General features: G+C 62.5%; 32 protein-coding genes and 2 pseudogenes. 16 read left to right on the top strand and 18 right to left on the bottom strand.

Annotated elements, in window-relative coordinates:
• Nucleotides 1-97: 97 nt before the first annotated feature.
• The 4 genes from ACP7AG_RS16765 to ACP7AG_RS16750 all read right to left on the bottom strand — a co-directional run bounded on the left by ACP7AG_RS16765 (nucleotide 98) and on the right by ACP7AG_RS16750 (nucleotide 9,059).
• Nucleotides 98-1,342 (bottom strand): DUF418 domain-containing protein, encoded by a 1,245-nt coding sequence (locus ACP7AG_RS16765; RefSeq protein WP_426032214.1) that lies wholly within the window; start codon nucleotides 1,340-1,342, stop codon nucleotides 98-100.
• Nucleotides 1,343-1,408: 66 nt separating this feature from the next.
• Complete coding sequence (locus ACP7AG_RS16760) at nucleotides 1,409-2,737, bottom strand: MFS transporter (protein ID WP_426010165.1); 1,329 nt, start codon at nucleotides 2,735-2,737, stop codon at nucleotides 1,409-1,411.
• A gap of 83 nt (nucleotides 2,738-2,820) precedes the next feature.
• Nucleotides 2,821-7,662, bottom strand: a complete 4,842-nt coding sequence (locus tag ACP7AG_RS16755; protein WP_426032212.1) for an NAD-glutamate dehydrogenase — start codon at nucleotides 7,660-7,662, stop codon at nucleotides 2,821-2,823.
• 302 nt (nucleotides 7,663-7,964) lie between these two features.
• The gene (locus tag ACP7AG_RS16750) at nucleotides 7,965-9,059 is read right to left on the bottom strand and encodes an AI-2E family transporter (protein ID WP_426032210.1); all 1,095 of its coding nucleotides are present in this window, start codon (nucleotides 9,057-9,059) and stop codon (nucleotides 7,965-7,967) included.
• A gap of 116 nt (nucleotides 9,060-9,175) precedes the next feature.
• On the opposite strand from ACP7AG_RS16750, the gene ACP7AG_RS16745 reads away from it, so the two are divergent.
• Nucleotides 9,176-10,705, top strand: coding sequence for a helicase HerA-like C-terminal domain-containing protein (locus tag ACP7AG_RS16745; RefSeq protein ID WP_426032208.1), 1,530 nt, complete (start codon nucleotides 9,176-9,178; stop codon nucleotides 10,703-10,705).
• Between the two features lie 18 nt (nucleotides 10,706-10,723).
• Here the strand turns inward: ACP7AG_RS16745 and ACP7AG_RS16740 are convergent, their stop codons facing one another.
• A complete protein-coding gene (locus tag ACP7AG_RS16740; protein ID WP_426032206.1) occupies nucleotides 10,724-13,165 on the bottom strand; it encodes an EAL domain-containing protein in 2,442 nt (813 codons plus the stop codon).
• Nucleotides 13,166-13,804: 639 nt separating this feature from the next.
• Here ACP7AG_RS16740 and ACP7AG_RS16735 point away from each other — a divergent pair.
• Nucleotides 13,805-15,814 carry an acyltransferase family protein gene (locus tag ACP7AG_RS16735; protein WP_426032204.1) on the top strand — a complete coding sequence of 670 codons (2,010 nt, stop codon included), beginning with the start codon at nucleotides 13,805-13,807 and terminating at the stop codon, nucleotides 15,812-15,814.
• On the opposite strand, the gene ACP7AG_RS16730 is transcribed toward ACP7AG_RS16735, so the two are convergent.
• The 8 genes from ACP7AG_RS16730 to ACP7AG_RS16695 form a co-directional block, all read right to left on the bottom strand.
• Nucleotides 15,787-17,778 (bottom strand): alginate lyase family protein, encoded by a 1,992-nt coding sequence (locus tag ACP7AG_RS16730; RefSeq protein ID WP_426032202.1) that lies wholly within the window; start codon nucleotides 17,776-17,778, stop codon nucleotides 15,787-15,789. The two genes, ACP7AG_RS16735 and ACP7AG_RS16730, sit on opposite strands and share 28 nt — an antisense overlap.
• A gap of 11 nt (nucleotides 17,779-17,789) precedes the next feature.
• Nucleotides 17,790-18,851, bottom strand: a complete 1,062-nt coding sequence (locus tag ACP7AG_RS16725) for a glycosyltransferase family 4 protein (protein ID WP_426032200.1) — start codon at nucleotides 18,849-18,851, stop codon at nucleotides 17,790-17,792.
• A gap of 25 nt (nucleotides 18,852-18,876) precedes the next feature.
• Nucleotides 18,877-19,353: a serine O-acetyltransferase gene (locus ACP7AG_RS16720; RefSeq protein ID WP_426032198.1), complete on the bottom strand. Its 477-nt coding sequence runs from the start codon at nucleotides 19,351-19,353 to the stop codon at nucleotides 18,877-18,879.
• A 16-nt stretch (nucleotides 19,354-19,369) separates the two neighbouring features.
• Nucleotides 19,370-20,512, bottom strand: coding sequence for a glycosyltransferase (locus ACP7AG_RS16715; protein WP_426032218.1), 1,143 nt, complete (start codon nucleotides 20,510-20,512; stop codon nucleotides 19,370-19,372).
• Nucleotides 20,513-20,514: 2 nt separating this feature from the next.
• On the bottom strand, nucleotides 20,515-21,639 hold the full coding sequence (locus ACP7AG_RS16710) for a glycosyltransferase family 4 protein (protein ID WP_426032196.1): 1,125 nt from the start codon (nucleotides 21,637-21,639) through the stop codon (nucleotides 20,515-20,517).
• Nucleotides 21,636-23,162, bottom strand: coding sequence for a lipopolysaccharide biosynthesis protein (locus ACP7AG_RS16705; protein ID WP_426032194.1), 1,527 nt, complete (start codon nucleotides 23,160-23,162; stop codon nucleotides 21,636-21,638). Before ACP7AG_RS16705 ends, ACP7AG_RS16710 begins: the two co-directional genes overlap by 4 nt.
• Nucleotides 23,163-23,203: 41 nt before the next feature.
• A complete protein-coding gene (locus ACP7AG_RS16700) occupies nucleotides 23,204-24,454 on the bottom strand; it encodes a glycoside hydrolase family 5 protein (RefSeq protein WP_426032192.1) in 1,251 nt (416 codons plus the stop codon).
• A gap of 143 nt (nucleotides 24,455-24,597) precedes the next feature.
• Nucleotides 24,598-25,977, bottom strand: coding sequence for an O-antigen ligase family protein (locus ACP7AG_RS16695; protein ID WP_426032190.1), 1,380 nt, complete (start codon nucleotides 25,975-25,977; stop codon nucleotides 24,598-24,600).
• Between the two features lie 482 nt (nucleotides 25,978-26,459).
• Between ACP7AG_RS16695 and ACP7AG_RS16690 the strand changes: the two genes are divergently transcribed.
• Together ACP7AG_RS16690 and ACP7AG_RS16685 are read left to right on the top strand one after the other, a co-directional pair.
• Nucleotides 26,460-27,572, top strand: a complete 1,113-nt coding sequence (locus tag ACP7AG_RS16690; RefSeq protein ID WP_426032188.1) for an acyltransferase family protein — start codon at nucleotides 26,460-26,462, stop codon at nucleotides 27,570-27,572.
• 702 nt (nucleotides 27,573-28,274) lie between these two features.
• On the top strand, nucleotides 28,275-30,182 hold the full coding sequence (locus ACP7AG_RS16685) for a heparin lyase I family protein (RefSeq protein ID WP_426032186.1): 1,908 nt from the start codon (nucleotides 28,275-28,277) through the stop codon (nucleotides 30,180-30,182).
• A 541-nt stretch (nucleotides 30,183-30,723) separates the two neighbouring features.
• On the opposite strand, the gene ACP7AG_RS16680 is transcribed toward ACP7AG_RS16685, so the two are convergent.
• The 3 genes and pseudogenes from ACP7AG_RS16680 to ACP7AG_RS16670 form a co-directional block, all read right to left on the bottom strand.
• A complete protein-coding gene (locus tag ACP7AG_RS16680; protein WP_426032184.1) occupies nucleotides 30,724-31,461 on the bottom strand; it encodes an NAD-dependent epimerase/dehydratase family protein in 738 nt (245 codons plus the stop codon).
• Between the two features lie 211 nt (nucleotides 31,462-31,672).
• Nucleotides 31,673-32,946: pseudogene (locus tag ACP7AG_RS16675) on the bottom strand (UDP-glucose dehydrogenase family protein).
• Between the two features lie 81 nt (nucleotides 32,947-33,027).
• On the bottom strand, nucleotides 33,028-33,723 hold the full coding sequence (locus ACP7AG_RS16670) for a metallophosphoesterase family protein (protein ID WP_426032182.1): 696 nt from the start codon (nucleotides 33,721-33,723) through the stop codon (nucleotides 33,028-33,030).
• A 243-nt stretch (nucleotides 33,724-33,966) separates the two neighbouring features.
• On the opposite strand from ACP7AG_RS16670, the gene ACP7AG_RS16665 reads away from it, so the two are divergent.
• The 12 genes from ACP7AG_RS16665 (at nucleotide 33,967) to ACP7AG_RS16610 (ending at nucleotide 47,932) form a co-directional block, all read left to right on the top strand.
• Nucleotides 33,967-34,722, top strand: a complete 756-nt coding sequence (locus ACP7AG_RS16665; RefSeq protein WP_426032180.1) for a transglutaminase-like cysteine peptidase — start codon at nucleotides 33,967-33,969, stop codon at nucleotides 34,720-34,722.
• A gap of 28 nt (nucleotides 34,723-34,750) precedes the next feature.
• Complete coding sequence (locus ACP7AG_RS16660) at nucleotides 34,751-35,356, top strand: hypothetical protein (protein WP_426032178.1); 606 nt, start codon at nucleotides 34,751-34,753, stop codon at nucleotides 35,354-35,356.
• 160 nt (nucleotides 35,357-35,516) lie between these two features.
• On the top strand, nucleotides 35,517-36,098 hold the full coding sequence (locus tag ACP7AG_RS16655) for a polysaccharide biosynthesis/export family protein (RefSeq protein WP_426032176.1): 582 nt from the start codon (nucleotides 35,517-35,519) through the stop codon (nucleotides 36,096-36,098).
• Nucleotides 36,098-36,535 carry a hypothetical protein gene (locus tag ACP7AG_RS16650; protein WP_426032174.1) on the top strand — a complete coding sequence of 146 codons (438 nt, stop codon included), beginning with the start codon at nucleotides 36,098-36,100 and terminating at the stop codon, nucleotides 36,533-36,535. Before ACP7AG_RS16655 ends, ACP7AG_RS16650 begins: the two co-directional genes overlap by 1 nt.
• 101 nt (nucleotides 36,536-36,636) lie before the next feature.
• On the top strand, nucleotides 36,637-37,908 hold the full coding sequence (locus tag ACP7AG_RS16645) for an outer membrane beta-barrel protein (RefSeq protein ID WP_426032172.1): 1,272 nt from the start codon (nucleotides 36,637-36,639) through the stop codon (nucleotides 37,906-37,908).
• A 28-nt stretch (nucleotides 37,909-37,936) separates the two neighbouring features.
• A complete protein-coding gene (locus ACP7AG_RS16640; RefSeq protein WP_426032170.1) occupies nucleotides 37,937-40,150 on the top strand; it encodes a GumC family protein in 2,214 nt (737 codons plus the stop codon).
• A 112-nt stretch (nucleotides 40,151-40,262) separates the two neighbouring features.
• Entirely contained in the window at nucleotides 40,263-41,525 is a 1,263-nt protein-coding gene (locus ACP7AG_RS16635) for a nucleotide sugar dehydrogenase (protein WP_426032168.1), read from the top strand.
• Nucleotides 41,526-41,557: 32 nt separating this feature from the next.
• A complete protein-coding gene (locus ACP7AG_RS16630; protein ID WP_426032166.1) occupies nucleotides 41,558-42,781 on the top strand; it encodes a glycosyltransferase family 4 protein in 1,224 nt (407 codons plus the stop codon).
• Nucleotides 42,782-42,797: 16 nt separating this feature from the next.
• Complete coding sequence (locus tag ACP7AG_RS16625) at nucleotides 42,798-44,168, top strand: O-antigen ligase family protein (RefSeq protein ID WP_426032164.1); 1,371 nt, start codon at nucleotides 42,798-42,800, stop codon at nucleotides 44,166-44,168.
• Entirely contained in the window at nucleotides 44,165-45,562 is a 1,398-nt protein-coding gene (locus tag ACP7AG_RS16620) for an O-antigen ligase family protein (RefSeq protein WP_426032162.1), read from the top strand. The genes ACP7AG_RS16625 and ACP7AG_RS16620 overlap by 4 nt, the downstream gene beginning before the upstream one ends.
• Nucleotides 45,562-46,701: an acyltransferase family protein gene (locus ACP7AG_RS16615; protein ID WP_426032160.1), complete on the top strand. Its 1,140-nt coding sequence runs from the start codon at nucleotides 45,562-45,564 to the stop codon at nucleotides 46,699-46,701. Before ACP7AG_RS16620 ends, ACP7AG_RS16615 begins: the two co-directional genes overlap by 1 nt.
• A gap of 94 nt (nucleotides 46,702-46,795) precedes the next feature.
• Nucleotides 46,796-47,932 (top strand): acyltransferase family protein, encoded by a 1,137-nt coding sequence (locus ACP7AG_RS16610; protein ID WP_426032158.1) that lies wholly within the window; start codon nucleotides 46,796-46,798, stop codon nucleotides 47,930-47,932.
• Between the two features lie 9 nt (nucleotides 47,933-47,941).
• On the opposite strand, the pseudogene ACP7AG_RS16605 reads toward ACP7AG_RS16610, so the two are convergent.
• Both ACP7AG_RS16605 and ACP7AG_RS16600 read right to left on the bottom strand, forming a co-directional pair.
• Nucleotides 47,942-48,408: pseudogene (locus ACP7AG_RS16605) on the bottom strand (IS630 family transposase); the annotation flags it as partial.
• Nucleotides 48,409-48,440: 32 nt separating this feature from the next.
• The coding region (locus ACP7AG_RS16600; RefSeq protein ID WP_426032216.1) for a transposase domain-containing protein at nucleotides 48,441-48,606 on the bottom strand (166 nt) is incomplete at its 5' end.

The following is a 48,606-nucleotide window of genomic DNA, read 5'->3' as shown; positions in this document are numbered from 1 at the left end:
CTGGACGACATCCTGTGGCTCAACAGGCTCCACAACCACACGCCTCGAAAGTGCCTGGGCTTCCAGACACCCGCCGAGGTCTACGCCCTGTTGCACTTCAAGTGTGAATCCACATCCCGGCATTCGCCGGGATGAGCGGTGAAGAAGCAGGGCGCCGCAGCGGCATCGGTCCGCGATAGACCAGCCGCCACAGCCACTCCAGCGGCCCCAGGGTGAAGCGCGCCATCCACCAGCGCGACCACAGGATCTGGGCCGCCCAGATCGCCACCACCGCGCCGGCCAGGAACGGGCGATCGACCTTGCCATACAGGCTGGGACCGCGCCCGCCATAGAGCAGGCCGGTCATCAAGATCGACTGGGTCAGATAGTTGGTGAAGGCCATCTGACCGACCGGGGCCAGGATCGCCGGGATCGTCTTCCAGGCCTTGACGCGCGCCGCCATCACCATAAGGCCCACATAGCCCAGGCTGACCACCGGGGCGGTGGCGCCCTGCAGCCAGCGGGCCATGGCGCGGACCGGCCAGGCGTGGCTGGGCAGGACCGTGTAGACGGCCTCGGCGACGCCAACGATCACCAGCGCGCCCAAGCCCGCCGCGATCAAGCCGCGATAGGCGCCGCTCGACGCCTTGCCGCTCAGGACGCCAAGCTTGTAGAGCCCCATGCCGATCAGCATCAGCGCCAGCACCGTCAGCGGCCAGATCGGCGGCCAGCGGGTGAACGAGCCAAAGACGAAGTCGCCATAGTCCTTGGCGTTCTGCACGAGGGACTGGCTGAAGGTCCCGCCATACTGCAACGCATCGGCGTGCACGCCGGCCAGGAACCGGCTCATCGCCGCGGCGGGCGGATCGCCGCCGCCCTTGGCCGTATGCTCGAGCATCTTGTAGCCGCCCCAGGCCGAAAGCCCGACGTGCAGGCCAACCCCCGCTTGCAGCAGGCGCCTTGGCGACCAGGACCGGGCCCAAAGGGCCACCAGGCCGACGATCGCATAGGTGTTGAGCACATCGCCCTGCCAGATCAGGAAGCCGTGGATCAGGCCGATGGCCAGCAGACTGACCAGGCGCAGCAACAGGATCCGCCGCCTATCCCTGTCGTCGCCCTCGCCGCCGACCAGGATGATCGAGGCGCCAAACAGCATGGCGAACAGCGAATAGAACTTCTGCTGGAAGAATACCTGAGTGACGAACCAGACCGCCACCGAGGCCGGCGCCATGCCGTGCGGCCACAGGGTCAGGCTGGTCGCGACCGATTCAGGGACCGCCGCCAGCGGGATGTTGCACAGCAGGATGCCCAGGATCGCCAGACCCCGAAGGGAGTCCAGCAGAACAATACGATCCTTGACCATGCGAAACGTCCCCGACCCACGCCCCGATCCTGAACCGGACGCGGGCTTGCGACAACCCAGGGTTTTTCAGATCGGCGAGGCCTCGGGTCCCTGACGCGGCACGCAGGCCAGGACCACCGCGCCGGTGATCATGAACAGGGCCGAGACCGCCACGGCGACGCGCTGGTCGCCAATCCAGCGGGTGCCCACGGCGATGACCAGAGGCGCCATGAAGGCCGTGGCCTTGCCCGACAGGGCATAGAGCCCAAACCACCGTCCGCTCTCGCCGGCCGGCGCCAGCTGCGCCATCCAGGCCCGCAAGCTGGCCTGGGCCGGACCGAAGGTCAGGCCGACGAATAGCGAGAAGCCCAGAAATACCCGCTCGGGCAAGCTGGAGAACAGGGCTCCACCGGCGATCGGCGGGGCGACGTGCAGCACGAAGAACAGGCTGTCGCGGCCGACCATTCCGACCCCGAAGGCACCAAACAGCACCACGCCGGTGGCAATCAGCACGGTGGCCTTGGAGCCAAGCTTCTGATCGATCCGGCCGCCGATGAAGGTGCCGATGCCCGCAGTGATCGACAGGGCGATGGCGTAGAAACCCAGCTGGGTCGTCGTCCAGCCGAACATCCCGGCGGCCAGGACGCCGCCAAAGGCGATGAAGCTGGAAATGCCGTCGCCGATCAGCATCCGGCCGACCAGGAAACGCAGCATCCAGGGCTTTCCGGGCAGAGAGCGCAACGTCGCCCACAGCTCCACCAGCGGCTTCTTCTCGGTGGTCGTGGCGGGCGGTCGCGGGGCGGTGATCATCAGCGGCCAGGAGAAGATCAGGAACCACACGGCCACTAGCGGGCCGACGATGCGGTCGGGCTCGTGCAGGGCCTTGGACAGGCCCAGCATCGGGACGTCCGGCAACGAGAAGCACAGCAACACGATGAACAGGGTGACGAGCGCCCCGACATAGGCCAGGGCCCAGGCCGAGCCGGACAGGCGCCCAACCTCGCCCGGCTTGGCGACCAACGGCAGCAGGGCGTTCATCACCGAGCCGCTGAGCTCGGCGGAGACACTGGCCACCACCAGGCAGGCCAGGACCGGCAGAATGCGGCTCGCATCGCCGGGAACCGCCTGCCAAAGGGCGGCGCTGGCCAGGACGAAGGGCACGGCCAGGCCGATCAGCCAGGCACGCGGATTGCGCCGGGCGTCGACCGATGCCCCGACCAGCGGGCTGAACACCGCGATCATCAGGCCGGCGACCGCGCCCGCATAGCCCAGCAGGCTCTGGCCCCTGGCGGCGTCGCCGATGAAGCCGGCGGCGAAATAGGGGGTGAAGATGAAAGTCGCGATCAGCGCCCAATAGGGTTGCTGCGCCCACTCGTAGAGCGCCCAGGCGGCCCGCCGCCGATCACCTTTGTCCATGAGCCTTCCCCCAACTGAAGCGTCGCTTATACGCGAAGCTTCTGCGGCCGGGGACACGCACATGTGCGTGTCCCCGATCAGATCTAGGAAGCGCTCGCCAGTCCCCGGAGCGCCGCGTTGGCGATGGTCAGCTTGGCGAAGGTCCAGCCGCCGCCGGCTTGCTCGATGTCCTCCACCGTGCGCCTGGCGGCGCGGACGGTGTCGGCGCGCATGGCGGCCCACGAGGTGGTCGCCGCCTTGGCCGAGGGCTCGTCGTCGCCGGCTTGGGCGTTGGCCGAGAACTTCAGCACCGCCTGGGTGATGGCGGTCTGCTCGGCCAGCATGTCCTCGATCAGCCGGCGCACGGCCAGCCGCTCGAAGGGGTCGCCGCCGATGAACGAGCCGGCCGCGCCGCGCAGGCGGTCGAAGCCAAAGGCGGCGCCGACCTGGTGATAGAGCCGGGCGACATTCTGCACCGACCAGCTGGAGGCGTTGGCCAGATCGACAAGGTCGGCGGCCGTCGTCAGGGGCTGCAGGGCGGCCACGCTCTGAGCCAGGGCCTCGGGCGCGCCGTCGGCGACATAGGCCTTGGCGCGCTTGGCCACGGTTTTCTGCTCGAACGGCGAGAAGATGCTCGCGCCCAGAACAGCTAGCGTCTTGACCGACGGCCCATAGGCCTCGACCAGTGTCTTGACGCTGGACTTGTCGCGGAAAGCCCGGCGGGCCAGCCAGAAGGTCAGGCTGCGCAGGGCGTAGGCCAAGGCCTTGTAGAGCGCCAGCTGGCCGCTGGCCGAGGCCTTGCCGTCCAAGGCCGACACCCGGTTCCACAGCGCGTCGACGCCGAGGATTTCGCGGGAGGCGGCGAAGGCGATGACCAGGGCCTTGGTGTCGCAGCCGGCCGCGGCCCGCAGGCGGCTCGGGAAGGTTGGGCCACAGATGTTGATCATCCGGTTGTCGAGCACCGTGGCGATGATCTCGCGCTTCAGCCGATGGCGTTGCATCTCGTCGGCGTACTGACCAAGCGCCGGCGGGAAATAGCCCTCCAGCGTCGCCTCGAACCACGGATCGTCGGGCGCTTCAGACGCCACGATGTCGTCGAACAGGTCGATCTTGCCATAGGCCAGCAGCACCGCCAGTTCGGGCCGGGTCAGACCCTTGCCGGCCTTGGCGCGCTCGGTCAGGACCGCCGCCTCGGGCAGGCCCTCGACCCGACGATCCAGTCGGCCCTTGGCTTCCAGCGCCGTCATGAACTTGGCGTGGGAATCGATCTCCGACACCGCGTCGCTCTCCATCAGCGACAGGGCCAGGGTCTGATCGTAATTGTCGGCCAGCACGTGGCTGGCGACGTCGTCGGTCATGGTCGGCAACAGCTGGTTGCGGGCCTCGCGGGTCAGCTTGCCGCCGCGCTCCAGAATCCCGGTCAGGATCTTGATATTGACCTCATGGTCGGAGCTATCGACCCCGGCCGAGTTGTCGATGGCGTCGGTGTTGATGTGACCGCCCGCCCCTCCCGCGCCCATCTGCGCGAACTCGATCCGACCGGCTTGCGTCAAACCAAGATTGGCGCCCTCGCCCACCACCTTGACCCGCAGGTTCGCGCCGTTGACGCGGATGGCGTCGTTGGCCTTGTCGCCCGCATCGGCCTGGCTCTCGCCCTTGGCCTTCACATAGGTGCCGATGCCGCCGAGATAGAGCAGCTCGGCCCTGGACTTGAGGATCGCGGTCAACAGCTCGGCCGGCGACACCACCTGCGCCTTGAGCTCGAACAGCGCCTGGACCTCAGGCGTCAGGGTGATGGTCTTCAGCGAGCGGGCGAAGACCCCGCCACCCTTGGAGATCAGGCTCTTGTCATAGTCCTCCCACGACGAGCGCGGCAGCTTGAACATCCGCTCGCGCTCGGCCCAGGAGGTAGCGGGATCCGGATCGGGGTCCAGGAAGATGTGGCGGTGATCGAAGGCGGCCAAGAGCTTGGTCTGCTTGGACAGCAGCATGCCGTTGCCGAACACGTCGCCGCTCATGTCGCCGACGCCGACCACGGTGAAGGGCTGGGTCTGGATGTCCTTGCCCAACTCGCGGAAGTGGCGCTTGACCGCCTCCCACGCGCCCTTGGCGGTGATGCCCATGACCTTGTGATCATAGCCGACCGAGCCGCCCGAGGCGAAGGCGTCGCCCAGCCAGAAGCCGTAGTCCTCGGCCACGCCATTGGCGATGTCGGAGAAGGTGGCCGTGCCCTTGTCGGCGGCGACAACCAGATAGGGATCCTCACCGTCATAGGCGATGACGCCGGCTGGCGGGACCACCTTGTTTTCGGGATCGATGTTGTCGGTGATGTCCAGCAAGCCCGACAGGAAGGTCTTGTAGGCGCGGATCGCCTCGGCCTGGATAGCGTCGCGATCGCCGCCGCGCGGCAGGTTCTTCGGGAAGAAGCCGCCCTTGGAGCCGACCGGCACGATCACCGCGTTCTTGACCTGCTGAGCTTTCACCAAGCCCAGCACCTCGGTCCGGAAGTCGTCGCGGCGATCGCTCCACCGCAGGCCGCCCCGGGCCACGGGGCCAAAGCGCAGATGCACGCCTTCGACGTGCGGAGCCGAAACATAGATCTCGCGATAGGGCTTGGGCGCCGGCAGGTCCTCCAGCTCACGCGAGGCGATCTTGTAGCTGATATAGGGCTTGGCCTCGCCGTCCTCGCCCAGTTGAAAGAAGTTGGTCCGCTGGATCGCGCCGACCAGGGCGGCGATGCGGCGCAGGACGCGATCGGCGTCCAGGCTTTCCACGGCCTGCAGCGCCTCGCCGATCTTGGCCTCGACGGCCTTGGCCTGTTCCTTGCGGGCCGCGAGGTCGGCGTGGACAGCCGGGTCGAACTTGATGCGGAACAGGTCGAGGATCAGGCGGGTGACGCCGGGATTGTCCGACAGGGCCTGCTCCTGCACGCCCTGGCTGGGGTCCAGCCCGGTCTGCTGGCGATATCGGGCCAGGGCCCGAACCAGGGCCGCCTCGCGCCAGCCCACGCCGAGCTCCAACACCAGCCGGTTGAAGCCGTCGCTCTCGGCGCGCCCGGTCCAGATGGCCACGAAGGCCGCCTCGAAGGCCGCCTTGACGTCACCGAACGACAGGTGCTCGCCCTGTTCGTCCCGGAGGGTGAACTCGTGCACCCAGACCTTGGCGTGTGTTCCGTCTGCCGGCGACAGCTTGAAGCCGTTCTCGATCAGCGCCTTCAGGCCCATGTGCTCGAGGATCGGCAGCACATCGGCCAGGGGCGCGGCGGCGCCAGGGCGATAGAGCTTGAAGCGGAAGGTCAGCTTGTCATCATCGGCCAGGTGGAAGGCGCGCACGCGGACGGCCTCTGCGGCGTCCAGGTCGTCGACGACGGCGATGTCGGCCAGGGCCTCGACGGAGTCGTATTGGTCGCGATATCCAGGCGGGAAGGCGGTCTGATAGCGGGCCAGGGTCTGGGCGACGCGGCCGGGGGCGCCGCCATCGCGCACGGCGGCTTCGAACCGGTCTTCCCAGGTACGCGCTGTCTCGGCGATCTCGGTTTCCAGAGCGGCGAGGTCGGGATCGCCATGCCTGCCGGGCGTGACGCCGAGCACGTAATGCACGCGCGCCAGGGGCGCGTCGGAGAAGCTGGGATAGTAGGCGCTGACACGGCCCTCGAAGGCGTCTGCCAGAATCTTGCCGGCCCGCTCGCGTACGCCGCTGTCATAGCGCTCGCGCGGCACGAACATCAGCACCGAGATGAAGCGGTCGAACGGGTCGCGGCGAGCGAACAGCCGCACGCGCGGCCGATCGTAGAGGTGCAGCACCCCCAGCGCCATGGTCAGAAGCTCGTCCTCGGGCGTCTGGAACAGCTCGTCGCGCGGCCAGGTCTCGAGGATGTTGCGCAGCCGCTTGCCATTGTGGCTGTGGGGATCCTTGCCGGCTTCGCTGAGCACGTGCTCGACCTTGCGGCGGATCACCGGCACCTCGTGGGCGGGGGTCTCGTAGGCCTCGGCCGTGAACAGGCCCACGAAGCGAACCTCGCCCGAGGCCTTGCCGTCGGGGCCATAACGGCGGACGCCGACATAGTCCATGTAGCCGCGGCGATGGACCTTGGAGCGCAGGTTCGACTTGGCCACCACCAGGGGCGCGCCCAGCAGCAGGTGGTCGCGGACCTGGGGCGAGAGGATCGCCGGCTCGCTCTCGCGGCGCAGCACCGTGCGGGTCTGGTCGCGCAGCACGCCCAGGCTGCCCTCGGGCTGATACAGTGGCTCTTCGGCCGCATAGCCGCCGGCGCTGGTGCGCGGATATTCGTAGACCCGCGCGCCCAGGAACACAAAGTGGTCGCCCTCCAGCCAGTCGAGGAAGGCCAGGCTCTCGGCGCGTTCGGCCTCGGGGATGGCCTGGGGCGTGTCGCGCAAGGCGTCGATCGTCCGGCGCATCAGCGCCTTCATGGCGTCGAAGTCGTCGACCGCCAACTGGACGTCGGCCAGGGTCTCGCGGACGGCGCCGATCAGGGCGGCCTCGCGATCCTCGCCCACCGGGGCCATATAGACCTGGATCATCGAGCAACGGCCGGCGGCGGTCTCCACCACCGGGTGGAACATGGCGCGGACAGAGAAGCCCTGCTCGGCGATGGCGCCCATGATGCTATCGACCAGGAACGGCCGGTCGGGCTGGACGATTTCCAGCAGGTCGGTCTTCAGCTCGCCGCCGTCAGCGGCACGGATCCGGATCGCGACGGGATCGGAAGCGGCCTCTCCAAAGCGCCAGAAGTCGATCAAGGCGGCGGCGATGTCGGCGGCGGTGAAGCCGGGCAGTTCCTCCGCCGACCAGTCTTCCTGCGCTTGGGCGGCGAACTGGCGAACTGGCTCGGTCAACGCGCCCTGACCGAGCGCCACCCCGAAGGCGGCCACCAAGCCGTCCGATTGAGCTGCCGTCGCCTTGGGGTCAAGTTTTGCACCGACCATAGGATTTCCTCGCGAATTTTTGGCGACAACGTAGCCTTTACCGGCTCGGTTTCAACCGCAACCTCGGAAAGTGGAACAAGATTTTGCCAGTAAGAAACCCGTGGCCCGGACACGGAAGCGCCGCCGGTGGGGGGAAACCGGCGGCGCAGGCCCGCCGGGGGGGCGGCGGGCGGTTCCGCGTTCGACGCGCCATGAAATGCGGTCTGCGTCGCGCGGGGTCGGCGTGGGGGGACACCGACAAGGCCTAGATAGGAAGCCCATTTGGGATGTTAAGGCCCCTTGGTCGCGTTCTGTCGTGAACCTCAAGCTTGGCCCGGCTTTTTCGGCGAGCCGGCCCGTGGAGAGTCGAGAGAATCGCCGCTGGGGTCGCCGTCTTCCGACAACAGGATGGCGATCCAGCGCGTGCCCTCGAACTGGGCCAGGATCAACATCGCCGCCACGGTGAGCGGGGTCGACAGGAACATGCCGGTCACGCCCCACAGCGCGCCCCAGACCGCCAGCGACAGCAGCACCACCGTAGGGTCCATGTTCAGGCTCTCGCCCTGCATGCGCGGATAGATGACATTGCCAACGATGAAAAAGATCAGTTCCAGCGCGCCGAACAGCAGCAAGGCGGGGAGGAAGGTGTCGGGAAACTGCACGAGGGCGAAAATCGGCGGCAGGATGCAGCCCACCGCGCCGCCCAGGATCGGAATATAGGCGGCGATGAAGATCAGGAAGGCCCAGAACAGCGCATTGTCCAGGCCGATCAGCATCATCACCGCCCAGGAGGCCGCGGCGATCATCAGGCCGGTGACGGTCTGGATCCACAGATATTGCTCGACGCCGTTGCGGATGCGCTGGAAAAGCTGCATCGCGCCGTCGCGCTCGGCGTGATGGGGATAAAGCGCCACGATCTTGCGGCCAAAACCCCGCCGGGAAGCGATGATGAAACCCAGATAGATCAGGACGAGGATCGCGCTCGACGCGAAATTCTGCAAGCTCTGAGCGGCGGCGCCGGCGTATTTCGAGGGATTGATCTGGTTGACCAGCTCACCGATGGTCGGCGCCACCTTGATCCCCACCAGTGAGGCCAGCTTGGCGATCACCCCATTCAGGCGCGGTGCGTATTCGCGCATCTGCAGCACGAACCCCGCGCCATTGGCCGTCACCACCCAGACCGCCAGGCCGAACAACAGGATGGACAGGATCAGCGCGGTCGGGAGCGCCAGGTTCCTGGGATAGGCCGGCACGCGTTCGGTCAGCACCCGGGCGAAGCTGTCGATCATCATCGCCAAGAACACGGCCAGGGCCAGCGGGGTGAGGATGCCCCGCATCCAATAGAGGCTGGCGGCCCCGGCGATGACCGCCAGGAACACCAGGGCGTTGCGGCCGGTGATCGAAGGCGAAATGGTCATCGGCGGAATCTCTCTAACGAAGCGTCTGTAAAAGACCGGCGCCACATTGCGCGAGCCGATTGGCGCGGCGCAAGGCCGGGGCTACGGTTAAGCCCTCAATGTGAAGGACGTTGCGTATGACCCTGGTGATTGCCGAAGGTGAAATCCTGCTCGGACTCGGTGAAGGCCCCGTGACCCAGAGGTTGGACCGCTCCAATCGCCATGGCGTCGTGGCCGGCGCGACGGGCACCGGCAAGACCGTGACCCTGCAGATCATGGCCCAGGCCTTCTCCGACGCCGGCGTCCCGGTGTTCGCCGCCGACGTGAAGGGCGACCTGTCGGGCATCGCCATGGCCGGCGTCCCCAACGACAAGATGCTGGCCCGCGCCGCGTCCATGGACATGGCGCTGATCCCATCAGCGCCGCCGGTCGTGTTCTGGGACCTGTTTGGCCTGAAGGGCCACCCGATCCGCACGACCATCTCGGAGATGGGGCCGGTGCTGCTGTCACGGCTGCTGGAGCTGAACGATGTGCAGGAGGGCGTGCTGACCGTCGTTTTCCACGTCGCCGACAAGGACGGGCTGCTGCTGCTGGACCTGAAGGACCTGCAGGCTGCGCTGAAATATGTCGCTGACCACGCCGCCGAGATCGGCACCCAGTACGGCAATGTCGCGCCCGCCACGATCGGGGCCATCCAGCGCAAGCTGCTGACCCTGCAGAGCCAGGGGGCCGAAAACTTCTTCGGCGAGCCGGCCCTGAAACTGGCCGACATCATGCGCACCGACGTGGCCGGGCGCGGCTATGTCAACCTGCTGGCCGCCGACACGCTGATCCAGTCGCCCAAGCTCTATTCGACCTTCCTGCTGTGGTTGCTGTCGGAGCTGTTCGAGGAACTGCCCGAAGTGGGCGACCCGGAAAAGCCCAGGCTGGTGTTCTTCTTCGACGAGGCTCATCTGCTGTTCAACGACGCCGAAAAGCCGCTGCTGGAGAAGATCGAGCAGGTCGTGCGGCTGATCCGCTCCAAGGGCGTTGGCATCTATTTCGTCACCCAGAACCCGTCCGACATCCCCGACGCGGTGCTGGGCCAACTGGGCGCGCGCGTCCAGCACGCCCTGCGCGCCTACACTCCCGCCGATCAGAAGGGTCTGAGGGCCGCCGCCCAGTCGTTCCGGGTCAATCCCGCCTTCGACACCGCCGAGACCATCCAGGCCCTGGGCGTGGGCGAGGCCCTGGTCTCGACGCTCGACGCCAAGGGCGCGCCCTGCGTGGTGCAGAAGACGCTCATCCGCCCGCCGGCGTCGCGGCTCGGACCGGTGACGCCCGAGGAACGCGCGGCCCTGATCGCCAGGAGTCCTGTCGCCGGCCTTTACGACACGACCCTGGACCGCGCCTCGGCCTATGAGACCCTGCAGGGCCGGGCCGCCCAGGCCCAGCAACAGGCGGACGCCGCCGCCGACCAGGTTGAACTGGACCGGCGGCGCGCCGCCCAGGACAAGGTTCGGCAACGCGAAGAGGCGCAGGAAGCCCGCGCCACCCCGCGTCCCCGCGCCTCCAGTCGTCAATCGATGGGCGAGACCTTCGCCAAATCCCTGCTGCGCACTATCGCCAGCCAGGCCGGGCGCGAGATCATGCGGGGCCTGCTCGGTGGCATGTCGCGACGACGGTAGGGACCGGACGACCGCGCGTCAGGCCGCCTTCCGGCGACGTGGCTTCTTGGTCGTGGGCTCTGGCGGCGTTGCGATCTCCGGCCCTGGCGACACGGGGGCCACGCTGGCCAGGGTCCAGGCCGACAGGGTGTCGACCGGGGCGGGGCGGCCAATAGCGTAGCCCTGAAGTTCGGCGCAGTCTTCCCCGCGCAGGAAATCGATCTGCTCCTGGGTCTCAACGCCCTCGGCCACGCACGGGATGTCCAGGCTTCGGCCCAGACCCAGAACGGCCCGAACGATCACCGTGGCGCGGTCGTCGCGATGGATGTTCTCGACAAAGCTCTTGTCGATCTTGATCTTGTCGAACGGAAAGGACTGCAGGGTCGATAGCGACGAGAACCCCGTGCCGAAGTCGTCCATGGCGATCCGCACGCCCAGCGCCTTCAAGCGGCGCAGGTTGTCGAGCGCCCGCTGATAGTCCTTGAACAGAGCGCTTTCGGTGATCTCAAGCTCGAGACGCCTGGGCGACAGGCCGGTTTGCACCAAGACCTCGTGCACCAGCTTGGGCAGGTCGGGCTGGTTCAATTGCAACGGCGACAGGTTCACGGCGATGCGCAGCGGCCGCTCCCAGGTCACGGCGTCGGCGCAGGCGCGGCGCAGCACCCACTCGCCAAGCTGGCCGATCAGGCCGTTCTCCTCGGCGACCGGAATGAAGTCCAGCGGCGGGATCATGCCGCGCACCGGATGCTTCCAGCGCACCAGAGCCTCGAAGCCGCACACCTCGCCGTTCGAGGCGCGGGCTAGCGGTTGATAGTAGACCACCAGCTCTTCGTCGATGATCGCCTGGCGCAGTTCGCGGGCCATGGTGCGACGCTCTCGGATCGAGTCGTCCATCTCGCGCTTGAAGAAGCGATAGGCGCCGCGACCGCTTTCCTTGGCGCGGTAGAGCGCCATGTCGGCATTGGCCAGCAGGGCCTCGGCGGTGCGGCCATCGTCCGGAAACAGGCTGACGCCCAGGCTGGCGCCCATGACCAGATCCTGGCCCTCGTAGCTGGCGGGAAGCGCCAGGGCCTCGAGCAGACGGCCGGCCAGTTCGGCGGCGGCGACAGGCTGGTCGCCGGCCGCGACCTGGACGATGATGAACTCGTCGCCGCCGAGGCGCGCGGCGAACGACGGCGCGGTCAAAGCGTCCTGCAGACGGCGCGCGGTCTCGACCAGCAGGGCGTCACCGGCATGGTGGCCGTGCAGGTCGTTGGCTTCCTTGAAGTGATCCAGGTCGATGCAGATCAGCGACAGGCTCTCGCCCGAGGCCTCGACGCGCTCGAGCGCGGCGGCCAGACGGGTCTGGAGCGAATTGCGGTTGGGCAGGCCGGTCAGGCCGTCGTGCTCGGCCAGGTAGCGAATCTTTTCCTCGGCCGAGCGGCGTTCGCGCAGGTCGCGAACCGCCAGCACGGTCAGGCCCGACGTCTCGGTCCGCGCGCCGTCGTCCATCAGGCGCGAGAACACCTCGACCGGGATCGGACGTTCGCCGTCGATCGGTTGCAGTGCGCCTTCCCGGCGCACGCCCTCGCGGGTGGGCGCTTCGCCGTCGAAGGTCAGCATGGCCGCGAGCGGCGCGCCCATGATGGCGTCCAGATCGGCGCCGATCAGCTCGCAAAAGGCGGCGTTGGCGTCGTTGATCTTGCCGTCCTGAACCACGACGATGCCTTCATAGGCCGCGTTGGCCATGCGGCGGATGCGGTCCAGAGCCGACCGGCTGGTCTGGGACTCGATGGCGACGGCGCCCAGACCGCCGAGGATGATCATGGTGGTGATCGAGATCACAGCCAGCGTCAGTATACCGCCCGACAGCAGTTGGTCAGGAACGATGATGGCCGAATCCGGGACGATGGTGATCGCGCCCATGCCGGCGAAGTGGAGCGAGCAGACGCCGAGCGTCAGCAAGGCGCCGCCGCCGACCTGCTTGAGCAGGCTGCGAGCTCGCCCTGCCGCCAGGAGGGACAGGGTCGCGCCACAGACGCCAACCAGCACGGAGACGGCCACCATGACCTGCTCCCACTGGACGACGCCCTGGGTCACGAAGGCCGACATGCCGGTGTAGTGCATGGCCGCGACACCCATGCCAAGCACCAGGCCGCCAGCGAAGTCGTTGGTCTTGGTGCGCTGAGCCGAGGCCACGGCGAAGCCGCAGGCCATGAACATCACCGAGATCATCAGGGACAGCAGCGTGCCCGTGGGGCTGTAGCCCGTCTTCAGCCCAGGGGTATAGGCGACCATGGCGATGAAGTGAGTCGCCCAGACGCCCGATCCCGACACCAGACCGGTCAGCAGGAGCCACGCGGCCCGCACCACGCCCTTGGCTCCGCGCATGCGGGAATAGAGCCGGAACGCCGTGAAGCAGGCGGCGAAACAGATCAGCCCAGCGACGACGACTAGTCGCAGGTCATGTTCCCTCGTCAGGCAAGTCAAAACCTTGAGCACGCGCTGTTCCCCCGGGCTTACCCGTCCCCTTCTGCGTCAAAAGTTGCAAAGAAATTGTTGCGGTTATCGAAGGGAGATCTTGGGAAGCGTTACCTCGCGCTTTAGAGGCAAAGACGGTCCGGTTGATGCAAGGCCCAAACTCGCAGGCCTGGAGGCCAAGGACCACGCCGCCCAGAAGCAGTGGATAGAACGCGACGCTTGTGTCCCTCGGGAAATCGCTCAAGCCCTTTCCCGAGAAGGATTTAGGCGGGTTCCAAGCGAGTGAATCTCACCACTAGTGAGACTATGAAGCGAAGCCGCTGAACCCATCGTGACCGGTGTATAAGACGGCGGCGGCGGCAGCGCCCTGGCTGCTCTGAATGCGGGTTTCATTGCCGACAGTTAGGCCGAAATAGCCTGCGCAACCGCTGCAGGCAGCAACCTATTTCAAATAAATCGCCGAAGGGTGCCAACAAGCTGCGCGCTGCTGCGTTTCCCTTGTCACAATACAGCCAACCACGGCAGAAGCAGGCACCCCAAGGGGCCGAAAATAATCTTTTCGACACCGTTTATTTAAGGTTGGTCATCATCCTATCCTGAAGATATGGAGCTGGTAGCGCGGCGGAGGTAGCCTGCCGGCGACTTGTATACGAGGATCTAATGGAACATAGGCACGATATCAACGGGCTGCGTGCCATTGCAGTCATTGCCGTGCTGTTTTTTCACTTTAACATTGCCGGCTTTCAAGGAGGATTTGCCGGCGTAGATGTGTTCTATAATATATCCGGCTTTCTGATGACAAAGATCATCTTGAATGGTCTGGAAAACAAGTCTTTCGAACTAGGGGGCTTTGTTGGAGCCCGTGCGCGAAGGATTGTTCCAGCTTTGGCCGCAATGGGCTTTTTCATGCTGGCCATCGGGTTCTTTGTGTTGGATTCGCAGTCCTATCGAGACTTGGCGCTTGATACACTTAGCTCCGATTTTTTCGTCTCAAATTTTAAATTCTTTCGCGAGCAAGGGTATTTTGATTCCAATTCAAACACTAAGTGGATGCTTCATACGTGGTCAACCAGCCTCGAGTGGCAATTCTATCTCATATATCCTTTAAGTCTAATGATTATTTCGCGCCTGTCCAACAGTCGCTACACTTTGCAAATTGCGCTTTGGACCGGATTCGTTACCTCTCTAGCCCTTGGGATCTGGTTCACGACTACCCATCAGGCTGCGGCCTTTTATTTGCTGCCTTTCCGCGCCTGGGAAATGATCATCGGCGGCTTGGTCGCGACCCACGCACTAAGCAGCACGGCGACCGAGACGTCTACCGCGCCCGCCCGGAGGGTGAACCTCATGGTCGTCCATTTCATCGGTCTGGCGCTGATTGCATTCTCCATCATCAGGTTCAACCCCGCGACACCCTGGCCATCCTACTGGGCCGCAGTTCCGGTCCTTGGGAGCAGCTTGGTCTTGATCGCCCGGCAAAAGGACATCGGATGGGCCCAGCAGACCGTGATCAAGTCCTTGGGCGCTTGGTCCTACTCCATCTATATCTGGCACTGGCCGGTCCTTGTCCTGAGCCGGTATCTGAACTTGCCGGTCACGATCGCCTCACAGCTGGCGCTCATGACAATTATATTCGTGCTCGCCTACCTATCATACGAGCTGATCGAAAAGCCGTTCCAGGGCCGCCGCGATGGGTCCCAGACGCGTCTGTACGTGCATCCCCGCATCTTCGGCCTAGGGGCGGTGTGGCTGGTCACCATTGGCTTCGGCGTCGTCGTCGCCCTGTCCGACGGCCTGCCCACTCGTCGCTCGGTATCGCCAATCTTGATCAAGGATTACGCCGCCGCGAGCAGTGACCGGGCCTTCCCCGAAAAGTGTTCGTGGGATCGAACCAGCTTGAAGGTCAAGCCCTGCGTGGTAGGAGAGCCTAATAAGGACATCGTTTTCATTGGCGATTCCCACGCTGAGATGCTGTACCCGCGCTTTGCGGCCAACCCTCAAGGCCGCTCCTACACGTTCCTGACCCTAGGAGGTTGCCCGCCCTTGCCAGGTGTGCGCAAGGCTCGCGAAGCCGGTTCACAGTGCGATCAGTTCGTGGACCAGGCTCTGACCATCGCAACGTCCGGCCGCTACCGACGGGTGGTGCTGGCAGCCTTCTGGCCGGTCTATCTAGAGGCTCCCAGCCGCGACGACGAGGCGAACGCCAACCAATTGTGCTTTCTTGGGCCTAACGGTTGTCAGGTGGAGGCCGACCCTGCCGCATATTCTCGCGCGCTCGACGCGGCCTTCGACAAGTTGGCGCGCAGGCTATCGCTAGTTAAGGCGCAGGGCGGTGAAGTCGTCATTCTGCTGCCGACACCCTATTCGCGGCTCGACATCCCTCGCGAGATCCGCAAACGACTGTTTTGGGGCCAAGGGATCGCTTCGGTGAGCAACTTGCCGCGCGCGGAGGTGGACGCCGTGTCGGCCGAATCACGTCGCCGTCTCATGGCCCTCGCGCAGCAGTTGGACGCCCGAGTGGTCGATCCGGCTCCGTGGCTTTGTTCCACGGACCAGTGCCCGCTGACCGATCCGATGAACCGATCCTACTATGTTGACTCCAACCACATCCGCGCAAGCGTCGTGAAAACGCCGCGCTTCGGCTATCTCGACGTCATTTCGGCAAGATAGCCACCGAGCATGCGGAACGACGTCTTGACGCCATCATCGGGCACAAGGCCGCGCCATGAGATCCTTGGGGCTGGTATTTTGACGCCGAAGCTCGGGGACACCCAGCCGCCTTCGCCGAGCGCGCCGCCGCTCGCCACGCTCGTTTGGCCCGACGGGTCTAGAAGAATTTCAATCAGCGGCGCCCCGCCCTTCTCGACGCGATAGCCCCCGATGACCTCGGTGATCTGTAAGTCGGCCGCCAATTGGAAGACCAGCTCAACGTGAGGGTTTGCGTGCGCGCCCTGGCGCTCCAGCCGGTCGTGGATGATGTAGCCTTGATCATTTGGCTCCAGAACACGCACGTGCCTTACGCCGAAGCGCGACAGGTAGCCGTCGTGCGAGGTCCGCAACCGCCAATCCAAGCCCTGGTCGCGCCTCTCCACCGAGTCGAGCCGCCCCAGAGCCTTGTGCGACCAGTTGAAGGGTCCGGAAATTAGGCTCTGATCGACACCGGCTATGGTCATCGTGTTATGCGAGCGCGTCCCTCGAAACCAATCTCGCCAGGCGCCGCCCGAATGGTAGAGATAGGTTCCGGGATCAACCAGGACATCTATTCCATCGACTGTCAGGATGATGGCGTTGGCGTCGGCGTGTCCGTGGGCTGCGATTGAGAGATAGCCCAAGGGGCCGTGATCGACGGCCAGACGCGTGGCTCGTCCCGCCCTCTTTTCACGAACGATCGTGTAGCCGCCATCGGGAAAGGTGCGCAGCCCCTCCTCCACCTCGCCATCGCCTGCGGGCGATGAAAAGATGGTGTCGCGAAGTTCCACGCGGGCCCTCGAGACCAAGCCCCCCACGCCAGAGCGCTCGAAGGTACCCAAGATCGCCGCTGCCACAGAGTCGGCATAGGTGTCCTCGTGGCCGCAGAGGGTGATGACCCGTCCCTCGTCATCGTCGCCGATCGCTGGCGTCTTCCCGTCTGCATTGGTCATCCACAGGACGAAATCAGCGAACTTCCTGAGTTGATGCTCGACGCTGGCCGCGAGCGGCGCATTGGCGGCCGCGCCAGCCCAGGCCGCTAGCAACAGCATTTCCACGCTGAAGGCGCCATAGGTCGGCGACTGCTCGGCCGGCGCGCCATCGGCGAGTATCTGCTTCTGGCTTTCGGTCTCGAGAACACGTGCCGCATGCGCACCGTGACGCGCCGCATCCGGTATCCAAGGCATCGAAAGGCAGATCAGATACTCGCCAACGCTCTCGGCGATCAGGTGGTTGTTCGCCGAACTGAAGCGCGAGGGATAGCGTCGGAGCCAATAGAGGGAGGCGGTCAGGATCTCGCGGACGCGCCGGAGGGCGTCCGGGGACAGCTGATCGCCGCAGAGCGACGACACTATGACCAGCGTCACCGCGCGCAGGCCGATTTCGATACCCGAGTTCCAGCCCAACCCCTGGAAGGGAGGATTGGCTCGATGCCAACTGCCGATAGCCTCTTCCAGAGCCCGCAGCGCGTTGGGATCTTGGGTCAGCGCGACATGCGCCCCGAGCGGCTGCAAGAACTGTAGGCGATTGAATTCCCAAACGTATTTGACATCGCCGAGGGACCGTTCATGCCGGTAGGGGACATCGAAACAAAACTGATCGTTGTCCCAGCTGAGCCCGGTGATCGGGTCCAGCGCCCAGACGTCAGGGGGAAACAGCGCCTCCGGCGACCTCCGCGGCCAGTAGGCACCCAGGGCGAAGAAGTCGCCAGCAAGGACGCGCTTGGCGGCCGCCTCGATCTCGGCGCGCCGGTCCAGCGACGCGCCCTCGCGAAGCGCCTCGCCAAGCCCGGATAACCGCGGCACGGACCGGCTCTCGTCGGCGAACGCAGCCCAACCATAGGTGCGGCGCCGCGATGCTCGACGCTTGATCTGCTCGAGAACGCGGTGGCTAAGCTCGGCGGGACTCATGCTCGACAGGCGGCGCACATACCAGGTGAGGGACACTTAAACTCCTGTCAGACCTTGAGGCCGGCGGCTGACTTCCAGATTAGGCTCAGCCGTTCGACGTAGAGCTTCATTTCCAAATGTTGAGCGTGGAACGACCTGGCCTGCGCTCCAAGCACCTTGATCGTCTCGGGCGCGCCGATGAGTTCGGCCAAAACCTCGGCAAGCCGCTTCGCATCGCCGACGGGGACGAGGCGGCCGGTCACGCCGTCCTTGATGATGTCCTCGACTGCTCCAACCGGGGTCGCGACGACGCCAAGCCCATGGGCCATGGCTTCGATTACGGACATCGGCAGATTTTCATCGTGCGACGGCAAGACCAGAACATCCGATTCCGCCAGGAGCCGGCTGACCTGGTCCGGACCCACCCAGCCCGTGAAGTGGACGCGGCCTTGGAGGTCCAGCGTGAGCGCCCGGGCCTTCGAGCTTTCAACGTCGCCATCGCCAGCGATGATCGCCGACCAACCGGGATTTGGACGCAGGATAGCCAGGGCGTCGAGGAGTTCCGGCACCCCTTTGCGCTTGCCCACCCGTCCTAGGAAAAGGATGCGGGTACATTCGTTTTCGCCGATCTGGGTTTGGGGCGCCGCCGGGGTGGCGTTCGGGAGAATGACGACGCGGGCGTGGGGCGCCTTCTGCAGCACATAATGGCGCCAGACCTCACCCAAGACGATGACCTTGGCGGCCCGCTCGAACATTCGCTGCAGACGATCCGCGCGCCGGGAATCCAATCCGTCCCAATATTGCCGAAAGCGCGATCCATGCAGATGGATTAGGTAGGGCACGCAGAGCGCATAAGCGGCGCGAGCCACGAGCAGCTTGCGGACCACGCTGCCATGGGATGAAAGATTGATGTGAGCCACGCTAGGTCGCCCGCTCAGCTTGACCTGAGCAATGCGCGCTATCGCCGCCAGGGTCAGGATCGGCACCGCCAGGAGCGAGCCCTGACCCCGCGTCACGATTGTGCGCGTTTCGATATCAGCGCGAGGTCGCGCTTCCAGTTCGTCGCCGACCCCATCCATGATGCGATCGATACCGCCCTTTCCGCCTTTGCCGAGGGGCGTGACGACCATAATGGTCAGGGGGGTTTTGGCTGGCTTAGTCATTCGGCGCCCCGTGCGGACTGGCATCATGCCTGTAGAGCCGCGCATCGATGTCGCGACGCTTGATAGTCGCGGGCACGCCAGCCACCATGCAGCGCGGCGGCACGTCCTCGACGACAACCGCGTTCGCGGCGATGATCACCCCGTCACCAATCGTCACTGGACCAATGATCTTAGCGCCGGCATGCACGATCACGCCGCGTCCCAGCCTAGGCGCCCCCACGATCGGAGCCTTGCCGCCCAGCACGACGTGAACGCCGATCTCGCAATCGTCGCCTATGACCGAGCGATTATTGATCACGACGCCCAATCCACCGTGATGAAAGAACACGCCCTTCCCGATCTCGGCGCGGCCCGGGACGCTCGCCGAGAACACGAACCGCGACACGCCGTCCAACAGCCGCGACAAAGGCGAGAGCTTGACCTTGTGAAGCCGGTTGGACAGACGTTGGATCTGGTTCAGAATCGCCATGGCGCGGCCTCGTTCCCTATTCTTTCTGGAGCCGCGCCGGGTCTTTGGCCACGTCGATAAGCATCCGTTCATACGCCCTGACCATGGCTTCAATCGAATATCGTTCAATCGAGGGCCGCGCTAGCGCCTGGATCGTCTTGCGCGCCGCAAGATCGTTGAAGATGAACAGTCGATCAACCAGCGTGGAAAGATCGCCGGCTTCGAAAAGGAAACCGTTGCGGCCGTCCTCGACGATTTCCGAGGCGCCGCCGATGTTCGACATCACCATCGGCACGCCGGACGCCAAGGACTCCAGCGCCGCCAGGGAAAAAGTTTCCACGCGCAGGCTTGGAAGCAAGCCCACGTCAAAGGCCGCCACGAACGGCGAGACGTCGCGCTGCTCGCCCGCGAATGTGATGTGGTCCTTGACCCCAAGCTCGGTCGCAAGCGCTTCGATGTCAGGGCGAGTGGGACCGTCTCCCACACAAAGCAACTTCGCGGGCATTCCGCGCGCGCGTAGCGCCGCCAGCGCATGGACCGCTTGGTCGTGGTTCTTTTCCGGTCTAAACGCAGCCAGCATGCCGATCACGACGTCGGAGGCCGCAAATCCCAAGGCCGCCTTGGCGCCCAGCGGGTCGCTCGCGGGCGAAAACCGAGCCGCGTCCACACCGTTCGGGATTGTCACCGTGTGCTTAGCGCGAAGACCCCGACCCGACCAATAGGCCGCCTGGTTGCGGCTGACATAAGCCATCACGTCCATGAGATGGGCAGCCAACTTGAACAGAGGCAGTCGCCGCTCTTCTTCCGACCGCAGCAGGGTCGTATGGAAGACGCAGCCGACCTTGGCCCGGGTAGCCCCCAACAAGCGCAGTATGGCCGTCACGATCGCCGGCGCCTGGTTGATCCCCATGACGACATCGACATTTTGCGCCTTGAGCGCCCTCGCCACAACACCCCAGCCGCGCATGTCGGACATGCCCTTGAGATTCAACATCACGGCGTCCTTGGCGCCAGGCAGCTCGCGCATCGCCGGGGAGGTCCGCGGTCCATAGACCATCAGCCGCACGTCCCAGCCGCGATCCATCAACCTGGCGCGCAGATCGAGCGTGTGTCGCTCCGCGCCGCCGACATCGAGACCCGACAGGAAAAACAGGACTGTCGGTTTCGCTTGCTCCTCCACGGTCAAGCCTTCGTCGCTTTCGCGCGCAGCGCTTCATAGACTTCCATCATCGTCGCCCCGATCTCATTCCAACTAAACTTCGTCCCGGCAGCCGCCAGCGCGTTCCCAGCCAGCCTTGTCTGGAGTGTTCTGTCCGTGATAATATATGCGATGGCGGCTGCCAGCGCCCGTGCATCGCCCGGTTCGACTAGGAGGCCTTCGGCGCCGTCTCCGACCGCGTCGATAAGCCCTCCCACTCGACTTGCCACCAACGGCCGCCCATTGGCGATCGCGGCGGCGACAACACCACTCTGGGTAGCGTCGAGATAAGGGGTGATGACCGCGCTGGCCCGCTGAAACTGCTCGATCGCCTCGCTCGGGGTTAGGAACGAGGCATAGAGTTCGACGCCTTCCGTCCCACGCATCCGCTCGCCGAGCCGGTCCGCCTCCGGACCGCGTCCCGCCACCGCCAGCTGGACCGGCACCCCGCGCGCGACAAGCAGGTCAAAGGCGTCGAGCAGGATCTCGACGCCTTTGTAAGTCTCCATTCGGCCGAAGAAGAGGATGCGCTGCGGTGTGGAGGCCAGCAAGCGCTCCAGCGAGGGGGTCAGAATGACGCCGTGAGCCGTCGGCACGATTTGGCGGCCGTCCTCTGGATGCAGGGTCGATCGCATCAGCCGGGCGCAGAAGGCGCCATGGACATGAAAGCTCTTGGCCAGCCCGCGCATCGCGGCGCGGTAGCCCGCCGTCAGGCGCGCTCGCTCGGCGTCGATGCCCGAATGCGGTTCTGGGTCGTGAACCGTCAACACCATCGGAGCTAGACGCGCGAGCGCCCCGACAAGCCGCGCGGTTGACTTGTCCGCCTGCTCCTGAACATGGATCACTTCGGGCCGGAAAAGCCAGGCGTGCGCAAGAATTGCGAAAAGCCAAAACGCGCGAGCCAGCGTGCTGCTGTAGCGGTAGGTGACAGTGCGAACTCCGGCGCGGCGGGCCTCCCTGACCAGGACATCTTCGCATTCCTGAGCCAGGTTCTTGCCGTCGATGACCAGCATGACCTCAGCCCGCGCGGCCAAACTCGTCGCCAGCCGCAGTGTATATTCCGCGAAATGGGGCGCCAGGACCAAGACACGCATGCGGGGCTTTGTCATGCGACACCTTTCCTGCGGACGAAGCCGGCCAGCCGGCCTAGAAGCGCCGCGCGATCGCTCTTGTTGATCAGGAACCGCAGGGCAATCAGGGCATAGACCAGCGAATACAGCATGCAGGCGGCGATGGTCGCGATCAGATCCCTCCCAAGGAGGCTCTCCAGCAGCCCCTTGCAAGGAAATGCGCAGGCCACGGCGATCAGGGGAGGAAGCAAGTCGCGCAGCTTTCCCGGAACAAACCCCAGAAGCCGGGCGACGACGACAAAACGCACGACATTGATCAGCGCGAAGGTGAGCGCGACGGAAATCGAGGCCCCGACGGCACCGTAGCGCGGCGTCAAAACGGCGCAGAGGCCCACGAGGACGACGCCGCCCAGGATCAGGATCGCCAGCTCCGTCCTGTGTTTGCCGGTCATCGACAGGGCATAGCCCATGGGGGCCAAGGTCGCGCTGAGGAGGTAGCCAAGAGGCATCAGGAAGGCGATCGTCGCATCGAACTGGAAGCTGTGGCCGAACACCAGGTCAAGTCGGTCACCAAAGGCGGCCACGCCCCCGAAGACGAAGCCCGCGACGATGGCGGCCATGTGAATATAGCCGCTTAGCGCAGACCTAACGCCCGCCATGTCGCCTTCATGGTACCGGCGAGCGATCGTGGGGCCCAAGGTCTGACTGGCCGCCAGCGGCCACACCTGCACGAGTTGAGCGACGGTGCTGATCGCCGCGTATTCGCCGACCGCCTTGGCGGAGGCGAATACGCCGAGCATGAGGATGTCGACGAAGCGCAGCATGCCGTAGACGAAGAGGTTCATCGCCATCCAAATCGATTCCGACAACAGCCCCGCAGCCTCGCGCCAGTTTTGAGCTGAACTCTCCGCCGACACGGCCGACCCTTCGGCGCGCGCGCCTCGCGACAGGACCAGGCTATGATGGAGCGTGACGATCAGTCCGCTGATGGCCACCTGCAAAAGATTGATGAGCACGACCGCCGTAGTGTTGGGCAGCAGAGCCAACGAAAGCAAGACAAGAGTCAGGCGTGCGACTGGCTGGACATACAGGGTCATCATGGCGAAGACTCCGGGACGATGGCGGCCTCGATAATAGGCCCCCATGATCGCCAGATCCGCCGCTATAGGCACCCCTGCCAACGTTATCAAAAGCAAGACGTCAAAGTGCGCGAACCGGTAAACATGGGTCATTAGCGGGCCGGACAGCAGAAGCCAGCCTCCACCGAGCAGGATCACGTTCACGGCCAGCACGATGAGACGAAGGCGCCCGATCAGAACTTCAACGTTTCTGGAGCCGTCTTCCTCGCGGCCGACGAACTTCAGCAAGGCAAGATCCAGACCGGCGGGCGCCAGGATAATCAGCGCGGTGTAGATGTTGCGAAGAATATTGACGACCCCGTAGGCGGCCGCGCCAAGCATACGCGCAATTAGTACGCCGGTAACGATCGTCAAGGCCTGCTGAAGTAGCTGGCCGCCAGCGGTAATTATTACGTCGGCTTTGTTTCCGAGTCGAAAACGCATCAAACCCTGCAATGTTTATAGGTGCGGACTGGCCGTCATGGTCAAGTAGAGAGACCGAGCGCTTTCAGAACGCCCGTGTCAATTTCAGCGGCAGAGCCCTCGGTCGCCAGGCTCATGCCGCCCTTACCTCTGTAGGCCCAGTAGGCCCAAGGAAATCCGTTAAGTTCGGCAGCCGACCGAACGGCACGCAGCCATGCTAACCTGGAAGCGCCGACCTCGGCGCTCGCCCCTGGCTGCAAGGCCGCGCCGAACTCTCCAAGCAGAACCCTGGACGAGGCTATTCGCCGCGCGCGCGCCCAGTCGCCTATGCGTGCAAAGACAGCTTCAACACCTTCAGCGTCGCTCCCCCCATCGAAATAGCTGTTTAACAGTCGCTCCGTAGTCAGTGAAGCAGCCAATTTCCCATCCGGCGACAATCCGCTGTCGCGATCAATCAATAACTTCGCTTTTTGTACAGCTGATGTTCGTTGGGCAGGCGCCGGCGGCCAGACCAGGTTCTCGACGTACCGCTCCTGCTCCTTTTGGACGCCTTGATGCGTAAAGATATGCGGCTCGTAGTAGTGGAACGTATAATAAACGTTACTATTTCTATACCGATCGACATCGAGGCTCAGGAGCGCGCGATAGCTGCTCCAGTCAGCGCCTGTAAGCACTATCGGAAGCGCGTCGCCTGCGGCTTGCCTCGCGACATCATGCAGTCCAGCCTGCATCGCTCGCCAGTGCACCTGCCCTTCAGGCCGCCAGAGCGGCGGCTCGTTAAAGAGCTCGAGTGCGACCTTCATGGGGTCAAGACGCGCAAGCGCTTTCGCGAGCGCCTGCGTCATTCTCGAATACGCTTTGAAAGCATCGCCGTCGCTCATCAGTTGGCCAGGCGCGAACCGGGGATTTTGCGCCACCGGATGAAGGTCCACTACAACGCTGAAGCCTGCGTGGATGAAGCGTTGGGCCCGACCTAGCACGATATCGATGAGTTGATCCCGGAGAAGCGGTGCGGATGCCATGAGGATCGCGGGATCCAGGGTCAGTCGTAAGAAATCAAAACCCTTGGCTTTCAGAGCGGCCAGTTCGCCATCCGAGGTCTGAAAAGACGCGCCGGTAAAGGGGGGCCAGACGTAATTCCCCGGCGCCGACATCTCGGGCCAATTCAGAACATGGTGGAAGTTCATGCCGCGGCGCAGAGGAGGACCCGGGCCCGCCGGGCCTGTGGATCCCGCGCCCCCGGCACCGCCATCGGACAGCCCGTACGCAGCCACCACCAGACCGATGGCCAAACGTCGTGAAACAGTCGTCATGTGGTCCGCCTCCAACCGCGGAACGTAAGCGCGGGAAAATTCACAAGGTCGGCCTCCGCGCCATCCGACCACGAATACCGATGGTGATCGATGAGCAATGACGTTGGGGCGAGATACTACCGAGCCGATGTGTCGAGCACGGCCTAAGCCGGCAGAGGCCGTCCCCTGAGCGGCACTACTGTGTCATTCTCCAGCGACGTCCGCGTAGCCAGACCAACTCCCGAACCGAGTAACAAGGCGAGCATGGCGCTCATCGAAGGGACTTCCAATGCGTAGTCGCTGAGGCCTTGCAGCGCAAAGAAGAGCCCGACCGCCAAGATAGCGGCCAGATGATTGCCCGCCTCGCCTCGCTTCGCGGCCCCCCTCGCGACGAGCACCAGGGCCAGCAGAAAGATCGCGGCCATGAGCCCTGCTCCGAGCGAGCCGGCTTGGGAGAGCCACTGGATATAGACATTGTGCGCTGCGCCGACATCATACAGCAGTTTGAAATCGGCCGCCCCGGTCGCCCGGTTGTTCAGCGTGTGAAAAGATCCCATGCCCCAGCCGAACCAGGGCCGCTCGAGAAAGAAAGCATAGTGGACCTGCATGAGGCGCAGGCGATAGCCTAGGTCGTTCGCTAGGTCCGGCAATCGCGCAATCAACCCGCTTCCAAAGACAGCAAGCAGGGTCAGCAGGGCGAACATGGCGCCGCAGCCGACGACCACGGGGTTAAGCCTCGCAGCCGCGCCACCCAATCTCTTGCCGCGAACCAGCAATACAGCCGCCGCCACCGGAAAGCTGACAGCGACAGCCATGCGAGACGCCGTCGTCATCAAGCCTAGGATAAAGAGCAGCAGGAAGGCCGTCGCTACCGGCCTTCTGTCCAGAAGCGTGCGCCGCGATGTGCGCGCGCCCCGGGGCAGCAGAAACCCGCCAACCAACATGGCCATGCAGCCGAACAGCGTCCCCGCAGTGTTGGCGCTGACAAACGTGGCGGTGAATCGGCCGTGATTTGCGATGCCTTGAAGGCTCAGGGTTCGATCCGGCCAGACTGCGGCGATCGCATAGCCGAAAATGGCCAGCCCGGCAGCTAGATAGATCAGCCAAGTCAGCATGATCCTGCACCGGCGAAGTGAGGACCCGATCGCGAGGCCAGCCACGAACAGGCAGCCTAGAGCGAGGAGTTTGAGGATCTCGACGAAGGTGGCCTGCCTGTCGATCGACGCCTGGGCGCCTGGGAAGAGGCCCCGGAACCAAACGGGTCCGCTATCGACCAGCAAGGGCACCACGGCCACGACCACAAGAAGACCAAACAGCGAGGTGAAGCATATCACTATTGCCGCACGTTCGCGCAGCGCGGCAATGGCCCAGTCCCTCCACACCAGAACGGCCAGAAACCCCGCTTCCAAGGCGGCGGCGAGCAGTGACAACCCGAGATTGTTTGCGCCCATTCCGAAATGCAGGGCCGAAACGATCAAGGCCGCAGCCACGGCCGCCCAGGCCCCGTTCACCCGCTGCACGCCAATTTTGGTAGACTTGATCACAGCGCCGCCCACGATGACTAAATAACTTCCAATTGGGAATTCATCGCCGGTCTGTCGATCAAAGGCGTTGCTTACTCGACTACATGAGACAGAATTTTCGTCGATATCAAGTTAAAGACTGCCTCGGCCGCTAGCGGTTCGGGCAGGCGTATCGGCGCAAGACGACACGCTCTTGTCGGCTGGCGGCTAGCTTCGGTCACCCCGAGCGGCCCAGGCCGCAGCGGCGTCCGAACAACCGCCTGTCGCGCCTCGTGGCTGGATGCGGGCGGCCGAGCGACCAATGCGGGTTTCGCAACAACACCGATGTGTCGTTTCACCGCCGACCAACGATTGAGAAACATTCTCGCTCGCTGGTAATGACGTCACGAGCATCGTAAAAATCAGCGGTGCACCACCACCAAGCCCTCGCTTTCGAGTGCTAAGGACGAACTGATTTCGAGTGAGCAGCGTAGCTGACGCATTGGGATGGCTGAATGGATGGCATGTACAAGATCGAGTCTATCCAAGCCCTTCGATTTTTCGCCGCGCTGCTCGTGGTGATAGACCATACGCTTCTGGCGCTGACCTCTGCCGGATCCTTGCCGTCCAGCACCAATGAGGTCGCCTGGCTATTGGGCGAAATGGGCGTCTACGTTTTTTTCTCGATCAGCGGTTTCATAATGTTGATCACCAACAAGGAGCGGTTCGGCCGCGACCGTGCGATCGGTGATTTCCTGGTGAGGCGCATTGTTCGCGTGGCGCCGATTTATTGGCTATTCACCACCTGGGTCGTCCTGTCTTCGATTATCAACGCTGACCCGATCACGCTCGAACAGACGTGGAAGTCATACCTATTCATCCCGGTCGCCAATACCCTGGGACAGATGCGACCGTTGCACGGCGTGGGCTGGACGCTGAACTACGAGATGTTGTTTTATGGGGTGTTCGCCGCAACGATGGCCTTGCGCTTCAGAACTGGGGTCATCGCGGTACTCGCGGCGCTGGCCGGCTTTGTCTTTGCGGGATGCGTGCTCCGGACGCCGTTCGACTTGGGCGAGCCCCAAGGCCTCCTAGAGGTCTGGACTAGCCCTATCCTGCTCCTCTTTGGCTTGGGCGTTCTCATCGGTCTGGCCCGTTTTCGCTTTGGCGTGGTGGCCTGGCCGATTTCGCCCTGGATCTTAGGTGCGGCCATGATCCTCCCGCTTATTGCCTTCTATCTGAAAGGCGATCCGCTTTCGGTCTGGTGGAGGGTTTTCGCGGCGGTGACCGCGGCCGGAGTCGTGACCTTGGCGGCCTTCACCCGTTTGCCCCTTGGGGCGGTACGGCTTCTGGTGCGCGGCGGCGACGCTTCCTACAGCCTCTATCTAGTCCATACGTTTGTCATTGGCACCTTGTCGCGCCGGCTCCCCGATCTGGCCGGGCACCAACCCGTCCTTTTCTTCCTGACCGCCGTGTCGGCGTCGATCGCCGCTGGGTTTCTCACGCGCGCAATTATCGAGAAGCCGCTCACGCGGCTCTTCTGGGCCGGCGCGACCCATCTGCACTCGGCTCTGGGCTTGAACCGCGCCCCGAAAAGACCTCCACCCCCGCCGTCGATCCACCCCGACGGCGCCTAGGCGTCTCGTCTCGAGCCTGGTGGGCTGAGCCGATCTTTTAAGTCTGGCCTTCGCCGCACCAGAGCATGCGTTGGACGCAGCTCCCGCGCCTCGGTAGACTCCAAGCGCCTGGCTGGTGGCGCGGCGTTCACCCTCGCTTCCCCGATCCGCTCCATCTAGCCGCCCCCCCCCCCCCCCCGGGGGACGCTTGGTTTGGCGGCGCGCTGGTCGATGCCCCCAGACCGCAAGGGCACACTACGCTTGCCCCTGCTCAGGAGCAGCCCGATCTTGTCCCGCCGCCGGTCAGCCACCAGCGAGAGAAGGTTCAAGCTCGGCATCATCCGCTGAATAGACCTGGAGACGACGACATGGATGGGAGCGCGCTTGAGCGATGTCGGACCACAGGTCTGATCAATTCGCAGGTGACCAAATCGTTGCTGCGCATTCGTTAATGCGTAAACCAATTTTACCTTGAAAGACAGAAACTTTGCGCGCCGAACTATACGGAAATCTGTATTGGTTCCCACCATGTCAATGAACCGCCTAGTCGCGCGACGCAATGACGCACACTATATCGGTCAATTTGGTTTTTACGCGCTATAGGCGAACCGATATACCGCCGTTATTCAATTCAATTAAAGAGTTAACAACAAATTAGATATATCATTTAACGCAGATGAAATTTCAATTATCGTTTACATACCTCGAAGCAGGGGTGTGTAAATGACTTATTTCAGTGCAAAGACTTTCGAACTCCACAATGGTGGTTCGTCATACGCGTACTCAAACATCGACGACTCCATGCGCTTTGAAGTGCGCGCAGGCGATCAATGGAAATATGACACTTCCAACAAAGAGCGCTCGGAAATATCCAGCTACAAGCACCTGGATTACGGAAAGACCTTTGAGATCAGCTATACCTTCAAGGTTGAGAATGGTCAGCGCAACACGGCCGATTGGCTGCTGATCGGCCAAATCCACCAGACCGAGGACGCAGGGGATCTGGGAACCAGCCCCCCCTTCGCGATTGAAATGGTCGGCGAGCGAATGCGCATTGTCTCGCGAACCACGACAGAAGCGACCACGACGGTTCAGCCACCGATGCAGGTCTTGTGGACGGACAGCGCGGACATCCAGCGCGACCATTGGTACAACATAAAGATCGAAATTCGTTTCGATCCGTCGGGCAACGGCGTAATTAATGTTGTGCGGGACGGCGTTATCATCGTCCAGTACTCCGGAGCCACGGGATATGTGGACGCCGTCGCGCCGTACTGGAAAGAAGGGATCTATCGCGAATCCTCGCCAGAGACGATGGCCGCGGACTTCAAGAACCTTTCAATCGTCGAAGTCGCCGGCGCCAGCGTCCCGCCCACCTCGGCTGTGATCACGCCGGCGGGGCCGACCGCCGTCGACCTCACCACATCCCTGGTCACGACGACCCTCGCTGTTGGGCACGCCGACCTGACCCTCTTGGGCTCCGACGCGATCAACGGAACCGGCAACGACCTTGCCAACATCTTGCGCGGGAACGGCGCCGCCAACACCCTGACAGGCGGCAACGGCAACGACGTGCTCTACGGACTTGGCGGCAACGATGTTCTCAACGGCGGCGTCGGTGCTGACACGGCCTACGGTGGCCTGGGCGACGATGTCTACAACATCGACAACAGTCGCGACGTGACGGTGGAATTTGCCGGTGAAGGGATCGATACGGTCAACGCGTCGATCAGTTGGACCCTGTCGGCGAACATCGAGAACCTGAACCTCGGCGGCTCGGGCGCCGTGGACGGCACTGGCAACGAGCTTGCCAACATCATCTCCGGGAATGACGCCGCGAATGTGCTTTGGGGCGGCGGTGGGGACGATCTTCTGCGTGGCGGTGGTGGTATCGACACCCTGTGGGGCGGGGATGGCAACGACACCCTGTCCGGCGGCGTCGGGGCGGATATCGCCTATGGCGGCCGCGGCGACGATATCTACAACGTTGACAATGTCGCCGATAAGGTAATCGAATACTCCGCCCAAGGAACCGATCTCGTCAACGCGAGCATCACGTGGACGCTGGGGGCCAATGTCGAAAACCTGGTGTTGCTCGGCGCCTCGGCGATCAACGGCACGGGCAACGAACTGGCAAACTCCATCACCGGCACCGAAGCCGCGAACACTTTGTGGGGCATGGGCGGCAACGACATCCTGCGGGGCAACGGTGGCGACGACATTCTCTGGGGCGGCGCGGGTGCCGACACGCTTTCAGGGGGAGCGGGCAATGACAAAATACACGGCGGAGCCGGAGCAGACCTGATGAACGGCGGCGCGGGATCGGACGTGTTCATCTTCGACACGCTGGCTGACATTGACTACAATGACGTGATCAAGGACTTTTCGACGGCCCAAGGCGACAAGATCGATCTACGCGCAATCGACGCTAATACCAAGGTGGCCGGTGACCAAGCGTTCACGTACCTGGGGACTCACGCCTTCACGGGCATCGCCGGTGAACTGCACATGGTGCGTGAAACAGGCAATATCTGGCATGTTGAAGGCGACACCAACGGAGACGGCATGGCGGACTTCTCGTTCACCATCAATCCCGGCTCGGCGCTCCCGGCCACCGATTTTTTCCTCTAACCTGTCCTAAATCCGTCAATTCTCATAATAGGTGTTCCAAGACGACCTGCGGCTTTTCCGCAGTCGTCTTGTGGCACGACGGAGCACACCAGCGATGGCAGGGCCCACAACCATGCCTGCGATGAACGCCACAAAGACTATGGGCCAAAAGTAAGGGTCTGTTGCCATTTTATTAGTGTGGCTCGGTTTCGGGGTTGAGTCGAGGCGTCGGCGCGGGCGTGTAGAGCGATTGGTTCGGGTCAGATATTGGCCCCTAGCTTTGCGGTGCCCAATCGCGAGGAGAGCTGAAAGAACGATACCGTCAGCCGCCACGTGCTTGTCGAGAGAACTAACACGTCCAGACCACAAGCAATCGTTCTCCAAACCGACGGGCGGACACTCGATTTAGCAACAAGCGTTTGCTTGACCCAACAATTGAAAGACAACGCGTCAGGCGCCGTTTCGCTCCCCGCTGCGGGCAGGCCGCCGCTAAAGCTCAGCGGGAGTGACGGCGCTCCAATTACCAGTCGATAAAGCAGGATAGCCCGGCTGAAAACTCGATCTAAGGGGCATATCCGGTCAATAATTTCAGCTTCGTGGTGACAGCAAACGTGCTGGTGACATCCCCTGGCTGCATCTGCCGCATGACGAGCTGCGCCTTCAGCCCGAGCCGGGCCTCAATGATTTCCACCATGCGCAGCAGCGCCTCTGGCTTACCACGGCCTATATTATAAATCTCATTAGCGCCGGGGGCGGGCGGGTGCGCGAGAACCGCCATCACACCATCCACGATGTCGTCGATATAGGTGGAGTCGCGCTCAATCGCGCCGTTTCCAAATATCTCGATAGGCTCGCCGGCCAAAATCTTCTGCGTAAAGTTAAAGTAGGCCATGTCCGGGCGACCAAAGGGGCCGTAGACGGTGAAGAAGCGCAGACCTGATTGCCTTAGTCCAAAAAGTTTGCAGTAGCTCGTGCTCATCAGCTCTCCAGCACGCTTAATCGCTGCGTAAAGCGACTCCGGCGCATCGGTCGCATCCGTTTCACTGAAACTCCTGCCCCGAAGAGGTCGTTTACCATAAACGGAGTTGGATGAAGCGTAGACAAGCGATTTCACACCGACACGGCGAGAGGCCTCAAGGACGGCGAGGTGACCCGCCAAGTTCGACTTCTGGTAAGCGACGGGGTTCTCGAGGGAGTCACGGACGCCGGCTTGGGCGGCGAGGTGCACGATCTGGGCAGGACGAACCGCCCCCACCAAGGATGCAACAGCCTCGGCGTCGGAAATGTCGACGCGCATCATGTGGAAGCCGGTCCGTGCTTCAAGTTTTTCCGCGCGCGCGACCTTGAGCCCGGGATCGTAGTAGTCATTGAAGTTATCGACGCCGACGACAGCCCCCCCTGGTCCAGAAGGCTATGGGACACTGCTGCGCCGATAGAACCCGCGGCGCCTGTGACAAGAACCGTCATCTGGCGAATGCCTCGCCCCGCCCTATGCTGGAATATCGAAAGCCCTACCGCTCCATTTCGCTCTTTCGATAAATATTTCGGAGATCGACGATGTACGGCTGGCGCATCAGCAACTTGATCCGATCAAGGTCTAGCGCCCGAAACTGATTCCATTCCGTGATGATCAACAAAACGTCGGCGTCGACGGACGCCTCGTACGGGTCCCGCTTGAACACAACGTCTGGCAGCAGATGCCTCGCCTCCCGTTCGCCTTCGGGATCGAAAGCCTGCACCTCGGCGCCCATGATCTGCAGGGCCTGAACGATGTCCAGACTCGGGGCGTCGCGCGTGTCGTCGGTGTTGGGTTTGAACGTCAGCCCTAGAACGCCGATGCGCTTACCCGACAAGTCAGACGTCCCAAGCATATCCGCCACTTTTGACGCCATGGCTCGCTTACGGGTGTCGTTCACCTCTACCGTCGTTTCGATCAACTGAACCGGCGAGCCGTAATCCTTGGCCGTTTGTACCAGGGCCAGGGTGTCCTTCGGAAAGCAGGATCCGCCATAGCCCGGCCCCGCGTTTAAAAACTCAGACCCGATCCGCTTGTCGAGACCAATGCCCTTAGCCACCTGCTGGACGTCCGCGCCCACCTTTTTACAAAGATCGGCTATCTCGTTGATGAAGGTTATTTTCATCGCGAGGAAAGCGTTAGCGGCGTATTTGGTCAGCTCGCTCGTTCGGCGAGACGTGAAGACGATCGGCGTCTCGTTCAGGCTGAGCGGTCGATAGACGTCGCTCATCACCGCCCGCGCGCGCTCATCATCCACCCCGACAGCGACGCGGTCGGGGTGTTTCAAATCGCCTATAGCGGCACCTTCGCGCAGGAACTCGCGGTTGGAGACAACGGCGAACTGCGCGTCTGGCCGGACACGCCGAATGATCGCCTCCACCTCATCGCCTGCGCCGACTGGGACCGTCGATTTGGTGACGACAACCGTAAAGCCGCCGATCAGCTTGGCGATCTGATCGGCGGCCGCATAGACATAGAAGAGGTCGGCATGACCGTCGCCGCGCCGGGCCGGGCGTGCCCACCGAAATGAATACGGCGTCGGCCTCTCGGATGGCGTTGGTGCCATCGCTCGCAAAGAACAGCCGTTGCTCCCGCAGGTTTCGCGTCACCAGTTCGTCGAGGCCGGGCTCGAAAATCGGCATGATCCCTTGGCCGATCTGTTCGATCTTGGCCGGGTTCTCATCGACGCAGGTCACGGTATGGCCGAAATCGGCGAAGCAGGCCCGACACCAGGCCGACATAGCCTGTGCCGATCGTAACAACGCGCATTTTTGACCCCAGCTCCAGCAGCGAGGAGCGCCATGATTGGCGAGAACGATGACAAGCGGTCTGGATGTCGACCGGGGCTATTCAGGTCTGCAGCAGGCTGCGCTCATAGCCATGGAGGCGCACTGCGGTCAACACGCCCGTCAAATAGGCTCCGGTGTCAACGCCGATGCGCCAGGGCTTCAGCTCTGGCGCGGCAAGCACGGTGTGGCCGTGGACCACGACGCGGTCGGCCGGCCATCGGGCCTTCAAGAACGGTTGCCTGATCCAAAGAAGGTCAACCGGGTCCTGGTCTTTCAGGGGCGTGCCGGGCCTTACGCCGGCATGCACGAACAAATAATCCTCGCACGTCGCCCAAAGAGGCATCGAGCGCAGAAGATCCCAGTGCGTGCCCGGCACCTGGCTCGACAGCCTCCATCGGATATTTTTCCACGCCGAGTCCGAGGGCTCGGCAGGAAGATCTACGCCGTAGGAGGCGAGGGTCGCGCCGCCGCCATGCGCGCACCACGCGGCCCCGCCGACCCCCTCGTCAACGAACTGCAGCATGCTATGTTCGTGGTTACCCCGGATGCAGACAACTTCGCACCAGCCTTCGGCCTTCAGGCTCAAGACGATGCCCAGGCATCCAGCAGAGTCAGGCCCCCGGTCGATCAGATCGCCCAGGAACACCAACATGGGCAGCGATCGAGGGACGCTGATGTTGACGTCCTCGCGGATCATTTCCACCATGCGAGATAGCAAGTCCAACCGCCCGTGCACGTCGCCGACGGCGTAGATCAACCGGGGCGCGTGGCTGCCGCGTTTCCGCCCTCCTGTCGATCTAAGAAAAGTTAAAAGCCCCAAGCAATAGCCTCCACGGATCTTATTGCCCACTCAATGGGATTGGGTCGTTGGCTGGCACGGTTCTGTCCACCTCTTATTCACCAGCTTCATTTCCCGAAATTTCACCGCACCCATGCAGGATCGTCATCAAACAGCGGGCCTATCGCCTACCGGGGAAAGACGATGCTCAGACACTATAGCATGGCTAAGATCGCACGAGCACTGGGTACGCTCGTTCTCCTGTCGTCGCTCTGCGCTGGTGCCGCGACTCACGCGGGGGCGGCCGAGCCGGCGTTCATGCGCCTGGGTCGCCAAGCGCCTCCGCCGCCTGGCTATCTGGCGCTGTGTCGGAGATTGCCGTCCGAGTGCGGCCTGCGCGGCGCCTCGACTGACCTCGCCCTGGCGCCCCAATCAGGCACGCTGCGCCCAACCGCTGCGGGCTTTTACCAGAAGGCGCCGGAGATCGGACGCGAGGCCTATGACTGGAAGGCTGCCCTCGGCGTCGTTGACACGCTCACGGGTACGGACTCCCTGCCGCCGCCCGAACAGGCTCGGCTACCGTTCAACCGGCGGCTGCTCACCGAGCTTCAACGCGTTAGCCGCGCCGTAAACAGCCGCATCAGCGCGACCTCGGACATGGACGCCTTCGGTCAGGAAGACTTCTGGGCGTTGCCGCTCACCGAAGGCCTCGGTCATTCGGGCAATTGCAAACACTACGCCTTGGAGAAGCGCAAGACGCTGATCGACAACGGCGTGGATCCTGCCGCGTTGTCCATTGCCGTGGTGCGGACGCCGTCTGGCGAGGTGCATGCGGTGTTGGTCGTATCGACGACCACCGGCGACTACGTGCTCGACAACCTGTCGCCATGGGTCGTGAAATGGTCCCAGACGGGGTATACTTGGATCATTAGGCAGGGATCTGGGCAGCCGCTCGCATGGTTTTCAGTGCTGACCTGACTTAGTCTTCGGGCGCGGGGGTTTCACGATGAAACAAGGCGAAGGCTTCGCAAGAAGCCCCTTAGAATTAGGTGCGGGGCTTTTGAGCCTGGGCGTTATGGTCACCACGGTGGCGGTCGCGTTCGCGGCCTATTTCCCCCTATCCGAGGCCTCGCGCAGATTGGCCGATATCGTGCCCTTGAGCGTCGTTCACGCGGCGCGGGCGGAAAACTTGGCTCGGACAGGAATGGCGGGCGACCGCCGCCTGTTGGAAGAGATCCGCCGCCTCAGTGAGCGCGAGCTTCGCGAGGCGCCCGAGAGCTCTGGCGCCTGGCTTCGCTTGGCCGAGGTTCATACCGCTGAAAATTCCGAACGGCTGGACCCCAAGGCTAGCCTCGCGCTCTATCATTCTTACCGTTCCGCGCCGATCGACTATACGATCGCGCGGAGCCGTCTCCTATTTGTGTTCGATCATTGGCAAGAGGTTGATCCCGCAATCCGGGCGCGAGCGGTGACAGAGTTCAAGATCCTCTGGTCGAAAACAATGCTCCGAACCCGGCTAGAGGAGCTGCCCTCGATGACTTCAGACGGCGCTGGCCGAATGGCCGCTGAATTGCTTGTAGAGTCATTGCGGGATGGCGATGTCTCGTTTTGAGGCGCCGTGGCCTTGATCATGTCGTCATAACGTAGCGTTTTGCGCTACTTAAGTTTGGTTTAGGCCGTTGTACCGTGTATGTGGGCGTCTCGCGTCTACGAGGTTGCGCCCAAGGTCAGGAATGGCTGGTTCAGTTTCGGCCTTAGATTAGGAGCTTCCGATGAAGTGGCTAGGTTCGTTTTGGCTATTGATTGCCCTCGCTTTCGCCCCGCTCATGAGCGTGGCGCGCGCGCAGTCGATCACCCCGGCCCCAGCTTCGGCCATGATCGATAGCGCTCGCAATGTGGACTATATCCTGGGCGCCGGTGACAAAATCCGCGTGATCGTCTTTGGTGAACCATCGCTTAGCGGGGAGTTCGAAGTGTCTGGATCGGGCATGATTGCTTTCCCGCTAGTCGGCCAGCTTACCGCACTTGGCATCTCGACAAGTGAGTTCCAGGCCCGCGTGGCTGCGGCGCTGCGTGACGGCTACATCAAGGACCCGCGCGTCAGCGTCGAAGTCCTCAACTACAGGCCGTTTTATATCCTCGGCGAGGTCACCAAGCCTGGCGAATACCCTTACACAAACGGCTTGACCGTGATGAAGGCCGTCGCAACGGCGAATGGTTTCACCTACCGGGCCGACACCCGGAAGGTGTTCATCAAGCGCGCGAACGACGACATCGAACGTCAAATTTCCCTTGATGCCGGCACCATGGTGCTGCCCGGCGACACAATCCGCGTGAAGGAACGGTATTTCTGATGGCAAAGCACAATTTTCAAGCCGCGTTCGCTGCGGTCGTCCTGGCCGTGTCGGTCCCCGGTGTCGGCAGCGCCGCCAGCGCGCCGACCGCTCAGGCACAGATCGAGTCGCTCACCGCCCGACTCGTCTCCGCGCTTAAAAGAGTGGCCAGCCAAGGCTTGGCTGGCGATGTGCTGGCCAAGGCTTACCAGGACCAGCTGGAATCGGCAATCATCGCCAGCGGCTCCCTGCCGGTTACAGTGCTCGCCGCGCTCGACTCCGTACCCGCGACGAACGCGGACGAGCGCGCCGCGATCGTCGTCGTACGGGCTCGTATCAAGAAGGCGAGCGTCGCCGCCCTGCGCCCCACGGCGTTTGGTGGCGTGCTTTCCGGATTTCCGGGCGACGGCGGCGCTTCCCGCTCGAGCGGCGGGGGATCGGACTATCGTCGCCCTTAAAGGGACCGGCGTTTTTTGTTAGCGATAAATAGGATCAAGGCTGAGTGGGGGTTATTTTGAACAAAGCGGTTGGAATAAGGGTCGGACTGTTGGCGGGCGGCTTGTTGCTCATCACGTCTGGCGTCGCGCACGCCCAAGCCGCTCTTGAGCAGAGCGCCGACATCAACCCGGCGAACCTGGCGCGTTTTGGCGGGTTCGCGCGCGATCGCAACGTCGGCGTCCTTGAGCGACCGCGTCCACAGTACGCGACGGAAGGCCTTCGGGTTGGCGCCTTCCAACTCCTGCCGGCCATCACCGGTCGAATCGAGTACACGGACAATCTATTCGCGGCGGCTAACGCCGCTACCAGCGACACTATCTATCACATCCAGCCCGGTGCTTTGCTCCAGTCCAACTGGTCCAACCACTATCTGGGCATCTTCGCCAATGGCCATCGGCGCATCCACGCCGATCACGGTTCGGAAGACTCCACCGAATGGCTGATCGGCGTCAAAGGGCGTCTGGATATCCAGCGCGACGCGGTCGCCGCAGGCGGCGCTTCATATGAGAAGCTGATCGAACCGAGGTCCTCGGCGGGCTCCCCGGCGAACGCGGCGAAGCCGGTCGCGTTCAATGTCGCTAAGGCTAATGTTGGCGGCGTCAAGACGTTTAATCGGCTGCGTTTGAGCGGAAAGGTCGGCCTGCAGGATCTCAAGTACAAGAACGTGCAGGCTCTATCAGGCGGCGATATCTACCAGAAGGACCGCAGCAACACGCAGTTTCTCTTCACGACAAGGGCGGAATATGCTGTGCGTCCATCGACCTCGGTGTTCGTGGAACTGTCCGCCGACAAGCGAAACTTCCGCAATCCGCAGCCCGGCTTCACCGCCCGGGATTCCAGCGGCTACGAGCTCACCGTGGGCGCCAATTTCGAATATCGCTTGTTCCGGGGCGAGGCTCGCGTCGGCCATATTCAGCAAAGCTACGAAGACACAGCCTTTGGCGACGTGAGCGGACTATCCATTCAAGGTCATGTCGATTATTACATCACACCGTTGACGACCCTGTCCGCCACCACGTCGCGAGGCGTGGAAGACGCCGCCATTACGGGCGCCGGCGGCTATTTGCAAACCACGACCGGCGTCCGCGTGGACCACGAGTTGCTGCGCAACCTGATCCTCAACGCTGAGGTCAATTATGGGGACGATGACTATCAGGGTATTGACCGCCTAGACAAAGAGACTCGCCTTGGGGCCGGCGCGACCTATCTTTTGACCCGTTCAGTGGCTGTGCGCGCCCGAATAGAACATTTAAAGGTCGAATCTTCTGGCGTGCAGCGTCGTCAACCCTTTGATGATAATCGCGGTGTAATATCGCTGTACTATCAGTTTTAGATAAGCGCTTTCTTTTTTCGGGGTCCGTATGGAAATCCGCCAGGCCGTGCCTTCAGGTGTCTCTTTGTCACGCGACGAGGAGGTTCTGGACCTCCAACGTCATATCGCCACATTCCGCCGCCATTTCTGGCTTATGGCTGGCGTGGCTGCGGTTGTCTTTGTGCTGCTCGCCGGCTTCCTGCTGCACCGGGTGCCTTCCTACACGGCGACGGCCGAGATCCTACTCGATAGTCGCAAGCAAAATATGCTCGATGTGAAACAGGTCGGACCCGGCGTCGCGGTCGATACGAGCGCGGTTGACACCGAGGTTGAGGTCCTCAAGTCGCGGCAATTGGCCGATACGGTCATCACCGAAAAGCGCCTAGATCTCGATCCCGAATTCAATACCGCGCTCGCCACGCCTTCGAGCCAGCAGGCTCTGCTCGAGAAGCTCGGAATGGCCGCCAAGACCCAGCGGCCGGTTGAGTCTGCTGACAAAGTCAGGGCGCGTGAGCGCATGGTCGATGAAGTGATTTCCCGTCTGACCGTCGAGCGGTCGGGCGGCACCTTCGTCATACGGGTCAATTTCGAAGCGAGTGATCCCGTCAAGGCCGCAGCCATCGCCAACGCTTATGCCGACGCCTATTTGGCGCAGCAGCTCCGCGTCAAGCTCGACGCTACCCAAACCGCGAACCAGTGGCTCAACTCCCGCCTGTCGGGCCTACGCTCCCAGGTGGAGGCGGCAGAGGCGGCCGTGCAGCGGTATAAGGCCGCCAATGGCCTGCTAAGCGCAGATGGCACCACCCTCACCGAACAGAATATATCGGCGCTTAGCACGCAGTTGGCCGAGGTTCGCGCCTCGCAGGCCGAGCAGGATGCCCGTCTTTCCACGGCGCGCCGCCAACTCGCGAGCGGAAGCGCCGGCGACGATATCGGTGAAGCCTTAAATTCGCCGGTTATTCAGCAGTTGCGAGCCCAGAAGGCCGAAGTCAGCCGCCGCGTGGCAGATCTGAGCAGCCGCTACGGCCCGCGTTATCCCGACCTGCTTAAAGCCCAACGCGAGGCCGCAGACATCGATGTCCAAATCCAGTCGGAGATCAAACGGGTAATCTCCAACCTCTCCGCCCAGGCTGACGTCGCCCGCCAGCGCACGGGTTCGGTGGAATCGAGCCTGGGCCGCACCCGCGGCACCCTCGCCGCCAACAACGCCGCATCAGTCCAGTTGAACGAACTCGAACGCAACGCGGAATCGGTGCGAACGCTCTACCAGTCATATCTTGACCGGTTCAAGCAGACGAGCGCGCAGCAGGGCGTAGAACAGAGTGACGCGCGGGTCATCTCGCCCGCGCGGGTTCCAACCCGCCCGAGTGCGCCGAATGTTCCAAAGAGCCTTGCCCTAAGCATCGCTGCGGCGTTGGTGGCCGGTGTAGGTTCCGTGTTCGCTGCTGGGGCCCTCGAAACTGGCGTCTCGACGTCGGAAGAAATCGAAGAAGCGCTCAATACGCCGCATCTCGGGTCAGTTCCGCTTTTGGCCTCCACTTTGGCCGGACAACGCAGCAAGCTGTCGCCGATTGACTACGTCGTCGCCAAGCCGCTTTCGGCTTTCGCGGAAGCCTTCCGAAACCTGAGAGCCGCGATCGCCGCCGGCTCCAGCGCTGGAGCCGCCAAGGTCGTTCTCTTTACCTCCGCATTGCCGGGCGAAGGCAAGACCAGCACCTCGATTGGCATTGGTCGGACTGCGGCCATGGCCGGAGTTCGCACGATCATCGTGGACTGCGACCTAAGGCGCCGCGGAGTGACCCGGGCGCTTGATCTCAAGCCGACCGTCGGCCTCCTGGAGGTACTCCTGAAAGGGGCGTCACTCAACGACGCCATCGTACTTGACGAAAAGAGCGGCGCCTATGTCCTGCCGCTCAACCGCGAGGCGCAGACCAGCCGGGACGTGTTCACTTCGCCCGAGATGGCGACGGTTCTCGAAAATCTCCGCCAGGCGTTCGATTTCGTCGTCCTGGATGGTCCCCCGGTGCTCCCAGTGGCTGACAGCCGGGTGCTTGCGCCTCGGGCGGACGCTGTTGTCCTGCTGGCCCGCTGGCGCAAAACACCGAAGCGCGCCATCCAAGAAGCGCTTCGAGAGATCAATGCGTCCGGCGCCTATTTGGTGGGCGCTTCACTCACTCAGGTCGACGTCCTGAAGCAGGCTCGCGACGGCTACGGCGATGCGGGCTATTACTACAAAGCCTACAGCCAATATTACCTAGAATAGAAACGAGCGGAGGAAGCGCCACCTTGTGCTTCGTGCGAACTTCGCGCGTGAGCCTACTGCCGCGTGGCGCACGCACTGATCGCGTGAGCGAACTGAGAATAGGACACGGAACATGAAAATCGCCATCTACGGGCTTGGTTACGTTGGCTTGACTGCTGCTGGGTGCCTAACCAGCGAGGGGCACTCGGTGATCGGGGTCGAGGTGAATAAAGATAAGGTGATGCAGTTGAACGCCGGTCGGTCGCCCATTACGGAGCCGGGGCTGGAAGATCTCCTCAAGACCGCCGTCACCGAAGGCCGTTTCGAGGCCTTACAGCATGTTGGAGATCAACTTGCCACCTGCGACATGGCCATCGTCTGCGTGGGCACGCCAAGCGCGCCAGACGGCTCCCATAACATGAGCTACATCGCGGAGGTCTCCAGGCAGATCGCCCTATCGGTGGATAAGGGCCGCGCCGAGCCGTTGACCGTTGTGTATCGCTCGACTATCCGGCCAGGCTCGGTCGATGGCCTGATATTGCCGATCTTCCGATCGGTCCTCGGAGAGGAAATCGGGCTGATTGAGCTTATCTATAATCCCGAGTTCCTTCGGGAGTCGGTCGCGATCAAGGACTACTTCGCGCCCCCGAAGATCGTGGTCGGGACTCATGACGGCGGTAAGTCCAAGAATATGGAATTGCTCAACGCCAACATCATCGCGCCAGTCTTTTACACGGGTTATCGCGAGGCTGAATTTACGAAATTCGTCGACAACACCTTCCACGCTGTCAAAGTCGCGTTTGCCAACGAGATTGGACGAGTTTGCGTCCAGTTGGGCATCAGCGCCAAGAAGGTTCACGAGATATTCGTGTCCGACACAAAGTTGAACATTTCGGCTTATTATACTCGCCCGGGCGGGGCCTTCGGGGGCTCATGCCTTCCTAAGGATGTACGAGCTCTGCAGTACATCTCCGGCGACGTGGGCGGCAACACGCACCTGATAGACTCGCTGCTCAGGTCCAACGATTCTCACAAACAGTTCCTGTTTCAGCATTGCATCAAGGGCTTGGAGTCCGACGCCAAGGTTTTGATGCTGGGCCTGGCCTTCAAAACCGACACCGATGATCTGCGTGAAAGTCCAAACCTCGATCTCGCGCGCCGCCTGCTTCAGGCTGGCTTCAAGCTGTCAATCTACGATCCGGCCCTGGAGCCATCGAAACTGCTTGGCCAAAACCTCGGCTATGCCTATTCACAGCTGCCCAGTTTGGCCGACCTGTTGGTAAGCCAAGCTGACGTCGAGGCCGCTCAGTACGACTTGGTGATCGATACGGGCGGGCGCGCCAAGCAGCTTCGGCTTGACTCCGCCAAGCTGATCGACATCAACGCACTGCAATAATGCGAAGCTCTTCGGGCCCGAGACCACAGCCAATGCTGAAAAAGCCTGCCGACGCCGCCGCCCTTCCGCTGGCCGGGCGAAAGATTCTCATCATCGTCGAGAATCTTCCGCTCCCCTTCGATCGTCGGGTCTGGCAGGAGTCGAAGACGCTCCGCGCCGCCGGCGCGGAGGTGAGCGTCATCTGCCCGACCGGCAAGGGGTATGAGAGCTTGTATGAAGAGCTGGAGGGCGTGCACATCTACCGTCACCCGCTCCCAGCGGACGGTAATTCGAAGTGGGGCTACCTCTACGAATATGTCTATGCGCTTTTCATGGAATTCAAGCTTTCCATGAGGGTGCTCAAGGAGCGTGGCTTCGATGTGATTCAGGGGTGCAACCCCCCCGACCTCATTTTCCTCGTCGCCGCGCCGTATCGCCTTTTGGGAAAGCGGTTCGTCTTTGACCACCACGATATAAATCCCGAACTGTACGAAGCGAAGTTTGGAAAGCGTGGGCTTTTCTGGCGGCTGCTGCTTTTGGTGGAGCGCCTCACCTTCATGAGCGCGACGATCAGCATCGCCACGAACGAGAGCTATCGTCGGATCGCGATCAAGCGCGGAAAGATGGCACCCGAGGATATCTTCGTTGTCCGCAGCGGCCCCGACCTCTCGCGTGTCAGGCCGGTCCCCCCCGTCCCCGCGCTACGGAAGGGGCGGGCGTTCCTTTTGGGGTATGTTGGCGTGCTGGGCGAACAGGAGGGTATCGATCTATTGCTCCACGCAATGGATCATATCGTGCGCGTTCTCAAGCGCGACGACGTCCAACTCTGTATCGTTGGTGGCGGGCCCAGCCTTGCAAGCTTGAAGGCGATGGCGCGCGAGTTGGAGCTCGACGCCTATGTGGACTTCCTGGGACGAGCGCCCGATCAGGAGTTGTTCGAGGTGCTCTCGACCGCGGACGTCTGTGTCAATCCCGATCGAGTCAACGAGATGAACGACAAGTCGACGATGAACAAGATCGTGGAATATATGGCAATGGGGAAGCCCATCGTGCAATTCGACGTGACGGAAGGCCGGTTCTCCGCGGGCGAAGCGTCGCTTTATGCCCGAGCGAACGACCCCATCGATTTGGCAGACAGGATCGTCGGCTTGCTAGAAGACCCTGCGAGCCGAGCGCGAATGGGGGCCATTGGTCGCGCGCGCGTCGAGCAGGAACTGTCGTGGGACTATCAGGCCCCCAAGCTCATCGAAGCGTATGAACGGCTCTTTTCAAAATGAGCCCGCCTGAAGCGCCATGCTGACCGGTAAGCACCGAATTGCAGCTCGACCGCAAGGCGTCCTAAAGGACGCCGCCGGGGGCGCCGCGCGCGTAACGACGGGCAAACAACGCAATCAAGCCAGTCTTCGGCTACTCTATGCCGCACTCGGCGCACTGCTGTTCGCCTCCTACGGGGCGATCGGCAAGGATCTGCTTCACAACCCGGTGAGGGATGCGATCCTCCTCTCGGCCTATGACGAGCCCTATAATCGACTTCGCTATCTGACCGTCCTGCTTATATTCGCCGTCGCCCTGCTAGAGCGGCGGGTGATCATAACGCTCAGGTCGATCTGGTTTCTCGCACCACTGATCGCCGTAACCGCGGGCTCGATTTTCTGGTCTACCAGCGTCGTGGTCACCGGCCGCAACGCGTTTCTGCTGGCGGGCCTCGTGGCCAGCACCGCTCTCATCGTCGCCCGCAACGGCACCGGCGGCTTCTTTCGGATCCAGCTCCACTTCCTTGCCCTGGTGGTGATCTCAAGCACCCTGCTCGCGCTGGCGGTTCCGGACATCGGCCGACATTCGGCGGGCGACCTCCTCGAACGCGGCCATATTGGTCAATGGCGGGGGATCTTCGGACACAAGAACGGACTTGGCGCCTATGCCGCTATCGCTACCGTTCAGTTGACCCTTTTTGCGAAAGGCGAGGGCCTGCAGCGCGCCTACTGGTGGGCCGCCAGGCTTTGCGCCGTCGCCTGCCTAGTCTTTGCCGGCTCGGCAACGTCGATCAGCGCAACGATCGTGGGTTTCATCATCTACTTCCTGCTTAGCAATAGATGGACCTCCCATCCCTTTGTCCTGTCGATGCTCGGAGCGCTCGTCATTGTCGTGGCGGGAGCCTTGAGCGCGGGCGCCGCGGATGTCTTCGGGCTCTTTGGCCGTGACATGACGCTTACGGGCCGGACAGAGATCTGGCGCGCGGCGGCCACAATGATCAAACAGCATTTTCTCCTGGGCCTCGGTTACGGCTCGCATGTCGAAGTGATGATGAACTACCTGCGTTCCGCGCTCTTCAGCTCGGCGGTCGACACGCACAACGGCTATCTAGACGTGTTCGCGGCGGTTGGCCTTGTCGGCTTCGTGGCCTTCGTATTTGCGGTGCTCGTCGGAGGGCGGAAGGCGTATAGCGCTGCCCGCCACGGCGTGGGTGAAGTGCGCGATGCGGGTTTGGCGTCAATGTGCGTGATCGTCATGAGCCTGACGGCCGCTATCGGCGAGGTATCGCCCTTTCGCGCGGTGGGCTACGGAGGGGCGATATTCTGGATGAGCATCGTGCTCGCGGCGCACGCCAGTGCGCAGGTCCGGCGTGCGATCCAGAGCCCGTCCGCTCCCGAGCCAGCGTTGTGAGCCGGGCGCGCCGGGCCCTCAGCGGCGAGGAGAGCGTTACGCTTCGTCGATCGGGTGTAAGCGCCTCGACCCTATTCTCGCTTATCGTCTTCATCGGCTTCTTAGTCGCGCTGGGGGCTATTGGCAAGGACCTGCTGCATAACCCCGTCAAGACCGGCGTTCCCACAGACCCCTTCGCCGAATACTTTAACCGGGCCCGCTATGTTCTGATCGTAATCTGTATTGGCGTCGCTTTGCTGAAAGCTCGAGTTTATGCGTCAGCCGTGCAAGTCGTTCATATTCTACCATTCGGCTTTTTTGCCCTTCTTTCAGTCATATGGTCGCCAGACGTCATCACGACCGGTAGAAATGCGTTCGTGTTGTTTGGCGTGATATTTTCTTTGGGGGTGATTAGCCAGAAGACCAGCCCGCGGACATTTCTGATAGTTCTGCTGTATTTCCTGGCCATTATCATGCTTGCGAGCGCTCTGCTTGCGGTTCTAGATCCAGAGCTCGGGCGCCATGCCGCTTCGGACGTTCTGGAGAAGGGGCATGACGGCAAATGGCGAGGGATTTTCGCGCACAAGAACGCCTTGGGCTTTTACGCCGCAGTTTCCTCGGTCCTATTTTTCACGCAGGTGCGAATCAGCCGCTTCAACTGGCCTTACTGGTGGGCGGCCCGAGCCGCGGCCCTAGCCTGTCTAGTCTTTTCGGGGTCGGCCAATGCGATCGTCGGAGCTGCGGCAGGGTGTGCGGTGTACGCCATCCTGCGGCGCCGAGCGACAACTCGGTTGCCTTTCCTGCTCGCTGTCGGCTTTGCGGGCGGCGCGCTGTCCTCGATCGCTGTCAATCTGGTAAGCATGCTCGGCCGCGACACCACTTTTACTGGCCGAACGGAAATATGGGCTGGCGCTTTAGAAATCTGGAAGCGATCTCCGCTGCTTGGTTACAGCTACGTTGCCGGCAACACCGTGGTATTGGGCCCAGAGCTCACTCGAATGCTTTTTAGTTCGGCTGTCGATGCCCACAATGGATACATAGACATACTATTCTCATTGGGCATCGTGGGGCTTGGCCTTTTTCTCCTCGCTGTGTTGGTCAGCTTCAACTATGGACATAGGGCGTGTGCCGCAAAGGAAAGTCCTGATCGATCCACCGCAGTTGCTTACATGGTCATCGCCATCATGTCCTGCGTGATGGGTGTGGCGGAAGTTTCCCCTCTTCGTTTGGTCGGAAACGGCGGATACCTGTTCTGGATTTCACTCGTCATGTTGAGCCATCCTGACTTGCGTCCTAGGCTGGCCAGATCTGAAACGCGCCGGCCGCACTCGCGGCCGCAAGGGCGCTCGGCAGAAGTGAGGCCAGCGCCCTCGCCGGCCGACCAGGCGACGGCTCAAAGCGGTCGGGAAATCTGATGTCCCGCGGAACAACAGCCACAACAGTCCCGCCTGTCCCGCCCGCAGGGGAGCCACCGGGCTATCGCCCCTTCGGCGCGTTCAGGCTGCTGCTGGCGGCCTTGGTCATGGTCCAGCATTTTGGCGTGGTGGCGCCGCACGACGTGGGGCGTGCCCTGGCGGTTCCCGCCACCGGCAACATCGCGGTCCTGACCTTCTTCGTGCTTTCCGGCTTCATAATCGCGGAATCTTCTGAGCGATTCTATCTGCACCGCCCCGTGGCGTTCTTCGCCAATCGGGCGCTCCGCATATTGCCGCCTTATCTCGGCGCCGTCCTAGTCTCGATCGCGGCCCATTTCGTTCTACACCGGAGCGGCATCCTCACGTTGTGGGGTCCGCTGGCAAATAACCCGCAGCAAGATCTGTTCACAGCCAAAAGTATCTTGTCGAACTTGGTGTATCCGTTGCCAGGCGCATCGGCACTGATGGGCGAACCGGCCTACCGCTTCATTCCCTACGCGTGGGCGGTCAGGATCGAGTTCGTATTTTACATCGTGATCGCGGCGGTCCTGGCCACACTGCCGTGGTCCAAAAATTTCGCGAAGGTCCTTGCTATACTTGGCGTGGCGTTCATTGGGGTCTATCTGTTCTGGCGTCTAGGCTGGGGACTTTCGACGATGCGAATGATCGTCTATTTCTCGCTTGGCATATCCTTGTACTTCGCCTCGAAGGGCGAGCGATTGGCGATTGTTTATGCCGGGGCCTTCTACGCCCTGTGCATGTTGGATTATTGGAATTATGATAACGTTCAGCGTGCGCAATTCTTCCAGCAAAACCGCGAGTTTCACCGGCTGCCCTTGTTAGAATACGCCCTTCTCGCGGCCTGCCTCGGGTCTATTCCCCTATTGGCACGGTGGCGTCTGAGCGAACGCGCACAGAAGCTGGACACCAAGTTGGGCGGGCTATCCTACAGCCTGTATCTCAATCAATATGTTGCGCTGGTTATCATACATTCGGTCTACAAGGCGCGGGATTTTCGAACGGTCATTATCGCTGTCACGCTCGCGCTGGTGCTCGCCTACCTCATGAATGTGCTCGTCGAGAAAAATACCGAACCGCTGCGCAATGCGATTCGCGGGGTAAGGGTACAGGCCATCTGATGCGTAGTTATCGCTTCGACCTAAATGTTGCCAGAGCGAGCAGCGGCCGCGTAGCCGGGCGTGTTGGGGATCAGGTGTGGAGCGGGCGAATCTCTTGGTAACCGCGTCCGAGGGTGCGGCCCGACCCGCCACTGCAACGCACGACCGGGAAGGCCGGATCGCCGGCCTTGATGGCTTGCGCGCCGTCGCCGTCTTGCTGGTGATCCTCTCGCACTACGGGTTCAACCGCGAGGTGCCCGGCGCATTAGGGGTCACCGTTTTCTTCTTCCTCAGCGGCTACCTCATCACGACCCTATTATTGAGAGAAACCGCCGAATACGGACGACTGAAGAAGAAGGATTTCTATGTCCGCCGGTTCCTCCGACTCTCTCCGGAGCTCTTCTGCCTCCTAATCATGTCTGGGATAGGAGGAATATTTTATGTTGGCCTTCCTCGGATGATCGACTTTGTTGCCGCTGCTTTCTACTTCACCAACTACTACCATATCTCGCATTTACATGGAGACATAGTTGGCCTTCGTTGGCCTCATCTTTGGTCGCTTGCGGTCGAAGAACACTACTACATCCTGTACCCGCTGGTCTTTTCGCTGTTCTGGCGAAATTCGAACCGATTCATCGTCTTCTTGATCGGGGTGTGCGTCTTGGCCCTGGCCTGGCGCTGCACGGCCATCCAGATAGGTCTGCCAAGCGGCTACACCTATGTCGCGTCCGAGGCTCGCATCGACTCCATCGCCTATGGCTGCCTACTGGCGCTGCTCTCGCACCGAGAAGGGTGGCGGAACTATTGGGAGCGCAACTGGATCGCGGTGCAGGTCGTGGGGTTTGCGCTGCTTGCCCTGTCGGTTTTGATCCGCGACCCCTTCTTCCGGGACACCTATCGATATTCGATGCAGGGCCTGGGCATGTGCTTCGCACTGGCGGGGTTGTTGCAGCCCCGACCCGGTAACCTGCTCTTGCGAATTCTCGAAGCTGCTCCGATGGTGTGGTTGGGGCGCATGTCCTACGGTGCCTATCTCTGGCACCTGGAGCTCTCCCACCTGCAGGAGCGTTTTGCGCCGGGCCTGGTTCACGACGGGAGCACCCTGGGGGCGAGGGTCGCCTATGCCGCGACCGCGACGGCGGTCGCCTTCGCCGCCGGCTATCTGTCCTACACCTTCGTGGGCAAGCCAATGCTGAGGCTGAGGCGGCGGTTCGGCGCTCATGTCGCGGTGGAGCCCCGGACCGCCGCCTAGTACCCGGAATCACAGATCGCTGGCCCGTTGTCCATTGAGCAGTCTTTGGCGGACCTTGGCTTTGCTCCAGACGAAGGGCTTTGGGTTGGCGTTGTAGGCTGGATGAAGTGAGCCATGTGCTCTTGGAGTTGTTTGACCGAGCTGAAGGAAGCCTTGGACAGGGACTTCTTCTGCAGAATGGAGAACCAGATCTCGACCTGGTTGAGCCATGAGGCGCTGGTTGGCGTGAAGTGGAAGGTCACCTTGAGGTGGGCCTCCAGCCAGGCGTCGTTGTTCTTATGGGTATTGAGATTATCGAGGATGACGTGGAGCTCCTGCTCGGGATAGGCGGCCACGACCTCGTCCATGAAGTCGAGAAACTCCACACCCCGCCTGCGCTTGGTGTGGGCGGCGGTGACCTTGGCGGTGGCCACCTCGAAGGCGGCGAACAGGTTGGACGTGCCATGGCGCTTGTAGTCGTGGCTGTTGCCGCTCAGGGGTACCCATCCGGTGGAGACCGCGCGGAAATCTAAGCGGCGCGTCCGGCCGTGTCGAGCGGCCGCCAGTTCCAAGGCGGCAGCTCGTCGAGCTGCTGGCTGGGGTGCTCGGCGATACGGGCCAGGACGTCGGCCAGCCAGGCCTGAGGGTCGATGTCATTCAGCTTGGCGGTGACGATCAGGCTGTACATCACCGCC

Origin of the sequence: Caulobacter sp. DWP3-1-3b2, assembly GCF_049896325.1 — a bacterium.
In the GTDB taxonomy this organism is placed as follows: Bacteria; Pseudomonadota; Alphaproteobacteria; order Caulobacterales; family Caulobacteraceae; genus Caulobacter.
The sequence above is the reverse complement of the archived record's forward strand: the minus strand, read 5'-3'. Positions and strand labels throughout refer to the sequence as shown.

Coding starts and splice junctions, on each gene's coding strand:
- ACP7AG_RS16705 (WP_426032194.1), bottom strand. CDS start 23,162: ATGCGTTTTCGACTCGGAAACAAAGCCGACGTAATAATTACCGCTGGC.
- ACP7AG_RS16650 (WP_426032174.1), top strand. CDS start 36,098: ATGGCAAAGCACAATTTTCAAGCCGCGTTCGCTGCGGTCGTCCTGGCC.
- ACP7AG_RS16690 (WP_426032188.1), top strand. CDS start 26,460: ATGTACAAGATCGAGTCTATCCAAGCCCTTCGATTTTTCGCCGCGCTG.
- ACP7AG_RS16760 (WP_426010165.1), bottom strand. CDS start 2,737: ATGGACAAAGGTGATCGGCGGCGGGCCGCCTGGGCGCTCTACGAGTGG.
- ACP7AG_RS16615 (WP_426032160.1), top strand. CDS start 45,562: ATGTCCCGCGGAACAACAGCCACAACAGTCCCGCCTGTCCCGCCCGCA.
- ACP7AG_RS16665 (WP_426032180.1), top strand. CDS start 33,967: ATGGCTAAGATCGCACGAGCACTGGGTACGCTCGTTCTCCTGTCGTCG.
- ACP7AG_RS16630 (WP_426032166.1), top strand. CDS start 41,558: ATGCTGAAAAAGCCTGCCGACGCCGCCGCCCTTCCGCTGGCCGGGCGA.
- ACP7AG_RS16625 (WP_426032164.1), top strand. CDS start 42,798: ATGCTGACCGGTAAGCACCGAATTGCAGCTCGACCGCAAGGCGTCCTA.
- ACP7AG_RS16745 (WP_426032208.1), top strand. CDS start 9,176: ATGACCCTGGTGATTGCCGAAGGTGAAATCCTGCTCGGACTCGGTGAA.
- ACP7AG_RS16635 (WP_426032168.1), top strand. CDS start 40,263: ATGAAAATCGCCATCTACGGGCTTGGTTACGTTGGCTTGACTGCTGCT.
- ACP7AG_RS16685 (WP_426032186.1), top strand. CDS start 28,275: ATGACTTATTTCAGTGCAAAGACTTTCGAACTCCACAATGGTGGTTCG.
- ACP7AG_RS16755 (WP_426032212.1), bottom strand. CDS start 7,662: ATGGTCGGTGCAAAACTTGACCCCAAGGCGACGGCAGCTCAATCGGAC.
- ACP7AG_RS16640 (WP_426032170.1), top strand. CDS start 37,937: ATGGAAATCCGCCAGGCCGTGCCTTCAGGTGTCTCTTTGTCACGCGAC.
- ACP7AG_RS16700 (WP_426032192.1), bottom strand. CDS start 24,454: ATGACGACTGTTTCACGACGTTTGGCCATCGGTCTGGTGGTGGCTGCG.
- ACP7AG_RS16735 (WP_426032204.1), top strand. CDS start 13,805: ATGGAACATAGGCACGATATCAACGGGCTGCGTGCCATTGCAGTCATT.
- ACP7AG_RS16720 (WP_426032198.1), bottom strand. CDS start 19,353: ATGGCGATTCTGAACCAGATCCAACGTCTGTCCAACCGGCTTCACAAG.
- ACP7AG_RS16660 (WP_426032178.1), top strand. CDS start 34,751: ATGAAACAAGGCGAAGGCTTCGCAAGAAGCCCCTTAGAATTAGGTGCG.
- ACP7AG_RS16765 (WP_426032214.1), bottom strand. CDS start 1,342: ATGGTCAAGGATCGTATTGTTCTGCTGGACTCCCTTCGGGGTCTGGCG.
- ACP7AG_RS16680 (WP_426032184.1), bottom strand. CDS start 31,461: ATGATGCGCGTCGACATTTCCGACGCCGAGGCTGTTGCATCCTTGGTG.
- ACP7AG_RS16710 (WP_426032196.1), bottom strand. CDS start 21,639: ATGACAAAGCCCCGCATGCGTGTCTTGGTCCTGGCGCCCCATTTCGCG.
- ACP7AG_RS16655 (WP_426032176.1), top strand. CDS start 35,517: ATGAAGTGGCTAGGTTCGTTTTGGCTATTGATTGCCCTCGCTTTCGCC.
- ACP7AG_RS16750 (WP_426032210.1), bottom strand. CDS start 9,059: ATGACCATTTCGCCTTCGATCACCGGCCGCAACGCCCTGGTGTTCCTG.
- ACP7AG_RS16725 (WP_426032200.1), bottom strand. CDS start 18,851: ATGGTCGTCACGCCCCTCGGCAAAGGCGGAAAGGGCGGTATCGATCGC.